At 70.8% G+C, this 54,725-nt stretch carries 61 protein-coding genes and 2 pseudogenes (1 of these 63 cut by a window edge); 37 read left to right on the top strand and 26 right to left on the bottom strand.

The window, feature by feature from the left end; translation table 11 throughout:
• The 3 genes from gcl to AB0E98_RS04780 form a co-directional block, all read right to left on the bottom strand.
• On the bottom strand, nt 1-1,428 hold the 5' portion of the coding sequence (gene gcl, locus AB0E98_RS04790; protein ID WP_361698615.1) for a glyoxylate carboligase. 288 nt of this gene lie to the left of the window's left edge; 1,428 of the gene's 1,716 nt are visible here — the first part of the coding sequence; it begins with the start codon at nt 1,426-1,428; its stop codon lies beyond the left edge, outside the window.
• The gene (locus tag AB0E98_RS04785) at nt 1,425-2,315 is read right to left on the bottom strand and encodes a 2-hydroxy-3-oxopropionate reductase (protein WP_361698613.1); all 891 of its coding nucleotides are present in this window, start codon (nt 2,313-2,315) and stop codon (nt 1,425-1,427) included. The genes gcl and AB0E98_RS04785 overlap by 4 nt, the downstream gene beginning before the upstream one ends.
• Before the next feature lie 195 nt (nt 2,316-2,510).
• Nucleotides 2,511-3,326, bottom strand: a complete 816-nt coding sequence (locus tag AB0E98_RS04780) for a TIM barrel protein (RefSeq protein ID WP_361698611.1) — start codon at nt 3,324-3,326, stop codon at nt 2,511-2,513.
• A 99-nt stretch (nt 3,327-3,425) separates the two neighbouring features.
• On the opposite strand from AB0E98_RS04780, the gene AB0E98_RS04775 reads away from it, so the two are divergent.
• The 9 genes from AB0E98_RS04775 (at nt 3,426) to AB0E98_RS04735 (ending at nt 10,948) form a co-directional block, all read left to right on the top strand.
• Nucleotides 3,426-3,695 carry a hypothetical protein gene (locus AB0E98_RS04775; RefSeq protein WP_361698609.1) on the top strand — a complete coding sequence of 90 codons (270 nt, stop codon included), beginning with the start codon at nt 3,426-3,428 and terminating at the stop codon, nt 3,693-3,695.
• Between the two features lie 44 nt (nt 3,696-3,739).
• Nucleotides 3,740-4,096 carry a helix-turn-helix domain-containing protein gene (locus AB0E98_RS04770; RefSeq protein ID WP_361699338.1) on the top strand — a complete coding sequence of 119 codons (357 nt, stop codon included), beginning with the start codon at nt 3,740-3,742 and terminating at the stop codon, nt 4,094-4,096.
• 83 nt (nt 4,097-4,179) lie between these two features.
• Nucleotides 4,180-4,485, top strand: coding sequence for a hypothetical protein (locus AB0E98_RS04765; RefSeq protein WP_361698607.1), 306 nt, complete (start codon nt 4,180-4,182; stop codon nt 4,483-4,485).
• A 71-nt stretch (nt 4,486-4,556) separates the two neighbouring features.
• Nucleotides 4,557-5,087 carry a 2-oxo-4-hydroxy-4-carboxy-5-ureidoimidazoline decarboxylase gene (uraD, locus tag AB0E98_RS04760; protein WP_361698605.1) on the top strand — a complete coding sequence of 177 codons (531 nt, stop codon included), beginning with the start codon at nt 4,557-4,559 and terminating at the stop codon, nt 5,085-5,087.
• Nucleotides 5,084-5,440 (top strand): hydroxyisourate hydrolase, encoded by a 357-nt coding sequence (gene uraH / locus AB0E98_RS04755; RefSeq protein ID WP_361698603.1) that lies wholly within the window; start codon nt 5,084-5,086, stop codon nt 5,438-5,440. The genes uraD and uraH overlap by 4 nt, the downstream gene beginning before the upstream one ends.
• A gap of 3 nt (nt 5,441-5,443) precedes the next feature.
• Nucleotides 5,444-6,319: a factor-independent urate hydroxylase gene (gene pucL, locus AB0E98_RS04750; protein ID WP_361698601.1), complete on the top strand. Its 876-nt coding sequence runs from the start codon at nt 5,444-5,446 to the stop codon at nt 6,317-6,319.
• A 38-nt stretch (nt 6,320-6,357) separates the two neighbouring features.
• A complete protein-coding gene (locus tag AB0E98_RS04745) occupies nt 6,358-7,752 on the top strand; it encodes an 8-oxoguanine deaminase (RefSeq protein ID WP_361698599.1) in 1,395 nt (464 codons plus the stop codon).
• 283 nt (nt 7,753-8,035) lie between these two features.
• Nucleotides 8,036-9,340, top strand: coding sequence for a nucleobase:cation symporter-2 family protein (locus tag AB0E98_RS04740; protein WP_361699336.1), 1,305 nt, complete (start codon nt 8,036-8,038; stop codon nt 9,338-9,340).
• An 81-nt stretch (nt 9,341-9,421) separates the two neighbouring features.
• Nucleotides 9,422-10,948: a YfcC family protein gene (locus tag AB0E98_RS04735; RefSeq protein WP_361698597.1), complete on the top strand. Its 1,527-nt coding sequence runs from the start codon at nt 9,422-9,424 to the stop codon at nt 10,946-10,948.
• 55 nt (nt 10,949-11,003) lie between these two features.
• Here AB0E98_RS04735 and aceB read toward each other — a convergent pair whose 3' ends face one another.
• A complete protein-coding gene (aceB, locus tag AB0E98_RS04730; RefSeq protein WP_361698595.1) occupies nt 11,004-12,605 on the bottom strand; it encodes a malate synthase A in 1,602 nt (533 codons plus the stop codon).
• 112 nt (nt 12,606-12,717) lie between these two features.
• Nucleotides 12,718-13,374, bottom strand: a complete 657-nt coding sequence (locus AB0E98_RS04725) for an NTP transferase domain-containing protein (RefSeq protein WP_361698593.1) — start codon at nt 13,372-13,374, stop codon at nt 12,718-12,720.
• 158 nt (nt 13,375-13,532) lie between these two features.
• Here AB0E98_RS04725 and AB0E98_RS04720 point away from each other — a divergent pair, with 158 nt between their 5' ends.
• Nucleotides 13,533-13,886 (top strand): DUF5955 family protein, encoded by a 354-nt coding sequence (locus AB0E98_RS04720; protein ID WP_361698591.1) that lies wholly within the window; start codon nt 13,533-13,535, stop codon nt 13,884-13,886.
• A 137-nt stretch (nt 13,887-14,023) separates the two neighbouring features.
• Here AB0E98_RS04720 and AB0E98_RS04715 read toward each other — a convergent pair whose 3' ends face one another.
• Entirely contained in the window at nt 14,024-14,812 is a 789-nt protein-coding gene (locus tag AB0E98_RS04715; protein WP_361698589.1) for an IclR family transcriptional regulator, read from the bottom strand.
• A 183-nt stretch (nt 14,813-14,995) separates the two neighbouring features.
• Between AB0E98_RS04715 and allB the strand changes: the two genes are divergently transcribed.
• Both allB and alc read left to right on the top strand, forming a co-directional pair.
• Entirely contained in the window at nt 14,996-16,321 is a 1,326-nt protein-coding gene (gene allB / locus AB0E98_RS04710) for an allantoinase AllB (protein ID WP_361698587.1), read from the top strand.
• On the top strand, nt 16,321-17,439 hold the full coding sequence (alc, locus tag AB0E98_RS04705; protein WP_361698585.1) for an allantoicase: 1,119 nt from the start codon (nt 16,321-16,323) through the stop codon (nt 17,437-17,439). The genes allB and alc overlap by 1 nt, the downstream gene beginning before the upstream one ends.
• Nucleotides 17,440-17,452: 13 nt before the next feature.
• On the opposite strand, the gene AB0E98_RS04700 is transcribed toward alc, so the two are convergent.
• The 4 genes from AB0E98_RS04700 to AB0E98_RS04685 are packed head-to-tail and all read right to left on the bottom strand — an operon-like array spanning nt 17,453 to nt 19,479.
• Nucleotides 17,453-17,974, bottom strand: coding sequence for a GNAT family N-acetyltransferase (locus tag AB0E98_RS04700; RefSeq protein WP_361698583.1), 522 nt, complete (start codon nt 17,972-17,974; stop codon nt 17,453-17,455).
• Nucleotides 17,968-18,633, bottom strand: coding sequence for a transcriptional regulator (locus AB0E98_RS04695; protein ID WP_361698581.1), 666 nt, complete (start codon nt 18,631-18,633; stop codon nt 17,968-17,970). Before AB0E98_RS04695 ends, AB0E98_RS04700 begins: the two co-directional genes overlap by 7 nt.
• Before the next feature lie 40 nt (nt 18,634-18,673).
• Nucleotides 18,674-18,835, bottom strand: coding sequence for a DUF6126 family protein (locus AB0E98_RS04690; protein WP_361698579.1), 162 nt, complete (start codon nt 18,833-18,835; stop codon nt 18,674-18,676).
• Nucleotides 18,832-19,479 carry an XRE family transcriptional regulator gene (locus AB0E98_RS04685; protein WP_361698577.1) on the bottom strand — a complete coding sequence of 216 codons (648 nt, stop codon included), beginning with the start codon at nt 19,477-19,479 and terminating at the stop codon, nt 18,832-18,834. Before AB0E98_RS04685 ends, AB0E98_RS04690 begins: the two co-directional genes overlap by 4 nt.
• A 195-nt stretch (nt 19,480-19,674) precedes the next feature.
• Here AB0E98_RS04685 and AB0E98_RS04680 point away from each other — a divergent pair, with 195 nt between their 5' ends.
• The 10 genes from AB0E98_RS04680 (at nt 19,675) to AB0E98_RS04635 (ending at nt 28,752) form a co-directional block, all read left to right on the top strand.
• A complete protein-coding gene (locus AB0E98_RS04680; RefSeq protein ID WP_361698575.1) occupies nt 19,675-20,082 on the top strand; it encodes a ribonuclease domain-containing protein in 408 nt (135 codons plus the stop codon).
• 113 nt (nt 20,083-20,195) lie between these two features.
• A complete protein-coding gene (locus AB0E98_RS04675) occupies nt 20,196-20,765 on the top strand; it encodes a TetR/AcrR family transcriptional regulator (RefSeq protein WP_361698573.1) in 570 nt (189 codons plus the stop codon).
• A 34-nt stretch (nt 20,766-20,799) separates the two neighbouring features.
• A complete protein-coding gene (locus AB0E98_RS04670) occupies nt 20,800-21,396 on the top strand; it encodes a DUF4865 family protein (protein ID WP_361698571.1) in 597 nt (198 codons plus the stop codon).
• 202 nt (nt 21,397-21,598) lie between these two features.
• Nucleotides 21,599-22,762 (top strand): cytochrome P450, encoded by a 1,164-nt coding sequence (locus AB0E98_RS04665; protein ID WP_361699334.1) that lies wholly within the window; start codon nt 21,599-21,601, stop codon nt 22,760-22,762.
• 170 nt (nt 22,763-22,932) lie between these two features.
• Nucleotides 22,933-23,682, top strand: coding sequence for a GntR family transcriptional regulator (locus AB0E98_RS04660; RefSeq protein WP_361698569.1), 750 nt, complete (start codon nt 22,933-22,935; stop codon nt 23,680-23,682).
• Nucleotides 23,683-23,926: 244 nt separating this feature from the next.
• The gene (locus AB0E98_RS04655) at nt 23,927-24,907 is read left to right on the top strand and encodes a sugar ABC transporter substrate-binding protein (protein ID WP_361698567.1); all 981 of its coding nucleotides are present in this window, start codon (nt 23,927-23,929) and stop codon (nt 24,905-24,907) included.
• Nucleotides 24,904-25,944, top strand: a complete 1,041-nt coding sequence (locus AB0E98_RS04650) for an ABC transporter permease (RefSeq protein ID WP_361698562.1) — start codon at nt 24,904-24,906, stop codon at nt 25,942-25,944. Before AB0E98_RS04655 ends, AB0E98_RS04650 begins: the two co-directional genes overlap by 4 nt.
• Nucleotides 25,911-26,870, top strand: a complete 960-nt coding sequence (locus tag AB0E98_RS04645) for an ATP-binding cassette domain-containing protein (protein WP_361698560.1) — start codon at nt 25,911-25,913, stop codon at nt 26,868-26,870. The genes AB0E98_RS04650 and AB0E98_RS04645 overlap by 34 nt, the downstream gene beginning before the upstream one ends.
• A gap of 194 nt (nt 26,871-27,064) precedes the next feature.
• Nucleotides 27,065-28,186: an ROK family glucokinase gene (locus AB0E98_RS04640; protein ID WP_311613705.1), complete on the top strand. Its 1,122-nt coding sequence runs from the start codon at nt 27,065-27,067 to the stop codon at nt 28,184-28,186.
• A 5-nt stretch (nt 28,187-28,191) separates the two neighbouring features.
• On the top strand, nt 28,192-28,752 hold the full coding sequence (locus AB0E98_RS04635; protein WP_361698558.1) for a hypothetical protein: 561 nt from the start codon (nt 28,192-28,194) through the stop codon (nt 28,750-28,752).
• Nucleotides 28,753-29,222: 470 nt separating this feature from the next.
• On the opposite strand, the gene AB0E98_RS04630 is transcribed toward AB0E98_RS04635, so the two are convergent.
• Entirely contained in the window at nt 29,223-29,600 is a 378-nt protein-coding gene (locus AB0E98_RS04630; RefSeq protein WP_361698556.1) for a hypothetical protein, read from the bottom strand.
• Nucleotides 29,601-29,840: 240 nt separating this feature from the next.
• Complete coding sequence (locus AB0E98_RS04625; RefSeq protein WP_361698554.1) at nt 29,841-30,857, bottom strand: YafY family protein; 1,017 nt, start codon at nt 30,855-30,857, stop codon at nt 29,841-29,843.
• A gap of 221 nt (nt 30,858-31,078) precedes the next feature.
• Between AB0E98_RS04625 and AB0E98_RS04620 the strand changes: the two genes are divergently transcribed.
• Entirely contained in the window at nt 31,079-31,513 is a 435-nt protein-coding gene (locus tag AB0E98_RS04620) for a VOC family protein (RefSeq protein ID WP_361698552.1), read from the top strand.
• Between the two features lie 130 nt (nt 31,514-31,643).
• Here the strand turns inward: AB0E98_RS04620 and AB0E98_RS04615 are convergent, their stop codons facing one another.
• Complete coding sequence (locus AB0E98_RS04615; protein WP_361698550.1) at nt 31,644-31,970, bottom strand: TfoX/Sxy family protein; 327 nt, start codon at nt 31,968-31,970, stop codon at nt 31,644-31,646.
• Between the two features lie 151 nt (nt 31,971-32,121).
• Here AB0E98_RS04615 and AB0E98_RS04610 point away from each other — a divergent pair, with 151 nt between their 5' ends.
• From AB0E98_RS04610 to AB0E98_RS04590, 5 genes and pseudogenes are all read left to right on the top strand, one after another.
• The gene (locus AB0E98_RS04610) at nt 32,122-32,520 is read left to right on the top strand and encodes a VOC family protein (RefSeq protein ID WP_361698548.1); all 399 of its coding nucleotides are present in this window, start codon (nt 32,122-32,124) and stop codon (nt 32,518-32,520) included.
• Nucleotides 32,521-32,681: 161 nt separating this feature from the next.
• Complete coding sequence (locus tag AB0E98_RS04605) at nt 32,682-33,089, top strand: VOC family protein (RefSeq protein WP_361698546.1); 408 nt, start codon at nt 32,682-32,684, stop codon at nt 33,087-33,089.
• A gap of 33 nt (nt 33,090-33,122) precedes the next feature.
• A complete protein-coding gene (locus AB0E98_RS04600) occupies nt 33,123-33,497 on the top strand; it encodes a nuclear transport factor 2 family protein (protein ID WP_361698544.1) in 375 nt (124 codons plus the stop codon).
• 244 nt (nt 33,498-33,741) lie between these two features.
• On the top strand, nt 33,742-34,167 hold the full coding sequence (locus tag AB0E98_RS04595) for an MmcQ/YjbR family DNA-binding protein (protein WP_361698542.1): 426 nt from the start codon (nt 33,742-33,744) through the stop codon (nt 34,165-34,167).
• 180 nt (nt 34,168-34,347) lie between these two features.
• Nucleotides 34,348-34,695, top strand: a pseudogene (locus AB0E98_RS04590) (IS110 family transposase); the annotation flags it as partial.
• A 351-nt stretch (nt 34,696-35,046) separates the two neighbouring features.
• Here the strand turns inward: AB0E98_RS04590 and AB0E98_RS04585 are convergent.
• The 10 genes from AB0E98_RS04585 to AB0E98_RS04540 all read right to left on the bottom strand — a co-directional run bounded on the left by AB0E98_RS04585 (nt 35,047) and on the right by AB0E98_RS04540 (nt 41,922).
• Nucleotides 35,047-35,628, bottom strand: coding sequence for a helix-turn-helix domain-containing protein (locus tag AB0E98_RS04585; RefSeq protein ID WP_361698538.1), 582 nt, complete (start codon nt 35,626-35,628; stop codon nt 35,047-35,049).
• Nucleotides 35,629-35,754: 126 nt separating this feature from the next.
• Nucleotides 35,755-36,264, bottom strand: coding sequence for a DUF6463 family protein (locus AB0E98_RS04580; RefSeq protein ID WP_361698534.1), 510 nt, complete (start codon nt 36,262-36,264; stop codon nt 35,755-35,757).
• Nucleotides 36,261-36,743: a hypothetical protein gene (locus AB0E98_RS04575; protein WP_361699332.1), complete on the bottom strand. Its 483-nt coding sequence runs from the start codon at nt 36,741-36,743 to the stop codon at nt 36,261-36,263. Before AB0E98_RS04575 ends, AB0E98_RS04580 begins: the two co-directional genes overlap by 4 nt.
• Before the next feature lie 104 nt (nt 36,744-36,847).
• Nucleotides 36,848-37,546, bottom strand: coding sequence for a response regulator transcription factor (locus tag AB0E98_RS04570; RefSeq protein ID WP_361698532.1), 699 nt, complete (start codon nt 37,544-37,546; stop codon nt 36,848-36,850).
• Nucleotides 37,547-37,602: 56 nt separating this feature from the next.
• Entirely contained in the window at nt 37,603-38,730 is a 1,128-nt protein-coding gene (locus AB0E98_RS04565; protein ID WP_361698530.1) for a hypothetical protein, read from the bottom strand.
• Entirely contained in the window at nt 38,723-39,166 is a 444-nt protein-coding gene (locus AB0E98_RS04560; RefSeq protein ID WP_361698528.1) for a DUF6463 family protein, read from the bottom strand. Before AB0E98_RS04560 ends, AB0E98_RS04565 begins: the two co-directional genes overlap by 8 nt.
• Nucleotides 39,163-39,771, bottom strand: a complete 609-nt coding sequence (locus AB0E98_RS04555; RefSeq protein WP_361698526.1) for a DUF2867 domain-containing protein — start codon at nt 39,769-39,771, stop codon at nt 39,163-39,165. The genes AB0E98_RS04560 and AB0E98_RS04555 overlap by 4 nt, the downstream gene beginning before the upstream one ends.
• Nucleotides 39,772-39,916: 145 nt before the next feature.
• A complete protein-coding gene (locus AB0E98_RS04550) occupies nt 39,917-40,465 on the bottom strand; it encodes a hypothetical protein (protein WP_361698524.1) in 549 nt (182 codons plus the stop codon).
• 121 nt (nt 40,466-40,586) lie between these two features.
• A complete protein-coding gene (locus tag AB0E98_RS04545) occupies nt 40,587-41,225 on the bottom strand; it encodes a DUF2867 domain-containing protein (protein ID WP_361698522.1) in 639 nt (212 codons plus the stop codon).
• Nucleotides 41,226-41,343: 118 nt separating this feature from the next.
• The gene (locus AB0E98_RS04540; RefSeq protein WP_361698520.1) at nt 41,344-41,922 is read right to left on the bottom strand and encodes an SRPBCC family protein; all 579 of its coding nucleotides are present in this window, start codon (nt 41,920-41,922) and stop codon (nt 41,344-41,346) included.
• A gap of 257 nt (nt 41,923-42,179) precedes the next feature.
• On the opposite strand from AB0E98_RS04540, the gene AB0E98_RS04535 reads away from it, so the two are divergent.
• Nucleotides 42,180-42,602 (top strand): GNAT family N-acetyltransferase, encoded by a 423-nt coding sequence (locus tag AB0E98_RS04535; RefSeq protein ID WP_361699330.1) that lies wholly within the window; start codon nt 42,180-42,182, stop codon nt 42,600-42,602.
• Here AB0E98_RS04535 and AB0E98_RS04530 read toward each other — a convergent pair.
• Nucleotides 42,592-43,263: a hypothetical protein gene (locus AB0E98_RS04530; protein WP_361698518.1), complete on the bottom strand. Its 672-nt coding sequence runs from the start codon at nt 43,261-43,263 to the stop codon at nt 42,592-42,594. The two genes, AB0E98_RS04535 and AB0E98_RS04530, sit on opposite strands and share 11 nt — an antisense overlap.
• A 128-nt stretch (nt 43,264-43,391) precedes the next feature.
• Between AB0E98_RS04530 and AB0E98_RS04525 the strand changes: the two genes are divergently transcribed.
• Nucleotides 43,392-44,531, top strand: coding sequence for an ATP-binding protein (locus AB0E98_RS04525; RefSeq protein WP_361698516.1), 1,140 nt, complete (start codon nt 43,392-43,394; stop codon nt 44,529-44,531).
• 22 nt (nt 44,532-44,553) lie between these two features.
• Nucleotides 44,554-45,255 carry a response regulator transcription factor gene (locus AB0E98_RS04520; RefSeq protein WP_361698514.1) on the top strand — a complete coding sequence of 234 codons (702 nt, stop codon included), beginning with the start codon at nt 44,554-44,556 and terminating at the stop codon, nt 45,253-45,255.
• 155 nt (nt 45,256-45,410) lie between these two features.
• Here AB0E98_RS04520 and AB0E98_RS04515 read toward each other — a convergent pair whose 3' ends face one another.
• Both AB0E98_RS04515 and AB0E98_RS04510 read right to left on the bottom strand, forming a co-directional pair.
• On the bottom strand, nt 45,411-45,677 hold the full coding sequence (locus tag AB0E98_RS04515; protein ID WP_361698512.1) for a hypothetical protein: 267 nt from the start codon (nt 45,675-45,677) through the stop codon (nt 45,411-45,413).
• Between the two features lie 233 nt (nt 45,678-45,910).
• A pseudogene (locus AB0E98_RS04510) lies at nt 45,911-46,483 on the bottom strand (zinc-binding dehydrogenase); the annotation flags it as partial.
• 849 nt (nt 46,484-47,332) lie between these two features.
• On the opposite strand from AB0E98_RS04510, the gene AB0E98_RS04505 reads away from it, so the two are divergent.
• The 6 genes from AB0E98_RS04505 to AB0E98_RS04480 form a co-directional block, all read left to right on the top strand.
• Entirely contained in the window at nt 47,333-48,367 is a 1,035-nt protein-coding gene (locus tag AB0E98_RS04505) for an IS110 family transposase (protein WP_361698510.1), read from the top strand.
• Nucleotides 48,368-49,014: 647 nt separating this feature from the next.
• The gene (locus AB0E98_RS04500) at nt 49,015-50,541 is read left to right on the top strand and encodes an RICIN domain-containing protein (RefSeq protein ID WP_361699329.1); all 1,527 of its coding nucleotides are present in this window, start codon (nt 49,015-49,017) and stop codon (nt 50,539-50,541) included.
• Nucleotides 50,542-50,671: 130 nt separating this feature from the next.
• Nucleotides 50,672-51,787 (top strand): hypothetical protein, encoded by a 1,116-nt coding sequence (locus AB0E98_RS04495; RefSeq protein WP_361698508.1) that lies wholly within the window; start codon nt 50,672-50,674, stop codon nt 51,785-51,787.
• A 5-nt stretch (nt 51,788-51,792) separates the two neighbouring features.
• The gene (locus AB0E98_RS04490) at nt 51,793-52,296 is read left to right on the top strand and encodes a hypothetical protein (protein WP_361698506.1); all 504 of its coding nucleotides are present in this window, start codon (nt 51,793-51,795) and stop codon (nt 52,294-52,296) included.
• A gap of 328 nt (nt 52,297-52,624) precedes the next feature.
• Nucleotides 52,625-53,344, top strand: a complete 720-nt coding sequence (locus AB0E98_RS04485) for a hypothetical protein (protein ID WP_361698504.1) — start codon at nt 52,625-52,627, stop codon at nt 53,342-53,344.
• A gap of 67 nt (nt 53,345-53,411) precedes the next feature.
• On the top strand, nt 53,412-54,725 hold a 1,314-nt coding region (locus AB0E98_RS04480), incomplete at its 3' end, for an RICIN domain-containing protein (protein WP_361698502.1).

The following is a 54,725-nucleotide window of genomic DNA, read 5'->3' as shown; positions in this document are numbered from 1 at the left end:
CTCGTTGTTGAGCATGATCAGAACGAACGGGATGTCGTACTGCGCGGCGACAGCCAGTTCCTCCGCCGTGTACTGGAAGCCGTAGTCCCCGACGATTCCCACCACCTCCGTGGCGCCCCGGCCCATGCCCTCCAGCGCCTTCTTCGCCCCGATCGCCGCCGGGACCTCCCAGCCCAGCGGGCCCGCCTGGCCGCACACCTGGTAGTGGCGGGGCCGGTGGGCCTTCTGATGCTGGCCGCCCCAGATCTGGTACAGGCCGATGGCGGTGAGGAAGCAGGTGTCCTCGCCGAAGATCTCGTTGATCTCCTTGTAGACGCGGGGGGCCTTCACCGGGACGGTGTCGAAGTCCTCCCGCCGGACGAGGGTCCGTTTGAGCAGCCGGCAGCGCTCCCGCCACGGCCCCGCGTCCGCCCGGGCCCCGCGCCGCCGGGCGGCGGCCAGCAGGGCCGAAAGGAACTCCTTCGCGTCCGAGACGATGCCCAGGTCCGGCGCGACGACCTTGCCCAGCTGGGTGGGCTCGACGTCCACCTGGACGAACGTCCGCCCGCCCCGGTAGACGTCCGTGTCCGCCCCCGTGTGCCGGTCACCGAAGCGCGCGCCCACGGCGAGCACGAAGTCCGCCTCCAGGAACGAGGCGTTGGCGTACCGCTGCGAGGTCTGGATACCGGTGGTGCCCATGTGGAGCTCGTGATCGTCCTCGACGGCCCCCTTGCCCATCAGCGTCACCTGGAACGGCACGCCCAGCAGCTCCACCAGCGCGCGCAGTTCGGCCGCCGCCCCGGCCAGGATCACCCCGCCGCCCGCGAGCACCAGCGGCCGCTCGGCCGTCAGCAGCAGATCCAGGGCGGCCTCGACGCCAGGCGGGTGCGGGACGGGAACGCGGACGGGAAGCCGGGTGTCGGTGGCGGCGTCGTAGCGGATCTCGCGCCGGGCGATGTCGACCGGGATGTCGATCAGCACCGGCCCCGGCCGCCCCTCGCGCGCGATCCGGAACGCCTCCCGGAACACCCAGGGGATCTGCGCCGCCTCCGTGACCTGTACCGCCCACTTGGTGACGGGACGGACGATCCCCACGATGTCGACCGCCTGGAACGCCTCCTGGTGGAGCTTGGTGGAGACCGCCTGGCCGGTGACGCAGACCATGGGGATCGAGTCGGCGAAGGCGGTGTACAGCCCGGTGACGAGATTGGTGCCGCCTGGCCCGGAGGTGGCCAGCGCCACCCCGACCCGGCCGTTGGTGCGGGCCCATCCGTCGGCCATGTGCGCGGCGCCCGCCTCATGGCGGACGATCAGGTGCTCGATGCCGCCGACGGTCTCCAGCGCCTTGTACAGCGGCAGGATCGCGGCGCCGGGGCAGCCGAAGACGGTGTCGACGCCCTCGTCCTTGAGGATGTGGACGACGGCGTGCATGGCGGGGACGGTGGTCATTCCGTCCCTCCTGAGAGCCGTTCGACGCCCCGGAGCAGGGCCGAGTGGTCGAGCGCACCGTCGCCCCGGGCCCGGGCGGCGGCCACGAGCGTGGCCACGACGGTCCCCAGCGGCAGGACGGCGCCGACCTCGCGGGCGGCGGAGGTGACGATGCCCATGTCCTTGTGGTGGAGGTCGATCCGGAACCCCGGCGGGTACTCACGGCTCAGGAAGTTCTGCCGCTTCCGGGCGAGCACGGCGGATGCGGCGAGCCCGCCGCCGAGGACGTCCAGCGCGGCGGCGAGGTCCACCCCGGACTTGGTCAGAAAGACGACGGCCTCGGCGCACGCCTGGATGTTGGCGGCGACGATCAGCTGGTTGGCGGCCTTCACGGTCTGCCCGGAGCCGTGGGGGCCGCAGTGCACGACCGTCGTGCCGAGCGTGCGGAGCAGGGGCGCGACTTCTTCGAAGTCGGCGCGCTCGCCGCCGCACATGACGGACAGCGTGCCCTCGACGGCCCCGGCCTCACCGCCGGAGACGGGGGCGTCGAGTACGCGGACGCTGCGGGGCGCCGCGGATTCCGCGAGTGCGGCCGAGGTCCGGGGGCTGATCGAGGACATGTCGACGAACAGGGCGCCGGGGCGGGCGTTGGCCAGGACGCCGCCGTCGCCGTGGGCGACGGCGGTGACCTCGCGGTCGGCGGGCAGCATGGTGACGACGACGTCGGCTTGGGCGACGGCCTCGCGGACGGAGCCGGCGGGGGTGCCGCCGGCGGCGGCGAGGCGGTCGAGCTTGTGGGGCTCAAGGGTGTGGCCGGTGACGGAGTACCCGGCCTTGAGGAGGTTCTCGGCCATGGGGGAGCCCATGATGCCCAGGCCTATCCAGGCGATGTGGGGGAGGGACGGCATGTGGTCGTTTCCCTTCGGGATGGTTGGTTGTGCCCCGGTCCCGCCCTTTCACCGTTTCCGAAGGGGCTCCGCCCCCTCGAACCCCCGGACCGGGCTTCGCCCGGTGTCCTCAAACGCCGGACGGGCTGAATTCAGCCCCAGGAAACCGGGGGCACCTCCCAGCGGTAGCCGGGGGAGAAAGGGCGGGCTGGGGCGTCAGAACTCGGCGAGCCAGCCGAAGGCATCCGCGCTCGCGCCCGCGGCCCGGTACTCGAGGCCGACCGCCCCGCCGTACCCGGCCCCGTCCAGGCGGGAGAAGAGGTCCGCGAAGTCCAAGCCCCCCGTCCCCGGCGCCCCCCGCCCCGGCACGTCCGCGATCTGGACGTGTCCCGCCCGCCGCGCGTAGCGGTCGATGGCGTCGCGCGGGTCCGCCCCGCCCATGGCCACGTGGTACAGATCCAGCAGCAGCCGTGCGTTCCCCAGCCCCGTCGCCGCGTCGACCTTGTCGACGACCTCGACGGCCGACGCCACGTCCGTCAGCGGATACCTCGGCGATTCCACGGCGTTGAGCGCCTCGATCAACAGGGTCGCCCCCACCCGGTCCGCCGCCCGTGCCGCGTGCGCGAGGTTCTCCAGCGCCAGTGCGTCCTGGGCTCCCGGGGCCACCCCGTCGACGCGGTTGCCGTACAGCGCGTTGAGCGCCCGGCAGCCCACCGACGCGGCGAAGCCGGCCGTGACGTCGACGTTCGCGCGAAAGCGCGCGGACTCCTCGCCCGGTACGGAGAGCGCGCCCCGGTCCGGACCGGGCAGCCGGCCCGCGTAGAAGTTGAGGGCGGTCAACCGGGTGCCGGCGGCGGCCAACGCGTCCCGTAGCGCGGCGAGTTCCGCCTCGGGAGGTCGCGGGTCCTCCGGCCAGGGCCACCACAGCTCCACCTCCGTGAACCCGGCGGCCGCCGCGGCGGCGGGCCGTGCCGTCAGCGGCAGGTCGGTGAAGAGGATCGAGAGGTTCACATCGAAGCGGCGCAATCCCAACACCCGCCCCTCTCTTCCGTATTACGGAAACTGAATTCCACCTAGAGGAAGGCTGCTCCCGTTCGGACGGCCCTGTCAAGGGCCCGGTACGTTGACCGTGTGCGATTGAGAGTGGAGTTCACGACCGAACCGTTCGATCTCGACGAGCCCCCGCCCCACGCCCTCGCGGCCCGGGACGCCGTCCAGGCGGCGGAGCTGGACGCCGTCGACGTCGGCCCGTTCGGCAACACCGTCGAGGGGCGGGCCGACACCGTGCTCGCGGCGCTGGACACCCTGCTGCGCGCCTCCCTGGAGGCGGGCGCCACGCGGGTGTCGCTCCAGGTCAACGTGGTCGGCGCGGACGGCGTGACGAGAGGGGACGGCGCGTGAGCGAGGACGCCTTCCGCGCCGCCGTCCGGCCGCTCGTGGACGCCATGGGCGGCCGGCTGCTCGAACCCGAGCAGGCCGAGGGCGACGACGTCGTCCTCCGCTGGGAGGGCCGCCCGGTCGTGGCCGTACGCCTCCCGCACCTGGCGGAGTCGCTGGAGGGCATACTCGCCGACCTGGAGCGCCGGTACGGCATGCCGCTCGCCCAACTGGACCGCAGGGCGAAGCAGTCGGTCGTACGGAACCTGGAGGCGCGCGGCGCGTTCGCGCTGCGGCACGGCGTGGAGACGGTCGCCGCCGCGCTCGGCGTCAGCCGGTTCACCGTTTACAACTACCTCAACCGCCAACGGGACGCGGACGATCGCGTCCGCCCCCGGCCGGACGGCGGCTCAGCCGGACGGTGACCACGACGGTCCCCGAGGCGGATGCCGGTCGTGGGGCGTACGGCGAGTCTTGAGGTGACGCCCACGCCGCCCAGGAGACGGACATGACCCTCGCGACTCCGCTGCCCGACGACACCGACGCCCCCGCCTTCCCTCCCGTGCCACGCCGGCTGGACCGCACGGCGCGCGCCGTTCCGCTGACCGTCCTGCCGTCGGGGCTGTGGCGGATGGCCATGGCCGTGGGGATCCCCGTCGGCTTCAGCGGGCAGCTGGCGGAGGACTGGCGGCCCGGCCTGGAGACCTCCTCCTGCATCACCCTGCTCACCCTCGTCATCGAGCTGTTCGCCTTCCTGACGATCGGCCTGACCGGTGCCGCGAGGCACGCGAACGGTTCTTCAACAAACTGTTGACGCGCGTTCGCCGGAGGCGTTAGCTATGCGCAGCTCATCCGAGCGCAGCGAGAAGCGCCACGGAGGTTCCCGTGACTTCGAGTTCGACACCGGGGCTCACCCGGTTCAACGCGGCCGAGGACGACACCGCGCGGGCCGCGCTGCACGAGATCTGCGCCAGTACTGCGTGGCGCGAGGAGATCCTCGCCCGGCGCCCCTACCGTGACGCCGAGGAACTGCTGGCCGTCAGTGACACGGCCGTCGCCCGGCTCTCGCCGGACGACCTGGTCGAGGCCATGGCGGCGCACCCGCCCATCGGCCGTCCCCGGCCGGGCGATCCGGTCTCCGCCCGGGAACAGCGCGGCATGATGGGCGCCTCCGACCTGCTCAAGGCCGAGATGCTCGAACTCGGCCTCGCCTACCAGGAGAAGTTCGGGCACGTCTTCCTGATCTGCGCCACCGGCCTCACCGCCGAACAGATGCGGGACTCCGTCCGTAACCGGATCGACAACCCCCCGGAACGCGAGCGCGAGATCGTCCGTGGGGAGCTGGGCCGGATCAACCGCATCCGGCTGGCCCGGCTCGCCGTCCGTCCCACGAGCGAAGGAGCGTCCCGGCGGTGAACGAGGCCACCATCTCGACCCACGTCCTCGACACCGCCTCCGGCCGCCCCGCCGCCGGCGTCGGCGTGGAGCTGGCCGTACGCGGCGACGGCCCGGACGGGGAGCGCTGGTCCGTGTTCGGCGCGGCGCGGACCGACACCGACGGGCGCTGCGCCGCCTTCCCCGTGCTGCCGCCGGCCGTCACGCACGTCCGCCTGCGCTTCGACGTCGGGCCGTATCAGTCTCCGCGGTCCTCCGGCGGTACGGCGTTCTTCCCCGAGGTGACGGTCGCCTTCGCGGTGTCGCCCGGCGAGCACCATCACGTACCGCTGCTGCTCAGCCCGTTCGGATACTCCGTATACCGAGGGAGTTAGCCCGTGATCCTGGGTCAGAACCAGTACGGCAAGGCCGAGAACCGCATCGTACGGATCACCCGCGAGGGAAGCACCCACCACATCAAGGACCTCAACGTCTCGGTCGCGCTCACCGGCGACATGACGGACGTCCACCTCTCCGGCTCCAACGCCAACGTCCTGACCACCGACACCACCAAGAACACGGTCTTCGCCTTCGCCAAGGAGCACGGCATAGCGTCGGCCGAGGAGTTCGGCATCCTTCTCGCCCGTCACTTCGTCACCGGTCGGCCCACGATCCACAGCGCCCGGATCCGTATCGAGGAATACGCGTGGGAACGGATAGAGACCCCCGGCCCCGAGCGGCACTCCTTCGTCCGTGAGGGCCGGGAGACCCGCACCGCCCAGATCCGCTTCGACGGCACCGACTGGGAGATCATCTCCGGGCTCAAGGACCTGACCGTACTGAACTCCACCGACTCCGAGTTCACCGGCTACGTCAAGGACCGCTACACCACCCTCCCCGAGACCCGCGACCGCGTCCTCGCCACCCAGGTGCACGCCCGCTGGCGCCACTCCACCCACGAGGCGGACTGGGACCGCTCCTACCGGCAGGCCCGCGAGCACCTCCTCGCGGCCTTCGCCGACACGTACTCGCTCTCACTCCAGCAGACCCTCCACCGCATGGGCTCCCGCGTCCTCGAGAACGGCCCCGGCATCGAGGAGATCCGGCTGTCCCTCCCCAACCGCCACCACTTCCTCGTCGACCTCGAACCCTTCGGCCTCAAGAACGACAACGAGGTCTACTACGCGGCCGACCGCCCGTACGGACTCATCGAGGCGACCATCCTGCGCGACGGCGCCGAGCCCCGGATTCCGGTGGACATGACGAACCTCTAGGACCTCCAGCACTTCCTGGACCTTAAGGACACGCAACCATGGCGAAACCCTCACCCCCCGTACCCGAGGCACGGGTCGTCATCGAGAACTGCGCCGTCGCGACCGTCGACGCCGACGACACCGAATACGCCTCCGGCCACATCGTCGTCGCCGGCAACCTCATCGAGACCGTCGGCCCCGGACCCGCCCCCGCCGGTCTGACCGGGGTCGTCCGCCGCGTCGACGGCACCGGCCACCTCGCCACCCCCGGCCTGGTCAACACCCACCACCACTTCTACCAGTGGCTCACCCGGGGCCTCGCCCAGAACTCCAGCCTCTTCGACTGGCTCGTCACCCTCTACCCCATCTGGGCGCGCATCGACGAGCCGATGGTCCACGCCGCCGCGCGCGGCTCGCTGGCCATGATGGTCCGCGGCGGCGTCACCACCGCCATGGACCACCACTACGTCTTCCCCCGGGGCGCGGGCGACCTGCTCGGCGCGGAGATCCGCGCCGCCCGCGAGTTGGGCGTACGGTTCAGCCCCACCCGAGGCTCCATGGACCTCGGCGAGTCGGCGGGCGGGCTGCCGCCCGACTTCGCCGTCGAGACCACCGAGGCCGCGCTCCTCGCCACCGAGGAGGCCATCGACACCCACCACGACCCGTCATTCGGCTCGATGCTCCGCGTCGGCGTCGCCCCCTGCTCGCCCTTCTCCGTCTCCACCGAACTCCTCCGCCAGGCCGCCGAGCTCGCCCGCCGCAAGGGGGTGCGCCTCCACACCCACGGCTCGGAGACCGTGGAGGAGGAGCGGTTCTGCAAGGAGAAGTTCGGCATGGGGCCCACGGACTACCTCGCGTCCACGGGCTGGCTCGGCGAGGACGTGTGGATGGCCCACTGCATCCACATGAACGACGCCGACATCGCCGCCTTCGCCCGCTCCGGGACGGGCGTGGCGCACTGCCCCTCCTCCAACGCGCGGATAGCCGCCGGAACCGCCCCCGTCCCCGCCCTGCTCAAGGCCGGCGTCCCCGTCGGCCTCGGCGTGGACGGCACGGCCTCCAACGAGACCGGGGAACTCCACACCGAGCTGCGCAACGCCCTCCTCGTCCACCGGCTCGCGGGCGGCGAGGACGCCCTCGGCGTCCGGCAGGCGCTGCGGCTGGGCACCTACGGCGGCGCCCGGGTGCTGGGCCGCGCGGCGGAGATCGGCTCGCTGGAGCCGGGCAAGCTGGCCGACCTCGTCCTGTGGAGGCTCGACGGCCTCGGCCACTCCACCATCGCCGACCCGGTCGCCGCCCTCGTCCTCGGGGCGCCCGCGCCCGTCACCCTCTCGCTCGTGGACGGCAGGCCGGTCGTCGAGGACGGCCGCCTGGTCACCGCCGACGAGGACACCATCGCCCGCGAGGCCCGCGACGAGGCCCGGCGCCTGGCCCGGATCGCGGCCGACGCCTGATGGCCGACGCCTGACGGCTGACGCCCACGGGTTCCGTCCGCGCGAGCCGCCCGCCGAGGGGGACGGCCCTCGGCGGGCCGGTCCGGGGTGGGGGGGGGGGGGGCCCCCCCCCGGGGGGGGGGGGCGCCCGGGGGGGGGGGGGCGGGGGGGGGGGGCCCCCCCCCCCCGCCCCGGTCCTTCTCCATCCCCCCACCACACCGGAGGAACAGCCGTGACCGCAGAGCCCGGCGCCATCGAGCGGCCCGAGCGGGATGAGGCGGGCGCGGGCGCGGGGACCCACCCCGTGGACCGGGTCCCCGGCCCCGCCCGGCTGCTGGCCGGCGGCTTCCAGCACGTGGCCGCCAGCTATGCCGGAGTGGTCGCCCCGCCGCTCGTCCTCGGCGCGGCCCTCCGCCTCCCGCCGAAGGAGATCACCTTCCTGGTGGGGGCGGCCCTCTTCACGGCGGGCATCGCGACCCTCCTCCAGACGATCGGCTTCTGGAAGGTCGGGGCCAGGATGCCGTTCGTCAACGGCGTCTCGTTCGCGGGCGTCGCCCCCATGCTCGCCATCGCCGACGCCCGCCCCTCCCACGGGGACGCGCTGCCCGTCATCCACGGCGCCGTCATCGTGGCCGGAGTCCTCGGCTTTCTGCTGGCGCCCTCCTTCTGCCGGCTCGTCCGTTTCTTCCCACCCGTCGTCAGCGGCACGGTCATCACCCTCATCGGGATCACCCTGCTGCCCGTCTCCTTCGGCTGGATCCAGGGCGGTCACCCCGACCGGCCCGCCTCGCTGATCAATCTGGCCCTGGCCGGGGCGACGCTCGTGACCGTGCTCGTCCTGCGCCGGCTCCTCAGCGGTTTCCTGCGGCAGATCGCCATCCTGCTGGGGATCGTCGCGGGCACGCTGATCGCCGTCCCCACCGGTGCCGTCGACACCACGGCCACTCGCCATGCCGCCCTCGTGGGCTTCCCCGCCCCGTTCCACTTCGGCCACCCCGTCTTCGAGGTGCCGGCGATCGTCTCCATGTGCGTCGTGATGCTGGTCTGCATGACGGAGAGCACCGCCGACATGCTCGCGCTCGGCGAGATCGTCGGCCGCCGGGCCGACGAGAAGGTGATCGCGGCGGGCCTGCGCGCCGACACCTTGGGCAGTGCCGTCAGCCCGTTCTTCAACGGCTTCGCCAACAGCGCCTTCGCCCAGAACATCGGCCTGGTCGCCATCACCCGCGTCCGCAGCCGCTACACCGTGGCCACCTGCGGGCTGTTCTTCGTCCTGCTCGGCCTGAGCCCCGCCTTCGCCTCCCTCATCGCGCTGGTGCCCCAGCCCGTCCTCGGCGGCGCGGGCATCGTGCTCTTCGGCACGGTCGCCGCCAGCGGCATCGACGTGCTCCGCACGGCGGGCCTGGACCAGGGCGACAATCTGCTGATCGCGGCCGCCTCCCTCGGCGTGGGCCTGATCCCGGTCGTCTCCCGGGCCTTCTACGACAACACCGCCATCCCCGAGACCCTGAAGATCATCCTGAACTCGGGGGTCAGCGCCGGCTGTCTGACGGCGGTGCTGCTGAACCTCGCGTTCAACCACGTGGGACGGGCCCGGCGAACCCCATGAGGCCTGCGCGCCTCAGCCACCCGGACCCGGCCGTACGCCAGAATCCCGACAAAGACCCCAAGGACTGATTGGTGTGTCGTCGTGGAGGAGCAACCGCAGGGGGCGGACCGGGGGGAAACGGCGGGGACACGGCACCGCTTCGTCTTCCCCAGCGCGCTGACCGTCCTCGCGGCGGTGACGGTGGCCGTCTGGATCGTCGCGTTCTTCATCCCCTCCGGCACCTACGACCGCGGCCCCGACGGCAACCCCCTCCAGGGCACCTACCACCACGAACCCGCCCGGGGCGGCTTCGTCCACCGCCTGGGCCAGCTCTTCCTGTCACCCGTCAACGGCCTCTACGGCGTCCGCGACCTCAAGACGGGCGAGGTCGCGCCGGACGCGGTCGGCACCCTCTACGGCAGCGCCGGGGTGTTCCTGTTCGTCCTCGCCATCGGCGCGTTCATCACCGTCGTCTTCGCCACCGGCGCCCTGGACCGCGGCATCGAACGCCTCGCCCACCGGCTGAGGGAGCGCGGGGCGCTGCTCATCGCCGGGGTGATGACGGTTTTTTCCCTGCTGGGCACGGTCGAGGGGTTCGCCGAGGAGACGCTGGGGTTCTACGGGCTGCTGGTGCCGCTGATGCTGGCGCTCGGCTACGACCGCATGGTCGCGACCGGCACGATCATCCTCGGCGCGGGCATCGGAGTGCTGACCTCGACGGTCAATCCCTTCGCCACCGGTGTCGCCTCTTCGGCAGCGGGGATCTCACTCGGCGACGGCATCGTCTTGAGATTCACGATGTGGCTGGTGCTCACGGCCGTCACCATCGCCTATGTCGTCCGCTACGCGCGCCGGGTACGGGCGGACCCGGCCCGCTCCCTGGTCGGCTTCCGGGAGGGCGACCGCGAGCTCGCCGAGGAGGCGGTCCACCCTCCGGAGCTGACGGGACTCCAGAAGGGCGTGCTGGTGCTCGTCGCCCTGGTCTTCGCCTTCATGATCTTCTCGGTGATCCCCTGGGCGAGCGCGCTCAGCGGCAAGGCCGACGCGACGCCCTACGGCTGGGAACTGGGCTGGTCCTTCGCCCAGCTGGCCGCCCTCTTCATCACCGCCGCGGTGCTCGTCGGGCTCGTCGCCCGGCTGGGCGAGCAGAAGCTGAGCGCCACGATCGTCCAGGGCGCGGCGGACTTCATCTCCCCGGCGCTGGTGATCGTGCTCGCGCGGGGCATCACCGTCATCATGACGAACGCGAAGATCATCGACACGGTGCTCCACGCCATCGAGGGCACGGTCCGGGGCACCCCGGAAGCGCTCTTCGGCGTCATGGTCTTCCTCGTCAACCTGCCGCTCGCGTTTCTGATCCCCTCCACGTCCGGGCACGCGACGCTCGCGATGCCGATCCTCGCGCCGCTGGCCGAGTTCGCGGGGGTCGCGCGGGCGGTGGTCGTGACGGCCTGGCAGTCGGCGAGCGGGTGGATGAACCTGTGGGTGCCGACCACGGCCGTGGTGGTGGGCGGGGTGTCGCTGGCGAAGGTCGGCTACGACCGGTACTTGCGGTTCGTGTGGCCGTTGCTGGTGATTCTGGCGGTGCTGATCTGTGTGTTCGTGGCGGTGGGGGCGGTGATTTCGTAGCCCCTCCGGCATTCGAGGAGCGGGGGTCCGGGGGCGGAGCCCCCGGGAAACACCCCTATCGGTCCAGCAGCTCGTACGCCGGCAGTGTCAGGAAGTCCACGTACTCCTCGCTGAGCGCGACCCGCAGGAACAGGTCGTGGGCCTGCTGCCACGTGCCCGACGCCTCCGGCGCGGACGCCAGTTCCTCCGCCGCCACCTCCCGGACGAGCGCCGCCGTCACCTTCTCCCCGTTGTCGAGCACGACGCCCGCGTCGGCCCACTGCCAGATCTGGGAGCGGGAGATCTCCGCCGTGGCCGCGTCCTCCATGAGGTTGAAGATGGCCACCGCGCCCAGCCCCCGCAGCCACGCCTCGATGTAACGGATGCCCACCTGCACCGCGTTGCGCAGCCCGTCGATCGTCGGCTTCGCCTCCAGGGTGCCGACGGCGACGAGCTGGTCGGCGGTGACCCGTACGTCCTCGCGCAGGCGGTGCTTCTGGTGGGGCCGGTCGCCGAGGACGGCATCGAAGGAGGCGCGGGCGACCGGGACCAGATCGGGGTGGGCGACCCAGGAGCCGTCGAAGCCGTCGTCGGCCTCGCGGTCCTTGTCGGCCCGGACCTTCCCCAGCGCGACCTCGTTGATCCCGGGGTCCCGGCGGGACGGGATGAAGGCGGCCATGCCCCCGATGGCGTGCGCGCCGCGCTTGTGGCAGGTGCGCACCAGGAGTTCCGTGTAGGCGCGCATGAACGGGGCCGTCATCGTGATGGTGTTGCGGTCGGGGAGGACGAACGCCTCGCCCGCGTCACGGAAGTTCTTGATGACGGAGAAGAGGTAGTCCCAGCGGCCGGCGTTGAGCCCCGAGGCGTGCTCGCGCAGCTCGTAGAGGATCTCCTCCATCTCGTAGGCCGCCGTGATGGTCTCGATGAGGACGGTCGCGCGGATCGTGCCGCGCGGGATGCCCAGATGCTCCTGGGCGAACACGAAGACGTCGTTCCACAGCCGGGCCTCAAGGTGCGACTCGGTCTTGGGGAGGTAGAAGTAGGGCCCCTTGCCGAGGTCGAGCAGCCGCCGGGCGTTGTGGAAGAAGTAGAGGCCGAAGTCGGCCAGGGCGCCGGGGACGGGACGGCCGTCCACGGTGAGGTGGCGCTCGTCGAGGTGCCAGCCGCGGGGGCGCATCACGACGGTGGCGAGCCGCTCGGCGGGCCGGAGGGCGTAGGTCTTGCCCTCGGGGCTGGTGAAGTCGACGCGGCGCGCGTGGGCGTCCATGAGGTTGAGCTGGCCGTGGACGACGTTGTGCCAGGTGGGGGAGGAGGCGTCCTCCATGTCGGCGAGCCAGACGCGGGCGCCGGAGTTGAGGGCGTTGATCGTCATCTTGCGGTCGTCGGCGGGCCCGGTGATCTCCACGCGCCGGTCCTCCAGCGCGGCGGGCGCGGGCGCCACCCGCCAGTCGGGGTCCTCGCGGACGGCGGCGGTCTCCGGGAGGAAGTCCAGCGTGCCGGTCCGGGCGAGCTCCGCGCGCCGCTCGGCGCGGCGGGTCAGCAGCTCGTCACGGCGTGGGGTGAACCGGCGGTGCAGCGCCGCGACGAACGCGAGGGCCGCTTCCGTGAGCACCTCCTCCTGCCGTTCCGCATACGGGGCTTCGACGGCTGCCGGTGAGGACGGAGCAGGCGCGGACATGGGCTGTCACTCCTTCAGCGGGCGGTTCGCGGTGGTCGTGGCACGCGGTGTCACAGCGGCAAGTGGAGAATAGTTTTCTCATCGTGGAAGTTCAATGGGGTGTCAGGACGGCTCAGTTCAGGAGCCCGAGATCGTCCGGGGTGTCGACGTCGTCCGGCGCCGCGACGTCGCCGCACTCCACGAGGCGTAGGGCGGCGGCGTGCCGCCGGAGATAGGCCCGCGCGCCCATGTCCCCGTCGGCCGCCCGGGCCGCGCCCGCCCAGTGCTCCCGGGCGAGCAGCACCGGGTGCCCCCGCTCGCCCCCGTACGCCGCCGCCGCGAGCCGGGCTCCCGCCCGGTGCGCGGCCAGCACCCGCGCCACCGCCGCGGCGCCGACGCGCGGCTGGTCGACCAGCGTCACCAGCACCGCCGACACCGCCGCCGGGTCCGTCGAGGCGGCCAGTGACGCCAGGCCGGCGCGCAGGGATGTGCCCATGCCCCGGTGCCAGCCGGGGTTCTCCACGAGGGTGATGTCCGCGAGGGCGGCGTCCGTGGTGCCGAGCCGTGCGCGCACCTCCGCCGCACCGGCGCCCACGACCACGTGGACCGGGGCGCAGCCGCCCTCGTGCAGCACCCGAGCCGCGTGCTCCACCAGCGGGCCGCCCCGGAACTCCAGCAGCGCCTTGGGCCGCCCGCCGAGCCGCCGCCCGCCGCCGGCCGCCAGCAGCAGCCCCGCGACCGTGTCTGTGCCCGTGTCTGTGTCTGTGTCTGTGCCGGCCGTCCACGCCATGGTCCCTGCATACCGTATGGGCGTCCGCATGTGCGCCGTACGGGAGTTCGTCACTCGTACGGGAACGCGCGGCCTGAATTTCGCTGTGAGTGTGGCGCGTCACACGTGAAGTGGCGTTAACTGATCCGCGCGGGCGGGCGTGCGGGAGGGGGACAGTCGTGGCGGAAGGCGCCGTGGTGGTGGAAGAGGAGCGAACGGGACGATCCGGTGAGGAACCGGACCCGAGAGCCGGTGAGCTGAGCGCCGCCGTGGCCCGGCTGCGCCGGGCGCTGGCCGGGCATCCCGCGCCCTTACCCGACAGGGACGCCGCGGAGGACGAGCTGGCCGCGCTGGACGCGATGGCGCGCACGGGGCACCTGGACGTCTCGCGGTTGCGGAGCTCGCTGCTGCTGGTGGCGGGGGCCGTGGGGTCGGTGAGCGCGTTGGGGTCGGCGCTCGGTGAAGTGCGGGCGGCGGTCGACCGGTTCGGGGAGACGGCTCCCGGCGTGCCGGGCCCCCGGGAGGGCGCCTGATCCGTCGGGGGAGGCGAGGGCGCCCCGGTCCTGCGCCCCTCTATCGTTTCCGGGCGGGGCGGTGCCCCCTCGCACCCCCTTGGCCGCGCTGACGCGCGTCGTCCTCAAACACCGGACGGGCTGATTCTCTCCCCCCGTCACACCGATGCCGTCGCCCCCGCCAGCGTCGCCGACAGTTCCGCCGCGACCTCCCGCAGCAGCGGCACGATCCGCTCCGTGGCGGCCTCGGTGACGCGGCCCGCCGGGCCGGAGATGGAGATGGCCGCGGACGTGGGGGAGTCCGGCACCTGCACCGCGAGGCAGCGGACGCCGATCTCCTGCTCGTTGTCGTCCATCGCGAAGCCCGACTCGCGCACCCGGGCGAGCTCCTTCAGGAAGTCCTCCGGCGACGTGATCGTCTTCTCCGTCGCGGCCGGCATGCCCGTACGGGCCAGCAGCGCGCGGACCTCGTCGTCCGGGGCCTGGGCCAGCAGCGCCTTGCCCACGCCCGTGGAGTGGGGCAGCACCCGCCGGCCGACCTCCGTGAACATCCGCATCGAGTGCCGCGAGGGCACCTGGGCCACGTAGACGACCTCGTCGCCGTCGAGCAGCGCCATGTTGGCGGTCTCGCCGGTCTCGTCCACCAGCCGCGCCAGGTGCGGGCGGGCCCAGGTGCCGAGCAGACGTGAGGAGCTCTCGCCGAGGCGGATCAGCCGGGGGCCGAGGGCGTAGCGCCGGTTGGGCTGTTGCCGGACGTATCCACAGGCCACCAGCGTGCGCATCAGCCGGTGGATGGTGGGCAGCGGCAGCCCGCTGCTCGTGGACAGTTCGCTCAGCCCGACCTCGCCGCCGGCGTCGGCCATCCGCTCCAGCAGGTCGAATGCGCGCTCGAGGGACTGGACGCCGCCGCTGGCGGAGGCGGTTCGGGGCTCGGCGGACGGGGGCACGGCGCTCCTTCCGGGAATGGGTGGCAGCAGCCTACCGGCCACCCCACCTGTCACATGCCGGTTTCTGTCAGGTGAAACCAGGCTTCCGTACAGCGAAAAGGGTCTTGACGGGGTCGCGGGGCGGCTGAAGACTGCGGACAGCGCTGTTCAACAAATCGTTGACGATTCGTCGAGGGGCGGACGGTGGAACTGCTGCTGCGTTCGACACGAGTGGTGACCCCGGAGGGCGTGCGCGCCGCCGCCGTCGCCGTGACCGGTGGCCGGATCGCCGCGGTCCTGCCCCACGGGACCGAGCCGCCCGCGGGAACCCCCGTCGAGGAACTGGGCGACGACGTCATCCTGCCCGGTCTCGTCGACACCCATGTGCATGTGAACGACCCGGGCCGGGACGAATGGGAGGGCTTCGCCACCGCCACCCGGGCGGCCGCCGCCGGCGGGGTCACCACGCTCGTCGACATGCCGCTCAACAGCCTCCCGCCCACCACCACCGTGGCCCACCTGCGCGCCAAACAGGCCGTGGCCCGCGACCGGGCGCACATCGACGTGGGCTTCTGGGGCGGGGCGCTGCCCACCAACCTCGCCGACCTGCGTCCCCTGCACGACGCCGGAGTCCTCGGATTCAAGGCCTTCCTCTCCCCGTCCGGCGTCGACGAGTTCCCCCACCTGGGCCGACACGAACTCGACGCGGTGGCGGCCCGGATCGCCGAGCTCGACGCGCTGCTGATCGTCCACGCCGAGGACCCGGACCGGCTGGACGACGCTCCGCGGCACACCGGCCCGCGCTACGCCGACTTCCTCGCCTCCCGCCCGCGCGCCGCCGAGCACGAGGCGATCGCCGCGCTCGTCGACGTCGCGCGCCGCCGGGGCACGCGCGTCCACGTGCTGCACCTGTCCTCCGCCGGCGCGCTGCCCGTGATCGCCGCCGCCCGTGCCGAGGGCGTACGGATCACCGCCGAGACCTGTCCGCACTTCCTGACCCTCACCGCCGAGGAAGTTCCCGACGGGGCCACCGAGTTCAAGTGCTGCCCCCCGATCCGCGAGGCCGCCAACCGGGACGCCCTGTGGGCGGGGCTGGCCGACGGCGTCATCGACTGCGTCGTCTCCGACCACTCGCCCTGCACGGCCGACCTCAAGGTCCCCGACTTCGGAGAGGCCTGGGGCGGGATCTCCTCCCTCCAACTGGGCCTGTCCGCCGTCTGGACCGAGGCCCGGCGGCGCGGCCGCACCCCGGCCGACGTGGCCCGCTGGATGTCCACCGCCCCCGCCGCCCTCGCGGGCCTGCCCGCCAAGGGCGCGATCGAGGCGGGGCGGGACGCCGACTTCGCGGTCCTCGCCCCCGACGAGACCTTCACCGTCGACCCGGCCGCACTCCACCACCGCAACCCCGTCACCGCCTACGCGGGCCGGACCCTGCACGGCGTCGTCCGGTCCACCTGGTTGCGCGGCCGCAGGACGACCGACCGCGGCACCCCCCTGACCGGACCCACCGGCCGACTCCTGGAGCGCTGATGAGCATCGCCACGTTCACCGGCGGCGCCGCCCCGTACGCGGGCGGCGACCCCTACGCCGACTACCGGACCGCCGACTTCCCTTTCACCCGCCTCCCCGACCTCGCCGACCGCCGACTGGGCGGCTCGGTGATCGCCGCCAACGACGAGTTCTTCGCCGAGCGCGAGAACCTGATCGAACCGGAGCCCGCGCACTTCGACCCCGCGCTCTTCGGCCACAAGGGTAAGGTCATGGACGGCTGGGAGACCCGCCGCCGGCGCGGGGCCGCGGCCCATGAACCCCACCCCTCGGACGAGGACCACGACTGGGCGATCGTCCGCCTCGGCGTGCCCGGCGTCGTCCGGGGCGTGGTCGTCGACACCGCCCACTTCCGCGGCAACCACCCGCACGCCGTCAGCGTGGAGGGCACCTCGCTGCCCGGCTCGCCGTCCCCCGCCGAGCTGCTCGCCGACGACGTGAAGTGGACGGTCCTCGTCCCCCGCACCCCCGTCGGCGGGCACGCCGCCAACGGCTTCGCCGTCGGGGGCGGGGAGCGCTTCACCCACCTGAGACTCAGCCAGTTCCCCGACGGGGGCATAGCCCGGCTGAGGGTCCACGGCGAGGCCGCCCCCGACCCCGCCTGGCTGGCGGCCCTGGGCACCTTCGACCTCGCCGCGCTGGAGAACGGCGGGTACGCCGAGGACGCCTCCGACCGCTTCTTCTCGTCCGCGCTGAACGCGATCCGCCCGGGCCGCTCCCGGAAGATGAACGAGGGCTGGGAGACCCGCCGCCGCCGCGACCGCGGCCACGACTGGGTGCGCTACCGGCTGACCGGCCAGGCGGTGCTCCGCGCCGTCGAGATCGACACCGGCTGCTACAAGGGCAACGCGGCCGGGTGGGCCGCGCTGTCCGTCCTCGACGCCGTCACCGGCGCCGACCCCTCCGACCACACCACCGGGTGGCGGGAGCTGCTGCCCCGGACCCGGCTGGAGCCGGACAGCGTGCACCGGTTCGTCCTGGACCGCCCCGCCGTCGCCACCCACGTCCGGGTGGACATCTTCCCCGACGGAGGCATCGCCCGGCTGCGCGTCCACGGCTCGCTGACGGAGGAGGGCGCGCGGGGGCTGACCGGGAGCTGAATCCTCCCGGTCCCTAGGACAGTGCGCGACTCATGAACAACGCCGTCTCGCCCTCGGCGGCCGTCCCCCGGTACAGGGTGGTGTCCAGTCCGCACACCGCGAACCCCATGCGGCGATACGCCTGTATCGCGGGCGCGTTGACGCTCGTCACCTCCAGCCAGGCGGTACGGGCGCCCTGTTCACGGCCGCGCGCGAGGGCGCGGTCCATCAGGCCGCGGCCTATGCCCTGCCCCCGGCGGCTGGGGGCGACCCGGACGTCGGCGATGAACAGCCTGCGGTTCCAGGCCTCGTAAGCGAAGGTGATCGCGCCGCACAGCTCCGCGCCGTCCTGGGCGACGACGGTCTCGCGGGGACGGTCGTCCTCGTCCTCGTCGTCCGGGTAGACCTTGCGCAGCGGGGGGCTCACCCGCACCGTGCGCAGGCGGAAGCCGTCGTCCGAGGCGGTGACCACGATGATGGAGTCCGTGGTGAAGGAGTTGTCGAGCGCGTCGACACGGGCCAGCTCGTCGGCTTGCGCCGAACGGTAGTTCAGCATGCCGCGAGCGTAGCCCAGAACATCAGTTCATAGTCCTGGAGCAGACGACCGTAACGGTGCGCCAGCCGTTCCGTGAGCCGGCCGTCCGTCAAACCGGTGCCCACGGCTGCCAGCGCGCGCTCCGCGCCCTCGGGGTCGGGCGTGGCGAACAGGTCGAAGAAGCCGCACGCCTCGTCGTCGAAGCCGTAGTGCTCGCGCAGGGCCCGGCCCACCGTGGCGCAGTAGCCGCCCCACGCCGCGAAGTTGGCGCACAGGGCCACGACCACGTCGACCGGCTCGGCGCCCAGCGCCAGCCAGGCCGCGTACGCCGGATACGCCTGGCAGCCGGCCCGGGGCTCGTGCCCCTCCGTGGCCGCCCCGTCCAGCCCGCAGGCGGCCGCGAGCGGGCCCAGGTGGGCCAGCGCCCGGGACTCGTCCTGGGCGAGGCGGTCGAAGAAGGCGGCGACGGCGGGCTGCCGCAGCAGTGCGGCCCGTTCGGCCAGGTGCAGGAAGCTGCGGGCGTCGGAGGCGATGACGTGGTGCTGCTCCAGGGCGAAGGCGGCGACGGCGGTGACGGGGGCGTCGCCCGCCGCGATCAGGGGGACCAGGCGGTTCGTCCCCGCCTCCGGTGCCAGCTCGCGCGTCGCCTCGTCGAGGACTTCCCGGGCTGTTCGGGCCATGGCTCCAGGGTAGCCATCGCCGTCGCCGCTTCGCCCGTCGTTACTTCGCCCCGCCGAGATAGAAGAGGAGGAAGAAGAACGCCACGATGAAGTGGACGGCGACGAGGTAGACGAAGACCCGGAACGTCATGCCCATCGGGGCCCGGTCCTCCTCGTGGAACTTCTTCGTGTTCGTCTTCACGTCCGTCGCGTTGTCGCTCATCGGATTCCCCTCTGGGTCGGTGGCGTGCCGCCGAGGCACAGCTCGGCGGCGCCGCTCTGGAGCAGTGTGTGGAGGAACAGCAGGTCCACCCCGCCGCGCGACGCGGCGGCGATGCGGTGCGGGGTGAGGGAGTCGAAGTGGGCGGCGTCGCCGGGGTCGAGCAGATGCGCGGCGTCGCCCAGCGTCAGCCGGAGCCGTCCCCGGGTGACATAGAGCCACTCCTCGCCCGGGTGCACGCGCACCAGCGCCTCCTGGCTGTCCCGGCCCTGCGGCACGTGCAGCCGCAGCGCCTGCATGGCGCGGCCGGAGCCGCCGGCCCGCCAGTAGGTCCAGCCGCCCGCCTCCTGCGGCTCCATGCGGTCCGCGCGGACGATCGGGTCGAGCTCGGCGGGCACCTCGCCCAGCAGGTCGGATACGGTCGTACCGTAGGTCCGTGCCAGCGCCAGCAGCATGGGGAGGGACGGCGTCCGCCGTCCGGTCTCCAGCCGGGACAGATGCGCGGGCGACAGTCCCACCCGGGCCGCGGCGGCCTCCAGGGTCAGCCCGCTCCGTCTGCGCAGCGCGCGCAGTCGCGGGGCCACGGAGGGCAGCTCGGCCCCCTCGTCCGGGGCGGGGGAGAGGTGCGGTTCGGGCAGCGGGCTCATGGTTCCGGTATAGACCCGTCATTGCCCGAGGGGCAAAACTTTTGCCCGTGAGGCAAATTCTTGTTCTCCGGGTCCCCTCGCGCCGCGTGTCGGCGTGGACACAGACGATCTCTTCGGTCAACGTGATGAACGTCAAGGGAACATCAGGGAATGGGCATTGACATGCCGTACGGCCGGTCGGTCATCCTAATGTCCATGACAAACCCCCCTCGCCTCGTGCGCCTCGGCGCCCTCGCCGCCGTCGCCGCCACCCTCCTCCTCGGCACCCCCGCCGTCGCCGCCCCGTCGGTCGCCCCCTCGGTGGTGGCCGTGCAGTCCGTCGGCGACATCTGCTACTCGGAGCTGCCCTCCCAGGCCCACGACACCATCCGGCTGATCGACCAGGGCGGCCCTTTCCCCTACCCGCGGGACGGGATCGTCTTCTCCAACCGTGAGGGCGTCCTCCCCCGGCAGACGAGCGGCTACTACCACGAGTACACCGTCATCACCCCGGGCTCCCCGGACCGCGGCGCCCGCCGCGTCATCGCCGGCAAGGGCGCGCACGAGGACTACTACACGGCCGACCACTACCGGACCTTCGACCTCGTCGACTTCTCCTGCTGAAACCTTTCACTGAGGAGCCCCGTCACCGATGCGCGGTGACGGGGCTTCGGCGTAGCCGTGCCCGTACGGCAAGATCTTGATCTTCTGTACCTACTGGTATGTACACTCGGATCATGAGCACCCCGGAACGCCTCATCGAGAGCACCCGTGAACTCCTGTGGGAGCGCGGCTACGTCGGTACGAGCCCCAAGGCGATCCAGCAGCGCGCGGGCGCCGGGCAGGGCAGCATGTACCACCACTTCTCCGGCAAGCCGGACCTCGCCCTTGCCGCGATCCGGCGCACCGCCGACGTACTCCGGGCCGCCGCCGAGGAACGGTTCGCCGCGCCCGGTACGGCCGTCGAGCGCGTCACGGCGTATCTGCGGCGCGAGCGGGAGGTCCTCAAGGGCTGCCCCATCGGCCGGCTCACCCAGGACCCCGACGTCATGGCCGACCCCGTGCTGCGCGCACCGGTCGACGAGACCTTCGCCTGGCTGCGGGCCCGGATCGCGGACGTACTGGCCGAGGGCCGGGACCGCGGCGAGCTCGACGCCGCGCTCGACCCCGCCGACACGGCCTCGACCGTGGTGGCCGTGCTCCAGGGCGGCTACGTCCTCGCCCGCGCCGCCGGATCCGAGGAGCCCTTCCAGCGGGCCGTCGACGGAGTCCTGGGACTGCTCGCCGCGCACACCACCGGGCGCTGACCCGACGGAGCGGAACGACAGGAGAAGAGACGCCGTGTACGCCATGCAGTACGAGATCACCCTGCCCGCCGACTACGACATGACCGTCATCCGGGAACGGGTGGCGACCCGGGGCCACGCCCTCGACGACCGCGCCGGGCTGGGCCTGAAGGCCTACGTCATCCGTGAACGCGGAATCGACGGCTCGCCCGTCAACCAGTACGCCCCCTTCTACCTGTGGGACGGCGTCGGCGCGATGAGCGAGTTCCTGGTCGGCGGCGGGGGATTCCAGGGCGTCGTCGCCGACTTCGGCCGCCCGGCCGTCCACCACTGGACCGGCATCGCCTGCCACGCGGGCCCGGCCCGCTCCGCGGCGCCGCGCGCGGCCTCCCGGCTGCTGACCCCGATGCCCGCCGGGGCCGACCCCGCGACCGTGGTGGCGGACGCGCTCGGCGAACTGGACGAGCTCGCCGGCCGGGCCGGGGCGCACACCACCGCGCTGGCCTTCGACCCCCGCCACTGGCGACTGCTGCGCTTCACGCTGTGGGAACACTCCGTTCCGCCGGGCGAGGACGAGCGCGCCGAGCGCTACGAGGTGCTGCGCCTGTCGGACCCGCACCTGCCGGAGATCCCCGAGGGCCGGCACTGGTGACGGACCGTCGCGGCCCCGCCCGGAGGTCCAACGGCCGCTGTACCGGGCGCGTCTGACGGTATGCCGGACTCGTCCGCACGGCCGATGGCGGCCGGCCCTACCCGCGCGTAGGGTGAGCGCGTCGAACAACACGCCGACGTACCGGGGGGTAGCCGTGACCGCAGTGGCCGAAGAGCGGGACGGGACAGTCGATCTGGCGGCGATGGGCGCGGAACTGGCCCGGGACCCCTACCGGGTGTACGCCGCCCTGCGCGAGCGTGCCCCCGTCCACCGGGTACGGATGCCGGAAGGGGCGGTCTGCTGGCTCGTCGTCGGCTACGACGAGGTGCGCGCCACCCTCAACGACCCCACGCTCTCCAAGGACTGGGCGAACGCCGCCCCCGACATGCTCCTGCCGCCCGTCGCCGCCGGCCGGCACATGCTCATCGCCGACCAGCCGAACCACACCCGGCTGCGCAAGCTGGTCGCCAAGGAGTTCACGCCGCGCCACGTCGAGGCCATGGCCCCCCGCGTCCAGCAGCTCACCGACGAGCTCCTCGACGCCATGCTGGCCGCCCCGGACCGCCGCGCCGACCTCGTCGAGGCCCTGTCCTTCCCGCTGCCCATGAGCGTCATCTGCGAGCTGCTCGGCGTGCCCGACCTCGACCGGGCGGCCTTCCGCCGCTGGTCCAACACCACCATCGGCGCCGAGCCGCCGCAGGCGAAGCTCAAGGCCGCCCAGGAGGTCGGCGTCTATCTGACGGACCTCGTCGCCGCCAAACGGGAGAAGCCCGGCGACGACCTGCTCAGCGCCCTGATCCGCACCACCGACGAGGACGGCGACCGGCTCTCGGCCGAGGAACTCCTCGGCATGGCCTGGATCCTGCTGGTGGCCGGCCACGAGACCACGGTCAATCTCATATCGAACGGCGTCCTCGCCCTGCTGCGCCACCCCGGCCAGCTCGCCGACCTCCGCGCCGACTTCGGGCTCCTCGACGGCGCCGTCGAGGAGATGCTGCGCTACGACGGCCCCGTCGAGACCTCCACCTTCCGCTTCACCACCGAGCCCCTGGACATCGGCGGCACCGTCATCCCCGGCGGCGGCGAGCTCGTCCTCGCCGCCCTGTCCGACGCCGACCGCGACCCGGCCCGCTTCGAGGAGGCCGGCCGCTTCGACATCCACCGCGACGCCCGCGGCCACGTCGCCTTCGGTCACGGCATCCACTACTGCGTCGGCGCGCCCCTGGCCCGGCTGGAGGCGAGGATCGCCATCCGCTCACTGCTGGAGCGCTGCCCCGACCTCGCCCTCGACAGCCACCCCGACGCCCTCACCTGGCGCGAGGGACTGCTGATGCGGGGGCCGCACCACTTGCCGGTGCGCTTCTGAGCGCCCCGTAAGGGGCGCGGAACTGTGTTGATATGCGGCTGCCGCCGCGTGGGCGCGACCAGCCCCCACCGGCCCGCGGTGGACCGGACCGCCCCGTCCGGAAGTCCGGATGTCCGGACATAAAGACCTCCGGACTTCCCGTCATCAGGCCACAGGGCTACGCTCCCAGCGTGGCCACGCACCAACCCCTCCAGTTCACCCTCGACCGCGGCAGCCCGGTCCCGCTCTACTTCCAGCTCTCCCAGCAGCTGGAGGCCGCCATCGAGCGGGGCGAGCTCGCCCCCGGCAGCCTGCTCGGCAATGAGATCGAGCTCGCGGGACGACTGGGCCTGTCCCGGCCCACCGTCCGCCAGGCCATCCAGTCGCTCGTCGACAAGGGCCTGCTCGTCCGCCGCCGGGGCGTGGGCACCCAGGTCGTGCACAGCCAGGTCAAGCGCCCGCTGGAGCTCAGCAGCCTCTACGACGACCTCGAGGAGGCCGGCCAGAAGCCCGCCACCCGGGTGCTGCGCCGCACCGTCGAGCCCGCCACCGCCCGGGTCGCCGCCGCGCTCGGCGTCGCCGAGGGCGCCGACGTCGTCCTGGTGGAGCGGCTGCGCCTGGCGCACGGCGAGCCCATGGCCGCCCTGCGCAACCACCTGCCCGTCGGGCTGCTCGGCCTCGACGACGAGGCGCTGGAGCGCACCGGCCTCTACCGGCTGATGCGTATGGCCGGGATCACCCTCCACAGCGCCCGGCAGACGATCGGCGCGCGCGCCGCCACCCTCGCCGAGGGCGAGCTGTTGGCCGAGCCGGAGGGGGCGCCGCTGCTGACGATGGAGCGGACGACCTTCGACGACACCGGCCGCGCGGTCGAGTTCGCCTCCCACCTCTACCGGGCGTCACGCTACGCGTTCGACTTCCAGCTCCTGGCGCGGTCCTAGCGTGGCTCTGGCCCCGCCCACCTGTCATGTCGTAAGAATGTTCTGACAAACCCTTGACGTGGTGTGGTGTGCGCCACTAGAACTCCACCCACACAGACCAGCCCCGGCGCCCCCGCCGACAGCGGTGACGGATGGTGACGGATACTTGGGCGGTTGGGCCCGTGGGATGAGGGTCCGGCCGCACCGTGACAGACAGTGAGAAGGGCAAGTCCACGTGGCAAGGGTTCGGACAGGCGTACGCGCGGTGAGTGCCGTGCTGGCAGCGGTGCTCGGCGCCACACTCGCTGGATGCAGCAGCACGGGCGGCAAGCGCGCCGAGGAGCGGGCCGCCAAGGCCGCCCAGGGGCGTGCCGCGGTCGACACCCCCCGGTGGACCTTCGCGATGGTCACCCACTCGGGCGATGGCGACACCTTCTGGGACATCGTGCAGAACGGTGCCAAGCAGGCGGCGGCCAAGGACAACATCAAATTCCTCTACGCCCACGACGTCGAGGGCAACAAGCAGGCCCAGAACGTCCAGGCCATGATCGACCAGAAGGTCGACGGCCTGATCGTCACCCTCGCCAAGCCCGACGCCATGAAGGACGTCGTCGCCAAGGCCGAGAAGGCCGGCATCCCGGTGATCACCGTGAACTCGGGCTCCGACAAGTCCAAGGAGTTCGGCGCGCTCACCCACATCGGCCAGGACGAGGTCATCGCCGGCGAGGCCGTCGGCGAGCAGCTCAACCGGCGCGGCAGGAAGAAGGCCGTCTGCGTCCTCCACGAGCAGGGCAACGTCGGCCACGAGCAGCGCTGCGAAGGCGTGAAGAAGGCCTTCAAGGGCGAGGTGCAGAACCTCTACGTCGAAGGCACCAACATGCCCGGCGTGCAGTCCTCCATCGAGGCGAAGCTCCAGTCCGACAAGGACATCGACGCCGTCGTCACCCTCGGCGCCCCCTTCGCCCCCACCGCCGTCAAGGCCGCCCAGCAGGCCGGCAGCAAGGCCGAGGTCGACACCTTCGACCTCAACGCCAAGGTCGCCGAGGCCCTCCAGAGCGGCTCCCTCGGCTTCGCCGTCGACCAGGACCCGTACCTCCAGGGCTACGAGGCCGTCGACCTGCTCTGGCTCTACAAGTACAACCGCGACATGCTCGGCGGCGGCCGGCCGGTCCTCACCGGCCCGCAGATCGTCACCAAGGACGACGCGAAGACCCTGGCCGAGTACACGAAGCGGGGCACCCGATGAGTACAGCGGCAACCGCGCGGGCCGACGAGCGCCTCCTCCACCGCGGCATACTCCGCCGGACGCTCGGCCGCCCCGAGCTCGGCGCGGTCGTGGGCGCGGCCGCGGTCTTCCTCTTCTTCTCGTTCGCCGCCGACAGCTTCCTGCGCGCGTCCAGCCTCTCCACCGTGCTGTACGCGTCCTCCACGATCGGCATCATGGCCGTGCCCGTCGCCCTGCTGATGATCGGCGGCGAGTTCGACCTGTCGACCGGTGTGATGGTCACGACCTCCGCCCTGGTCTCGTCGATGTTCAGCTACCAGATGACGGCGAACGTCTGGGTCGGCGTCGGGGTCTCCCTGCTGACCACCCTGGCCATCGGCTTCTTCAACGGGTTCATGCTCACCCGCACCAAACTGCCGAGCTTCATCATCACGCTCGGCACGTTCCTCATGCTCACCGGCCTCAACCTGGGCTTCACCAAGCTCATCAGCGGCACGGTCTCCACCAAGACCATCAGTGACATGGAAGGCTTCGGCTCCGCCCACGCCGTCTTCGCCTCCCACCTCACCCTCGGCGGCGTCGACCTCCAGGTGACGATCCTCTGGTGGTTCGGCCTCGTCGCCCTGGCCACCTGGATCCTGCTGCGCACCCGCGCCGGCAACTGGATCTTCGCCGTCGGCGGCGGCTCCGACGCCGCACGCGCCGTCGGCGTCCCCGTCAACAAGACCAAGATCGGCCTCTATATGGCCGTCGCCTTCTGCGCCTGGATCTCCGGCCAGCACCTCCTGATGTCCTACGACGTGGTGCAGTCCGGCGAGGGCGTGGGCAACGAGTTCCTCTACATCATCGCGGCCGTCATCGGCGGCTGCCTGATGACCGGCGGCTACGGCTCCGCCATCGGCTCGGCGGTCGGCGCCTTCATCTTCGGCATGACCAGCAAGGGCATCGTGTACGCGCAGTGGAACCCGGACTGGTTCAAGTTCTTCCTCGGCGCGATGCTGCTCCTCGCGACCCTGCTCAACGCATGGGTCCGCAAGCGCGCGGAGGCGAGCAAGTGACCGCACTCGTCAGGCTCACGGACGTGAGCAAGTTCTACGGCAGCATCCGTGCGCTGGAGGGCGTCTCCCTGGAGGTCCACCCCGGCGAGATCACCTGCGTCCTCGGCGACAACGGTGCCGGCAAGTCCACCCTCATCAAGATCATCGCGGGTCTCCACCAGCACGACGCCGGGACTTTCGAGGTCGACGGCGAGGAGACCAGGCTGGACTCCCCCCGGGAGGCCCTGGACCGGGGCATCGCCACGGTCTACCAGGACCTCGCCGTCGTCCCCCTGATGCCGGTCTGGCGGAACTTCTTCCTCGGCTCCGAGCCCACCAAGGGCACCGGCCCCTTCAAGCGCCTCGACGTCGCCACCATGCGCGAGACCACCCGCGCGGAGCTGCTCCGCATGGGCATCGACCTGCGCGACGTCGACCAGCCGATCGGCACCCTCTCCGGCGGCGAGCGCCAGTGCGTGGCCATCGCCCGCGCCGTGTACTTCGGCGCGAAGGTCCTCGTCCTCGACGAGCCCACCGCGGCGCTCGGCGTCAAGCAGTCCGGCGTCGTCCTCAAGTACGTCGCGGCCGCGCGGGACGCCGGCCTCGGCGTGGTCTTGATCACGCACAACCCCCACCACGCCTATCTGGTCGGCGACCGCTTCGTCCTCCTCAAGCGAGGGGCCATGGCCGGCAGCCACCTGAAGTCGGAGATCGCCCTCGACGAGCTCACCCGGCAGATGGCGGGCGGCAGCGAGCTGGAGCAGCTCAGCCACGAACTGGAACGGGCCCCGGGCCCGGACGTGATCGGCGGCAAGAAGATCGAGCCGGAGCCGGAGCCGGCACCGGAGACCGCGGAGAGCGAGCCGGCACCGGGGCCCGAGCCGGCACCGGAGGCCGACCCGGAGCCGGAAAAGCAGGAAAAGGGCGAACAGGAAAAGGGCGACTGACCCACCCACGGAACACAGGGCGGGCGCGGACGGCGGGAACCGTCCGCGCCCGCCCTCCGTCCTTACGGGACGATTGCCCACAACAGGGTGACCAGCGCCGTTGTGCGTCGTGACCCGTCGGTGAGGCACAATCGGCCACGACCGCATCCACGAGGCCCGGGCCTCACGAGACCACCGCAGGGGCTACGACCGCGATGAGCATGTACCGCGAGCGGGTACACCGGGGCACCGCCACAGCGACCGTGCTCCGCACGGTCGGCACGCGCGAGAGGCGCTCGCACCTCACCGCGCCCCGCGTCCCCACGGTCGGCATCGACATCGGCGGCACCAAGGTGATGGCGGGCGTCGTGGACGCCGACGGCAACATCCTGGAGAAGCTCCGCACCGAGACCCCGGACAAGTCCAAGAGTCCCAAGGTCGTCGAGGACACCATCGTCGAGCTCGTGCTCGACCTCTCCGACCGCCACGACGTCCACGCCGTGGGCATCGGCGCCGCCGGCTGGGTCGACGCCGACCGCAACCGCGTCCTCTTCGCCCCCCACCTGTCCTGGCGCAACGAACCGCTGCGCGACCGCCTCGCCGGCCGCCTCGCCGTGCCCGTCATGGTCGACAACGACGCCAACACCGCCGCCTGGGCCGAATGGCGCTTCGGCGCCGGCCGGGGCGAGGACGACCTCGTCATGATCACCCTTGGTACCGGCATCGGCGGCGCCATCCTCGAGGACGGCCAGGTCAAGCGCGGCAAATTCGGCGTCGCCGGCGAATTCGGTCATATGCAGGTCGTCCCCGGCGGCCACCGCTGCCCCTGCGGCAACCGCGGCTGCTGGGAGCAGTACAGCTCCGGCAACGCCCTCGTCCGCGAGGCCCGCGAGCTCGCCGCCGCCGAGTCCCCGGTCGCGTACGGGATCATGGACCGCGTCGGCGGCAACGTCGGCGAGATCACCGGCCCGCTGATCACCGAGCTGGCCCGCTCCGGCGACGCCATGTGCGTCGAGCTCCTCCAGGACATCGGCCAGTGGCTCGGCGTCGGCATCGCCAACCTCGCCGCCGCCCTCGACCCCTCCTGCTTCGTCATCGGCGGCGGCGTCAGCGCCGCCGACGACCTGCTGATCGCCCCCGCCCGCGACGCCTTCCGCCGCCACCTCACCGGCCGCGGCTACCGACCCGAGGCCCGCATCGTCAAGGCCCAGCTCGGCCCCGAGGCCGGCATGGTCGGCGCCGCCGACCTCGCCCGCCTCGTCGCCCGCCGCTTCCGCCGCGCCAACCGGCGCCGGGTCGAGCGCTACGAGCGCTACGCACGGGCCGGCCGGGGGTGACCGCAGTGCAGCCCGAACAGCTCACCCGCCCCGAGGAACCGCTGGGCCCGCCCCGGCGCGCCCCCCGCTGGGTCAAACCCCTGATCGTCTTCCTGCTCGTCGCCATCCCCGCCGGATACCTCTACATCTCCGCGATGCAGAGCCGCGGCGGCAGCGAGTCCAAGCGGGAGGAAGCGGCCCAGACCGGACTGGAGTCCGGCTGGCCGTCCCGCTTGCAGCGTCGCATCTACGGGACGACGGTGCCGCCGGGCGCCGCGTACGTCGCCCACTACGAGACCAACTCGTGGAAGTCGAGCTCGCTGTACCTCCAGTTCACCACCACCGGCGACCGGCTCGACCACTGGCTGGAGCAGCTCGGCACCTCCGCCGCCGAGCTCCAGCCCGGCCGGATCACCATCGACAAGGACGAGGCGGACGTCGTCGGCTGGAAGTTCGGCCCCGGCGACCACCACTGGCGGGGCGTGTCCGTCTCCCACGACAAGCCCAAGCCGAACTTCGAGATCGTCGTCAACTGGGACGACCCCCATCGCCCCCGGGCCTATGTGATCTCCACGACGACTCCGTGACGACCGGCCACCCCGGGCCCTGATCGGCCGGAACGGCGGATAGCGTGGCCCGGGTGAGCGAGACGAACACCCTTTCCCTCCAGCACCGGACCGACGGCCCCGAGGACGGCCCGGTACTCGTCCTCGGCCCCGCCCTGGGCACGACCTGGCACAGGTTGTAGAGACCGTCCACGGGCGTCCAGTGGTTCCAGGGCGAGTACGTAAGTCCAGGTCAGGGCCTTGTGACGTGAGAGCGTCTACGGGGTTGGTGACACGCGCGTGACATGTGAGGCCCCCCGTCGGCTTGCTCCGGCGGGGCGTCGTCGTGCAGTTGGTCAAGGCGGCGGATTTGGGCTTGTGCCGGAGGCTCCGTTGTACTCCGGCTCGCCGCTCTCGAGTACGCGGAGGAGCGAGGCGGTGACGACGCGGGCGGTGCGGCCTATCGGCCGCACGCGGCAGGGCCGCTCCCGGCATCGCTGCGCGAGGCCGGGTCAGGCGCGGACGATTTCGACGCCGAAGGGGGTGCCCATGCCGAGGGCCATGCCGATGGCGGCGTGCATGTGGGCGTACATCTCCATGCCGCGGGCGGTGACGAGGGGGCCGAGGTCGAGGATGTCGCTCCAGCCGTAGGACTCCAGGAGCGCGGTGACCGTCTTCTTCGCCTCGGGATCGTCACCCGCGACGAACATGGTGTGGTCACCGCCGCCGGTGGCCTGGGGGTTGACGACGGTGTCCTGTTCCTGGGTGACGAAGGACTTGACGACCTTGGTCTCGGGCAGGGCGCGCTGGATCTGTTCGGCGAGGCTGTCCGTGTCGCAGGGGTCGAGCTTGGGCATGGTGCCGAAGGGGGTGGGCCAGGGGTGTTCCATCTCGGCGCCGTAGAGGTAGGGGACGGCGTAGTCGATGAGCGTCTTGCCGGTCGGATGGGCTGTCTTGGTCTGACCGTGCGGTGGGAGGGCCGGATCGTCGGCAGGTGGGCCCAGCGCACGTTCGGCACCCTGAATCCCGCGACTCCTCGCCGATGCCGGCCTTGGACGCGACGGCCGAGGTGCCGCCCAAGTGACCCAGGCGGTTGGCGGTGGGCGCCCCGGAGCGGCGAGGGTGGCTCCTCATCGGTTCTTCGTGGTGGGGGTGTGGGGCTCGTCCGGCTCGCCGGCGGTGAGCGCGCGGGCCACGTCCTGCAGGAGTTGTGCGAACTCTTCCAGGTGCTGGGCGAGTTCGGGGCTTCCTTGGAAGGTGCTGCCGGGTCCGGGGGCGAGGTCGAAGAGCTGGAGGGCGATGCGGCGGGGGGTGTCGGCGGTCAGTTCGATGGCGCTGGTGTGCGCGCCGGCCCTCCGTACGCGCTCGGGCAGGACCTGGGTGCGGTCGAGGAGGGTGGCGGCGTCGGTGGGGGCGGTGACGCTGAGGGTGTAGCGGGCGGGGGCGGCGGCGATGCGTGCGGCGAGGAAGGCGACGGGGTCGGTGGTGGGCAGCTCGCGGGGGGTGACGCGGTGGCCGGTGGGGGCGGGTTCGGTGAGCCGGTCCACGCGGAAGGTGCGCCAGTCGGTGTGGGTGGTGTCGTAGGCGATCAGGTACCAGCGGTGGCCCGCGACGACCAGGCTGTGCGGCTCGACGCGTCGCGGTGCCCTGCCGCCGCTTTTGGACGCGTAGGTGAAGGTGACGATCTCGTGGTCGCGGCAGGCCGCGGCCAGGACGGCCAGAGCTGAGGGGTCGGCCCCGGGTCCTGTGTCCCAGGGGACGGTGGCGGTGGCGGCATGGATCGCGGCGACCTGGTGGCGCAGCCGGGCGGGCAGCACCTGTTCCAGTTTGGCCAGGGCACGTACCGCGCTCTCGGCGATGCCGCTCACGCCGCTGGTGGCGGTGCGCAGGGCGGTGGCGATGGCGACGGCTTCCTCGTCGTCCAGGAGGAGGGGTGGCAGGTCGGCCCCGGCGGCCAGGCGGTAGCCGCCGGCGGTGCCGGTGGTGCCCTCGACGGGGTAGCCCAGCGTGCGTAGCCGGTCGATGTCACGCCGGACGGTGCGCAGGGTGACGTCCAGGCGGTCGGCGAGCTCGGCGCCGGTCCAGGTGCGGCGCATCTGGAGCAGGGAGAGCAGGCGGAGCATGCGGGCGGGCAGGTCCTGGGTCATGCAGTCCAGGTTCTCAGGGATTGGTGACGCCAGCTGTCCTAAAGCAGCTCTACCGTCGAAGACGTCCGAGCGGCGAGAGCCGCCTAGGCGGGCGGCAGCAGTCCTCTCCCCGCGGGAGAAGTCAGCGGCTCTGCCCGGGCAGCCTGTGGCTCCTCGCCGACGAAGCAAGCGCGTCCGCACCCCGTGGGTGATCGGATGTGCCTCAGATAACAGGAGAAGTCATGATTACCGCAGTGAACACGGTCGTGGTCTGGGTGCTGGACCAGGACTCGGCCAAGGCATTCTTCACCGAGAAGCTCGGCCTGCAGGTGCGCACGGATGTGCCGTCCGGCGATGACCCGCGCTGGCTCACCGTAGGCCCCGAGAACCAGCCGGAGCTGCAGCTCAGCCTCATGGTCCCGGGAGCACCACTGCAGGACGCCCGGTCCGCCGAGCAGCTGAAGGCGCTGCTCGCCAAGGGGGCGCTCTTCGGCTGCACGTTCACCGTCGAGGACTGCCACGCGGCCGTCAAGGAACTGTCGGCGCGAGGGGTGGCCGTCCTCCAGGAACCGCAGCACAAGCCGTGGGGCATCTCCGCGATCTTCCGCGACGACTCCGGGACCTGCCACGAACTCCTGCAGCCCCAGCACGGCATGCCGGCAGACAGCATCTCCTGACCATTCCCCCGGGAGGGCCCCCTTCCACCCGAAGCCACGATGACGAGCCCCCGGGCGTCACGCTCAGGAGACCCCTGAAGCCCCGGGCGGCCGTCACCTCCCGCAAGGGCACGTGGTGATCGCAGAGGGGTTACTTCGGTGGAAGTGCGACGGCGGCTTCCCGGCCCAGTTCCAGCCATTCGTCCAGGACGTCGTCGTCGAGGACTTCTCCTGCCACGATGATCCAGCCTTTCGAGATCCGGCCGCGGAACTCGTAGGGGCGTGCGCCGGGCTGGGCGAGGGCCTGTGGGGTGTCGTCCGGGGTGACCCGCACCAGCAGTTCGTCGCCGACCACGCCGACCGCCGTGTTCCCCCGCACCGTGAAGACGAGCCCGCCGAACATCTTCTTCGCGACGACCTCGTCGTTCTGCTCCAGCAGCTCCCGGACGCGTTCCGCCAGCACCTCGTCATACGCCATGGCCCTCACGCTACCCACGCACCACGGCACCCGCCCGCGCAACCCCGCCACAAGTCATATAGGACATTCCTCGCCCTACATGCTCGTTACGGTCGGCTCCAGAGCAGAGAGCGGAAACCGCCCGGCCGACCCACAGCAGAGGAGAAGACCCATGGCCGACACGAACCCCGGCAGCGCCCTGAACGGCAAGGTCCTGTCGCACGCGATCTGGGCCGAGGACGGAGGCGCGCTCGCACAGTTCTACGCCGCCGCCCTCGGCGCGCAGGTCTCCGAGCCGTACCGGGACGAGGACGGCAACCCGGCGGCCTTTCCCGTGTGGGTCGGCGACATGATGTACGTCTTCTGGTCCGCCACGACGTTCAAGGCCCCCACCTGGCCCCAGGACGAACTCGCCTTCCACATGGACATCAGGTTCGACGACGTCGACGCGGCGGAGAAGCAGCTCCTCGGGCTGGGCGCCACCAAGCCCGCCCACCAGCCGGGCGGGGACCACTGGACCGTGCTGCTCGACCCCTCCGGCCAGCCCTTCTGCATCAGCAGCACCCGCTGACAGCCACAGCTGCTCACAGCGGCTGCTCTCACCAGGACGGCGGCCCCCGGAGTGCACGCCCGCCCCGACCGGCGGAGAAAGGAACCGCAGGGCGCCCGGCGCATGCCGGCCCCCTCGCGCTCGCACCCTGGTGAAGGCCGCACCCCGACCATGGAGGACCCATGCCGTTCGCCCCGTGCCTGAGTGTCAAGGACACCGCGGCCAGCATCACGTTCTACAAACAGCTCGGCTTCGACGTCGATTCCAGCACCGCCCGCCCCGGCGACGACATCCACATGCTGCTCTACCAGGGCGGATTCTGCGCCATGCTCTACAGCAACGCCGACCTGAAGAACTGGCTGCCCAGCCTGGCCGACACCCCCATCGGCTTCGCCGGCATGTTCTACCTCGGCGTGGACGACTTCGACGGCGCCCACGACCGCATCGCCCAGCACGCCGAGATCATCAAGGACACCGACACCGACCACACCGGCCAGCGCATGTTCTACTTCCGCGACCCGGACGGCTACGTCATCGGCATCAACGACCAAGCCGCCCTCCAGGCCAGCGAACTCGGCAAATACGCCTGACCCGGGCCCCGGAACTCCAGAAAGACCAAAGCCATGAACAGCGACAAGCTCATCCACGAGTGGGCCGACGCCTACAACGACCAGGACTTCGACCGGTTCGGGGACCTGTACACCGACGACACCACCTACGAGTGCGGCCCCTTCGGACTCGCCTTCACCGGCCGGGACGCCTTCGTGCGCCACCTGCAGGAGTACGCCGGTGCCGTTCCCGACCGGAAGTTCACCATCAAGCGAATCATCGCCCACGGAGACGCCATCGCCGTCGAATTCGACTTCGCGGGAACCAGCTCCGGGACACACCCGGGCCTGCCGCCGGCGGGAGAGCCGGTCGCCGTCGGCTTCTGCTCGGTCCTGCGACTGCGCGGGGACCGGATCGCCTCGCAGACCGACTACCTCGGCGGACAGTGACCTCCTCCTGAAGGCACAGACACGGTTTCGGGTGCCCGCCGACCTGTAGCCCCGGTCGCCCAGCACTGCGGCCGCCGGCCAGGAAACCGGCCATGACCAGGCACCTTCAGGATTCCCCCGGCTCGAAGCGAGGTCCGGCGCGGTCCGGCGCCCCCGTTCAGGGGGCTTCGCCTGCAGCAGCGCCCGGCTGCATCCCGGCGGGCGTCCTGCCCCGTCGTCACCCCCGCATGAAGGACAGCACCGAATGACCCCCGACGACGTCGCGGCCTACGCCCTGGACCTGCCCGAGGTCACCGAGGAAGAGCCCTGGGGCTCGCACCGGCCCGTCTACAAGACCGGCGGCAAGATCTTCGCCACCCTGGCAGCAGCCAACGCCTCCCAGCCCGACCGGCTGAGTGTGAAGTGCGAATCCGCCCTCGCCCTGCACCTGTACGAGCAGTACCCCGCGGTACGCCCCGGATACGGGTACCAGGGCCCCCACTGGCACTGGATCACCGTGCACCTGGACGGCACGGTCCCCGACGAAGAACTCACCGAGATGATCAGCCACTCCTGGCAATGCGTAGTGGACGGCCTGCCCCGCACCGCCCGCGACCGGCTGCACAGACTCCACCGCGATCAGACCCAGCCTCCCGCACAGAGCCGAGCGGACCGACCGGCATCGCCGTAAGTGCGCGTGTCCGATCCCCGGTGCCGAAGAAGCAGACACGACAACTGGCACTACCGCTCTCCACACGCCGACCTGCGGCGACAGTCGCGGCGTTCCCGAGAGCCGGGAGGGGCGTTCCCTGACACCCCGCCAGCAGGGCCCTGCCCTGCGGCTTCTGATTTTTCATCAAGCCCCGTGGGGATCGGCCCGGACACGGCGGTCACGTTGCTGATCACGGTGGGGGACAATCCGGAGCGGCTGGACAGTGAGGCGTCGTTCGCCGCGCTGTGCGGTGTCAGCCCTGTCGAGCGCTCCTCGGGACGCCGGCAGTTCCGTCGCCTCAACCGCGGCGGCGATCGGCAGGCCAACGCCGCGCTCCATCGCATCGTGTTTACCCGTCTGCGGGTCGACCCGCGCACTCAGGAGTATTACGAGCGCCGAATCAAGGAGGGCAAGACCCGTCGCGAAATCGTCCGTTGTCTCAAGCGCTATGCGGCTCGCGAGGTCTTTCACCTGGTCAGACAGCTACGGCCAGTACCCCGCTCATAGGGGCTGTGTGACACGCGACGGTCATTGAGGCTCCTGCTGGCCAGGTGCTGGCAGGGGCCTCGTCGTGCCTGGGCGGCGGGCTCTGCCCCCCCGCCCCGCGAGTAGTGCCAGCTGGGGTTACGTCCACCGGGACAGGGTCAGCCAGCGCGCTTGAGAGTGATGGACGGCCGGTAGGCCCCCGCCGTCATCTGTTCGCGCGTACCGGAAGGGAGTTTCAGGCGTTAGACCCCTTTAGCCTTCCATCTGGGCTTCCACTGTCGGCCTCGGAGGTCGAGGCCGACCGATCAGCTCCTTGCCGCGTTCCGGGATCAGGCGTGGGTCCGGCGCGCGAATCGCCATCACGAATCGCTCCTAGACCAACAGATCCGTCGCGCAGCGCTCAGCGAGGTCCTCAGCGTGCGCGGGCAGCGATCTGTCGGCGCGCAGATATCGGCGGACCACTGCCAGCGGCAGTTCGACGACCGCCAGCATGACTCGGTCGCGGTCCGATTCGGTGGTCGCGCCCACGCGGTCGGCGAGTTCCGCCACTGCCCCCAGGACCCGCTTGTTACCGTCGTCGGCGCGCTGTGCGTACTCCTTCGGCCATTCATCGCGGCCGAAGGACTGCGGCCCGTGGAGCAGCACTGCGGCTTCCTGCGGGTTCTGACGGCTCCAAGCGACGACGTGCCGCGCCGCGGCGCCCCCCGCCCGCAGCGGATCCGGATCGGAGTGCAGCGCAGCGAAGTAGCCGTCTTGGAAGCGTTCGACGGTACGCAGCCACAACTCGGCAAGCAGAGCCAGCCGCTGCGGGAACCGGTGGTAGATCGAGCCGTTGGGTACGCCGCTGGCTCTGGCGATCGCCGACATCGTCACTGCGGCCGGGCCTGCGTCGGCCGCGATCTGCACGGCAGTGTCCAATAGCAGCGTCTCGTCGTAGCGAGGTGGTCGGGCCATGAAGTAGAGAGTACGCTCCAAATCGATTTTGAACGAGCCATCGGTCGTGATCGGCGTGCCACTCCGGGCCAGCGATAGGTGCGTGGCCGGCGCGCAGACGTGCAAGAAGCCCTCGGGCTGACCACGTCACGGGAGGACGTGGAAACCCTGATCACCCTGTTCGGCGGTGCGCTGTTCGCCCTGATCACCGGCCAGGCCGGCGAAGTCGACGGCGCGACGTGTACCGCACTGGCCCGCACCATGGTCGCCGGCATCGCACCGTGATCCGGTGGGGCCCGCAGCCCGACGGACTCCCGACAGGAGGAGAACGGAGGCGGCTGCTGCCAGCGGCGCGGGTGTCGGCTCCACGCTGACAGCAATGACGGCAGTCCACGCGAGCAGTACCCAGGGAAGGAAGATCGGCGGGGTAATACGGCGTCGATCCATCCACGTCACCAAGAGGCCGATGACGAACAGCGGCAAGCCGAAGCCGGCCGGGGTGCCCCAGAACGCATTGGCCGCCCGGGTGTCCTCCCACCAGTGGCCCCAAAGCCGCAACAACAGCCAGTCCCCGAAGTAGGCCCGGCTGAGCAGCAGTCCGACGAGGAGATGTCCGGCGCCGATGAACGCCAGTATTCGGCCAGCCCATTTGGTCATGTGAGTCGTGCTGCTTTCTCTTCGTCGGGCGTCCTGGTGCGGCGCTGATACGACAGGGAACAGATGGCCAGGGAGAGGCTCAGGGCGGAGAAGTTGATGAACCCCACGACGAACACCGGACCGGACAGGCCAGCGGTGTGCTTGTTCGCCAGCCCTCCGCCGAAGACCATGGCTGAGATACCGAGAACCCCGTAAGCCCCCAGGGGCGGCCCGACCGTCCAGCCGGGCAGCAGCGGCAGCCATCGCGGGACCCTCCGGCCCCGGAGCACCGGCACCCAGCGGGGGAACACTTGTCCCCACGGCCGGACGAGCGCGCCGAGCAGTATGAGGCCGAGGAGGACCAGGACGGCGGTGAAGTCGATACCGTGCCGCTCCATCCACACGAGGAACCGCGGAGCACCGTTCTTGGCGAACTCGTCGGCGATGTCCATCCCGTCGGGTTTGCCCGCGGTGCCGCCCCACGACCAGTAGACCTTCATCGCCAAGTAGGGGAGTGACCCGACGGCTCCGGCGGCCGCCACCCACGTGACGGCCGGTGGCGCCGGGCGAACTGTCGGCTCCTGCACAGCCTCCCGCTCAGCCGTCACCGCCGACATGTGTGACCCCGAACCACGAACCCGGATTCGTAGGCGGTGATGACAGCCTGTATGCGGTCCCGGGCCCTGAGTTTGGACAACACGGTGTCGACGTGCGCCTTGACCGTCTCGGCCCCGAGGACGAGCTGCTCGGCGATCTCGGTGTCCGACAGGCCGGAGGCGATCAGGCGCAGCACGTCCTGCTCACGTCGGGTGAGGCCGTGCGGGAGCGGCTGGGTGGCCGCGTCGGCCGCTGGATGGCCTGGCCGGGCGGGCACGACATCGGAGCCGTGGCGCCTGCGGGCCAGGTCGCGAACGGCGGCTGGGAACATCAGCGGGTCGCCGACGGCGGCAACGCCGACCGCTTGGACGATCTCGGCGGGTCGGGCACGTTTAAGGAGGAAGCCGCAGGCGCCGGCGTTGAGGGCATCGTGGATGTAGTCGTCGTTCTCGAAGGTGGTGACGACGACGATGCGCGGCGTGGGGTCCGGGCCCTCCAGGATGCGCCGGGTCGTCCGGATGCCGTCCAGAACCGGCATCCGGACGTCCATGAGGATGACGTCGGGGCTGAGGGAGCGCGCCAGGGTGACGGCTTCCGCGCCGCTGCCGGCCTCGCCGACCACCTCCAGACCCGGTTCCGCGCCGAGGATCGCCCCGAAGGCGGAGCGGATCAGGGGCTCGTCGTCGACAATCAGTATCTTGATCATTGGACCTCCCGGGGCGGCCATGCCGAGACCACTCACTTACCTTCCTGGAACATTGCTCACGAGTTGGTCCAGCCGACTGCCAGACCCCGGCTTCCCTTGTCGGACGCCGCCGTCCGTGCTTCGCTCCGGTCCCGAGCCGGCGTCGCCCCGGTTCGCGGTGCCGGAGTCTGTGCCGTCTCGGTCAGCGCCGCGAGGGTCGAGCAGACGGTCTGTGCCAACACCGTCGCCAGCACCGCCCCGGCCAGCATCCCCAGCGAGCCGACCAGCCCCATGCCGCGCATGTCCTTGCCCTCCGACAACGGCACCTTCAACGAGGCGCAGACCATCCACCAGAAGCCCCAGGCGAACATCGCTCCGGTGCCCAACCAGGCCGCCGCCAGCGTGGCCCGGGCCGGCCGGGTGTCGCGCCGACCCGCCAGGATCAGCATCGCGACGCTCCCGACCAGCGGCAGCAGCGCGAACACGCATTCCAAGACCAGCCGCTCCTGCCACGTCTGGTCCAGGTCCGGCCGCAGCCCCGTCCCGCCGGCCGCCCAGTACAGGTGAATCCCCGAGGGGACCAGGCTGAACGCCGCGACACCGGCGATCGTGATCCGCTGGGCGGCGAACCCCGCGCCGGCGGGCAGATCCCGCAGCCGCAGCCGGAACACCGCGGACCAGCGGGACCGCGCGTAGAGGAAGAACCCGATGCCCAAGCCGATCCCCTGCAGGATGAAGCCGCCGTAGACCACCCCGAACACCCATCCGGCGATGTCCTCTGCCGCATCGTGCTCGTGCTTGTGGTTGGCGGCACCGCCGCCGGTCAGCGCCGCCACTACGCCCGACAGCGGTGCGCCGACCAGGATCGGCGCGATGAATCCGGTCGCCACCCACAGCGGGAACAGCAGGAGCCAGGCCGGGATCCGCAGCCCCCGGGGCCGGACGAGGGCCAGCGCGAGCCCCGCGGCGGCGGCGTCCATGCCCACCGTCACGATGTTCGCCCCGATCATCGTCGAGTTCTCCATGGCGTCGCCCCTGACGCCGACATGGCTGCCGACGGCCCACGCGATCTTCAGGGCGAGGTAGGGAAGCGTCGCCGCGATGGTGCCGACGCAGGCAACCTTGCGCAGGCGGCTGATGGGAGGGTGCTGAGTCGTCGTATGTGCCGCCTTGTTCTCCACGGTGAGTGCGCCGTTGTCAGGCATGGTGGACCGTGTCCGTCCTGGTCGCCTGCTTGGCGCGGTGGGCGGCGGCCAGCAACAGAATCTCCGCGGCCAGGTCGAGCGGGGGCGCAAAGCCGGCGAGCGCCGCGCCGATCAGTGTCCACGTCAGCAGAGCCCAGGCGATGAACGGCGGCGGGGTGATGCCGCGGCGGTTCAGCCACAGGATCGTCACGCCGATGATGACGACCGGTGGGGCGAAGCTGTTGAAGGTCAGCCAGTACGCGCTCTCGGCCGGGCTCATCGCTGCCAGGTCGGCGCTCCACAGCTTCCCGCTGAACCAGTCTCCGGCGTGGCTCGCGGCGTGTTCGACGGTGAGCGCGAGCAGGGTGTGCGCGCTTCCGAACACCACCAGGAGCCATCCGGCCCACGAGATCATTCCAGTGATCCGGGTCGGCCCGGCCTCAGCCTTCGTCGTCACGGTCGAATCTCCCCGTTCGAGCCCAGGTCCCGGTTGAGCCAGGCCTTTTCCCAGCGCCGGGTCAGGGCCGGGTAGATGATCAGGTAGCGGAAGGGCTTGATGCCGGCCAAGTAGATCCGCCCGAGCCGGCCGCCGGGTTTGACCAGGGCGGCCATCCGGAGTTCGTAGCCGTCTTCGCCGACCGGGGCCCAGCCCAGGTGGCACAGGATGTGGGCGGTGGAGTTGGCCAACTCCTCCGCGCACTCGTCGTGGAGCTGGTATAGCGGCGTGAAGGGGATGTTCGGATCCTTACGGCCCGGGCATCGGCGAAGGTCGTCCGGCAGGCGCTCGCGCAGCGTCGCGACGACGCGGCCCCGCACACCGGCTTTCGGCCTGTCCCAGCCGAACACGGCGCCGAGCTTCCAGCGCACCGCGAACAGGAACCGGGTCGGCCAGGTCGTCTGGCCGGGCTGATTGCTGGCTTGCAGCGCGGCGAGCATCACCGGGAAGTCGTCACGTCCGGCGCCAGGGGTGCGGAACGACCACACGTCCTCGATCCGGAAATCCGGTGCGATCTCGTGGATCCGCCAGGGCATCGAGGTGTGAGCTTCGGCTGGGATTCTCATGCCGCATCACACCTGCGAGGGCAGTGGGAGTCAGAGTGGTGGACGACCATGTTCGCGAAATCTCCTTGTTTACAGTCGGATGGCTGACGGGTTGGGCTGCGCCGAAGACCTCCTCGGGCCGATGGCATATCGGAAACGGACCACCTCAGCGGCGGTGGCGTCGGTAGTAGGAGAAGGTGACGGCGGCGAGCAACGGACCCCACAGGACCAGAGGCTGATACAGGACCCCGACTATGTCGCGCCAAGGCCCGCTGAACGCCGGGCGGTGCTCAACGGTCCACCACAACGGGAACCCGCTCCAGATGACGGTGAGAGCCACCGCGCCCAAGGCGGCCGGGATGACGGCGGCGAGAGGACGGACGCGCCGTCCGCCGAGGACCGGGATCCACCGGGGAACGACTTCGCCCCACGGCCGGACCAGCCCGAGCGTCAGCAGGGCGAGCGCCTCGGAGACCACGCTGAGGCCGATCACGTAGACGATGCCCCAACCCGGGATGTGGAAGGAGTCGCGGAGCACGTCATGGCTGTAGCCGACGGGTAGGCCGAGGCCCAGCGCGATTCGCCACAGCCCCGAAGGCACGGTGGTGAGGGCTGCGGCATGCGCGGCCAGGACCGCCCAACGCGGCGCCGGGGCCGGGTCGGTGGTGAAGGCGGTCACGCCTCGACGCGCGGCGTCGGGATGGTCTCGGCTCATGTCTCGTGGATCCGCCAGGGCATCGAGGTGTGAGCCCTCGGCTGGGATTCTCATGCCGCATCACACCTGCGATGACGGCGAGAGCCGGTTATGTGGACGACCATGTTCGAAACCTCCTTGCTCAAGGTCGGATCGCCGGTGGATCGTGGTGCCGCAGGGTCGGCACCTTGGTGCCGTTCTCCCATTGGTGCTGCCAGCGGCGTTCCCAGGAACGCATCATGGCCGGATAGATGATCAGGTGCCGGAAAGGCTTGATCGCGGCCATGTAGGCGGTCCCGCGCCGGCCGTTGGGTTTGACCAGGACAGCCATCTGGCCGCGCCAGCCGCCCTCGCCGTTGGGGACCCAGCCCAGGTGCACGACTCCGTGCATGGTCCGGTTTGCGATCTCCGCGGCGCGCTCATTGCCCAGCTCGTAAAGGAACGTGAACGGCGACCGACCCTCGTCGGGCCGGGTAGCCGCGGCCTCGCGCAGCTCCGGCGGCAGCCGGTGGCGCAGGGATTGCACCCGGGTGTCGAGTCCATCCCGGTTCCCATCCACACCCACTGCGGCGCCGACCTTCCAGCGCAGCCGCCACAACAGGCGCGCGGCCTTCGGGGCGTCCTGCTGGAAGTCGCCGTCTTGGAGCACCGATACCAGGGTCGCAAAGCCGTCCGGTCCGCCGGGGGTCGGCAGCGCCCAGACATCCTCCAACCGGAAATCGGCGGCGATCTCGTGGATCAGCCAGGGTTGCGTCGTGTGGGCCGTGCTGGGGAGCCGCATGGATGCACTCCGATCGAAGTATGCTGCGCCGCTTGTCAGGATTTTCATGAGGATGAACAGGCCACGGTCGTGCTTCGCACGCCCCGCTGCTCGGCCCGGGCCGAAGCGTGCGTTCCGGTCACCGGGCGGGCGCGGCTGGTGCTGTCGCGTCCCCCGCTGTGGGGGCCCGACGCGATTCCGGTTCCGGCGCCGGCCGCCTCCCTCGGCCTGCTGTCTGCGACGTCACATAACGCAGCAGTCGGACATGCGGTGCCATCCTCCGGTGATCACAGTCCTCCGGTTGGAAGGCGCCAAGCGCCCGGTCCAGGCATTGCTCGATCAGGGTGTCGTGCAGCCAGCGGAAGGCCAGCGGCCAGGCGAGCCGGGCGGTGCCGTGCAGCCGCATCGCGATGACGTGGCGGAGCACGGTGCCGCCTGGTTCGTCGGAGGAGACGGTGAACTCGTGGAACCCCTTGAAGCCGCGCGGTGCCGAGAACCGGAACCGCACCCACTGGCCGGGCACGTAGGCCGCGACGGTGTATCCGATAGGGCCGTGGCCACCCCGCGACCCGACCACCAGGCCGCGGTCCAGCTTCATCCTCGGCCAGGTCGGATGCGGCCACAGCGGGTCGTCGGCGCCGGCCAGAGCATCGATCAGGGCGCCGACCTGCTCGGATGACGCCGGGATCCGGCGCTCGTGGACGTTCAGCACTGCCATGATGCAGCCCTTCCCAGGTAGTAGAGAAGCCCCTCCAATTGAAATAGAGAGTACTCTCCATTTGGCGGCGCGGCCAAGCCGCTGCGACGACCGAGCTCGACGGCTATCGACTGGTGACGACCGACCTGGCGTAGATCACCGTCAGGTGTGGCCCCTTCGCGTTTTCACGAAAGGTGGAACGGATGGAGTCTTTGGAGATTCGGCGGGTGTCTGCGGCATCTGCGGCGGACAGGGCGCTGCTGGAACGGCTGTGGCTGATGTACCGGCACGACCTGTCGGAGTTCCGCGAGGTGCTGCCGCACCCGGACGGCACGTTCCGGGACGAGTGGCTGCGCTCGGCACTGGGCGATCCCGGTTGGGCCGCGCATCTGGCGTTCCTCGGCAACCGGCCGGCCGGCTTTGCTCTCGTACGCGGGCTGGACGCTCCGGCGCGGGTGCTGAACAGCTTCTTCATAGTCCGCGGCGCGCGGCGGGGCGGATGGGGCACACGACTGGCGCTGGAGGTGATCGCGGCGCATCCCGGGCCGTGGGAAATAGCGTTCCAGGAGGCCAACGCGAGGGCGGCGCGGTTCTGGCGGCGGGTGGCCGGCCAGGTCGCCGGGGACGCGTGGACCGAGGCGGTCCGTCCGGTGCTCGATCAGCCGGGGCTGCCGGGCGATGTATGGATCGTTATTCGATAGTGCGTGCATGGCGCCGGGCAGTGCGCGGCCGGCTGGGCGTCTTCGGCCTCGAACTCGGCCGGGCGTCGGCGAGCAGCATGTCGCCGATGGTGGTGCGGCGCTTGAAGTACGCGTAGGTGAGGGCGGCGAGCAGCGGGGCCCAGGCGAGGACCGGCACGTAGCAGCACACGAACAGCACCATCGACCAGCCGTGGGCCTCGAACTCCACGTGCCCGCTCTGTCCTGCCGTGGGGCCGGGGTGGAAGTGAAAGATCCACTTGTTCAGGAAGAAATACAGGGAAAGGGCTGTGAGCAGGAACGCGCCGGTGGCGGCCGGGATCACGGCGGCTTTGACGGGAACGCGGCGGCCGCCGAGGAACGGTATCCATCGCGGTACTCGTTCACCCCACGGCCGGACCAGGCCGAAGGCCAAAAGCGCGACCCCTTCCGAGAACAAGCTGAGGAACGCCACATAGATGTAGCCGGCCGGGCTTGGCCGGTAACCGGATCCCGCGTTGTCGAGGCCTGAGACGCCGCCGAGAAGGAGAAACCGCCACAGGCTCGACGGCAGTACCACGAGTGGAATCGCGTGGGCCGCGCGGTGTGCCCACTTGGGGACGACCGACGCGGCGGCCGGCACCGCCGCGGTCCCGGAGGTGATCGAGATCGAATCCATGGTCATGATTCAAGGTTCCGGTTGCCGCCCGGGCACCCGACATATGCCGATCGGCACTTCTTGACGGCCCGCGGCTGACGCGGGGTGCTGATCGGCACGGAAGGCACCGCGTCGGGCCCCCGTACTGTCATAGGGTGCTGATCACGATCCTTCCCGCGGTGTCGGCGGCGCTGGTGGCCCTCGCTCATGCCACGACCGCCTTCCTGGCTCCGGCCGCCTCGCGTGGCCGGCTCCGCAGGATGCTCGACCCGCTGGCCGTTGCTGCCGCCACGGTCTCGCTCGGCGTGACAGCCCTGATGGTCGCCGGTGTCGCTCATGGTGTGCTCGGAATCACCGGCGGAACCTACGGGACGTTCGAAGCGCTGCTGCTGCTCGGGGCGAGCGTGCCCACGGTGCGTACCGCGCCGCTTCCGGTCGCGGTCACGTCCGGGGCCTTCGTCCACCTCGCGGTGAGCACGATGGTGCTCAGGGACTGGTCACAGGACTCGGTTCGCGGCGTCGTCGGCGGATGCCTGTTCTGGTCGATCACGGCCACCTGCGCGGTGGTCGGTTCGGCGTATCTCAGGGTCCTGGACGACCGGCGCCGGGCCTCGGTTGCCGGTGCGCGACGCGACCAGCGGCTGGAGCTCGCCGGCGATCTGCACGACTTCGTCGCGCACGACGTCAGCGAGATCGTCGCACTGGCTCAGGCCGCGCGGTTCGTCGTCGCGCAGAACCCGCACGCGGCGGCGGACGCGCTGGCCCGGATCGAGGACGCCGGGCAGCGGGCGCTGCGCTCGATGGACCGGACCGTGCACATGCTGCGCGCCGACGAGACCGACGGCGTCCCGCGGCACTCCGCACAGAGCCTGGACGACCTGCCGGGATTGGTGGAACGCTTCGCCGGCACCACGTCGGCCCGGGTGCGGTTGGCGATCGCCGCCGACACCGGCGCCGTGCGCCGAGAGGCGGCGGCGACGGCGTACCGCGTGGTGGTGGAAGCGCTCACCAACGTGCGACGGCACGCACCCGATGCCCGGGAGGTCGGTGTGACGGTCGCCATGTCCGCAGGCACGTTGACCGTCGAAGTAGTCGACGACGGGATCGAGCAGCGGGTGTCGAGCGGGCGGGCCGAGCGGCGCGGCGGACTCGGTCTGCCCGGATTGGCCGAGCGGCTCGAGTCGCTGGGCGGCACGTTGCGTGTGGGGTCTCGGGAGGGCGGTGGCTGGCGGCTCGCCGCGGAGCTGCCGATCGCGGACACGGTGGACGCGGCGGAATCGATGGCGCGGAGATGACGCCAGGACGGGAGTGACGGGTATGACCGGAACGACGGGACCGACAGGCACGGTGCCGACCCGCATCCTGCTGGCCGACGACCAGGAGAACATCCGTGTCGCCTTCCGCATGGTCCTCGACGCCCAGCCGGACATGCGCGTGGTCGGCGAGGCCGCCGACGGGGCCGCCGCGGTCGAGCTGGCACGTCACCTCAAGCCGGACGTCGTGCTGGCCGACATCCGCATGCCGCGCCTCGACGGCCTCGAAGTCACCCGGCTACTGGCCGGTCCGGACGTCGCCGAACCGGCCCGCGTGATCGTGGTGACGACGTTCGACCTCGACGAGTACGTGCACGCGTCACTCCGTCACGGCGCGTCCGGGTTCCTGCTCAAGCGGTCGGGTCCGGCGCTGCTGATCGAGGCGGTCCGCGCGGCGATGGCCGGCGACACCCTGATCAGCCCGCAGGTCACGGTGCGGCTGCTGCGGCACTACGGGTTTGCCGAGCCAGGCGGACGACAGGAGGCCGCGGTGTCGCTGACCCAACGGGAGCTCGAGATCGTCCGGCTCCTGGCCGAAGGCGGCACGAACGCGGAGATCGGCGCCGAGCTGTTCATCTCCCCCGGCACGGTGAAGAACCACGTGGCGAGCATCCAGCACAAGGTCGGGGCACGGAACCGGGTCGGGATCGCAGCCTGGGCGTTCCGCAGCGGGGTGTGCGCTTCGGGTGACAACGTCGTCGGATAGCGCCGAGCACGTCCTCGACCTGGTGCCCTCGCAGGCTGCTGCGATAGGCGGTACGACGCCGACGTACTCGAAGCCAGGGCGGGGGCGGCCTTCGACAGGCAGGCAGCGGCGTGGGCCGGAACCGATGCGGTTCTGGCCCACGGTTTCGTCTGCTGTCAGTCCTGCGGGAACAGCGCCGACCGCCACGTGGTGAGTGTCCGCGTACTCCACCACCGATGTGATCTTCCCGTCCCGGACCGTGAAGACCCCCGCGCGCACCGGTGGTCGTAGCCGGAACCGTTCGCGGCCGTGGCCTTCGATGTCCATTCGGCGAGCACCTGCTCGCCCTCGGTGAAGGCGTTGACCAGCTCGATGACGACGGGGGCCGAGGTATCGAGGTAGCGGCCCATGCCGCCGAGGAAGTCGCATCGCGGCCCTCCCACAGCCGGGAGATCGGCAGGCTGCCCGGATAGGACCAGGTGGCGTCCTCGGCGAAGCTGTCGAAGATGACCTGGGCGTCGCCGTCGCGCACAGCTTCGACGTAGCGGACGACGACTGCCTTCAGGTCGGTGGCGGTGTTCATTGTGCTTTTTCCTTCGTGATGATCGTCGATCGGAGCGAGCCGGTCGAAGCGAGGTTGATCAAGCCGGTTTCGTGGGGCCGCCGGGCCGGGCGGTCAGGCGACGGTGAGGACGGCGTTGCCGCGGATTCCGCGAGCGCGCAGCCGGTCCAGGACGTCGGCGGTCTCGGTCCAGTCGGCCACCAGGCCGATCTCCGGGTGCAGGCGTCCGCCGGCGACCCACGTGACCAGGGTGTGGAGATCCTCACCGTAGGTGGTGTCGGAGTCGGCGTAGTGGAAGTGGCGCAGTGTGGCTGACTCCGGACCCGCGAAGAAGTCGAAGAAGTCCAGCGTTACCGGCTGCCGGCTGGCTTTGCCGAACCACACCAGCCTGCCCCGGCGGGCCATCCTGGCCAGTGCGACTGGCAGGTTCGTCCCGCCGGTGCTCTCCAGGACGACCTCGAACGGCCCGGCGGCCTGGGCGACATCCTGAACCACCTCGGAGGCTCCCAGCTCCAGCAGCCGCCGTCCGCGCTCGACCGAACCGGAAACCGCGGTGATCCGCGCCCTGGCCGCCGTGGCCAGCTCGACGAAGTAGTGGCCGACCCCGCCCGAGGCGCCGGTGATCAGGATCCTGCGACCCGTTACGTCACCCGCGACCCGCAGCAGCCGCAGCGAGGTGAGCCCGGCAGGGGGGTGGGTCTACAGCGGGTAGGGTCCGCAGGGTGTACCGGCAGCCGACTGAGTGGTCTGCCGAAGGGGGCGTCAGCATGGCTAGGAGAGATCCGGTCGCATCCTGTGGCGGGATTCCAGGTCGCTTCAGTCCACTCGATGGTGCTCCGGTCACCCATGGGCCCCTCCAGTGGTGGGTGGACAAGAGCCATCAGCGCTTGCCCGACCGACGCATCGACTGCGCTGCATAACGAGCGGCGTGCCGAACTGGCACGCGATCGCCCCCATCCTTCACGTCGAACACTGTGTGCCGTGAAGGGGGTGTTGGGATCGAGGTGCGATCTGGGGTTCAGCTCGGTCAGCTGCAGTGTGCTCGACGGGCGGCTGCCCGCCCGGTTTCGACGGCGAGAAGTGCAAGGCCCTCCGAGCAGACCCGCCGCCACTGTCATTGTTCGCGCACGTGCTGTCGGTGCTGGGCGTCGACTGTCGAATAGCCCCCACTGTCGATCGGGTTTGAACACAGGGGTTGATGTGGCGTGTGGGGCGGGAGGATGGGTGGGTGCTGTCCCGGGTCGTGGGGTCTGACTCATGACTTTTCTGACCGAAGTGTCTAAGTCACACAGTGTCGGCCTCTGGCCGGGGATGGTGCGTTGTTGGTGCCGGGCTGGCGGGGTGTGTCCCGATAGGGGCCTGTCGATCGCTGTGGCGTCTTCACGATTCAGACCGCCTGACGCGGCCCGGTACCGGCAACGCGACACGTCATCGGACCGGAAGGGATCAGGCATGTCCACTTCGACCGTGCCCAGTAGGTCATCCCCTGCTCCGCGACCACGCCGTCGCCGTCCTGTGGGGGAGGTGGTCTTGGGGGTGGACACGCACAGGGATGCGCATGTGGCTGCGGTGCTCTCCTTGTCCGGGGCAGTCCTTGGCACCGAGGAGTTTCGGGCCACCGCGGTGGGCTACCGCGCTCTGCTGAAGTGGGCCAGGAAGTCGGGAACCGTGACGCGGGCCGGCGTGGAGGGGACCGGCTCCTACGGGGCCTCTCTGACCCGCTACCTGCTGGCCCAGGGCGTGGACGTGTTCGACGTAAACCGAATCGACCGGGCAGATCGCCGCCAGCGCGGCAAAACCGATCCGCTCGACGCCCAGAACGCGGCACGGGCCGTGTTGAGCGGGCGAGCTTACGCCCGGGCCAAATCCGGTGACGGACCGGTGCAGATCGCCAGAATGTACAAGCTCACGAAGGCGTCGGCTGTCAAAGCCCGTACCCAGGCCATCAACCAGCTCAAGGCCGTCCTGGTGACCGCCGAGCCCGTCTTGCGGGAAGAACTCGCACAACTGGGCAACGCCGAACTCTTCCGTACCTGCGCACGGTTCACCGACGCGAGCAGGCAGCAAGAGTTCGGCGAGGAGTCGGTGCTGCAGGCCACTCGGATCACGCTGGGTCTGCTGGCATCCAGGATCGGCCAGCTCTCCGAGCAGATCCGGGAGGTGGAGGCACGCCTGGCCCGGCTCGTGGAAGGTCATGCTCCGCAGCTGCTCGATGTGGTGGGGATCGGCCCGGATACGGCCGCCACTTTGCTGATCACGGTGGGGGACAACCCGGAACGGCTGGACAGCGAGGCGGCCTTTGCCGCGCTGTGCGGGGTCAGTCCCGTCGAGCGTTCCTCGGGACGGCGGCAGTTCCGTCGTCTCAACCGTGGTGGTGACCGTCAGGCCAATGCCGCGCTGCATCGCATCGTGTTCACCCGCCTGCGGGTCGACCCGCGCACCCAGGACTACTACGAGCGCCGGATCAAGGAGGGCAAGACCCGACGCGAAATCGTCCGTTGCCTCAAACGCTACGCGGCCCGGGAGGTCTTTCACCTGGTCAGATACCTACCGCAAGGACCCCGCTCATAGGGGCTGTGTGACAGCACGTGAGAGGTGAGGAACCCCCGTCGGGCAGCTGTCGGCGGGGGTTCTGCGTGCGCCGTGCTATCGGGGCGCGTGTATGGGTCGGGCGCAGTCACCCCCGGCTCCCCGCCGAGCTGAGCCTCAGCACTGGTTGGCGAGCGATACCGGACAGCCCTCGCCGATCAGGCCCCAATGCGGTCCCGCACGAGCGGTGCCGAAGTCCTGACAGGTCAAGTCCCTGACCGGTGCATCGGCCGGCTCGCTCAAAGGGCTGCCGGTGGCTCGGTGGACGTCGTCGGCAGCGGTCTGCGGGGCGTCGGCGGACGGGGACCAGTTCGGCAGGCGGCGGTCCAGGGTCCTGTGGATGGGCGGGTCGGCTCATCCCTCGCCGCGGTTGCCCGGGTCCCATCACTGCCCCCTCATACGGGCGAGCCCGGCCTCGGGGCCCGCGGGCTCTGGGGCCGCCGCGGCCGAGCAGTCTCGCGTCCGGGCGTCGGCGGGGTCGGTCACTCATGCGGTTCGGTGTCCCGTCATCGTGCTCCACGGCAATGGCTCAGAAGTGACCCTTGTCGACCCCGGCACCCTCGTGGCTCTATGGAGTCGCCCGAAAACCGTCTGTAGTGGGCGGTCGGGCGAACGCTGAAGGGATGGCGATGAGCACTGCCCACGCGGCGGCCACAGGTAGCGAGCCCTTCGTTCCTTCGATCAGCACAGTCGCAGGAAACGGAACTGCGGGATCCAAAGGAGACAACGAGCCCGCTGTTTCGGCTCAGTTGAACCGTCCGTACGGGGTCGCGGTGGACAGTGCCGGCACCCTCTACTTCTCCGACCACAGCAACCACCGAGTCCGAAGGATCACGACTGACGGGAAGATCAGCACGGTCGCGGGGACCGGGGCCGCGGGATTCAGCGGGGACAACGGTCCTGCCGTCTCGGCCCAGTTGAACTACCCGCGCGAGGTGGCGGTGGACAGCGCAGGCGCCGTCTACATCACCGATACCAGCAACCACCGGGTCCGGAAGGTCGCGGCCGATGGGAAGATCAGCACGATCGCCGGCACGGGCGCCGCAGGCTTCAGCGGTGACGGCGGCCCCGCCATCGCCGCCCGGTTGCATACCCCGTTGGGGGTGGCGGTGGACAGCACCGGCACCCTCTACATCACTGATCACGGCAACCATCGGGTCCGGAAGGTTGCAGCTGACGGGAAGATCAGCACGGTCGCGGGGACCGGGGCCGCAGGCTTCACGGGGGACGGTGGTCCAGCGGTTTCCGCCCAGCTGAACAGCCCGTTCGCAGTGGCGGTGGACAGCACCGGCAGCCTCTGCATCTCCGACTACGCCAACCATCGGGTCCGGAAGGTTACGGCCGATGGGAAGATCAGTACGGTCGCCGGCACGGGCGCGGCGGGCTTCGGTGGTGACGGCGGTCCGGCAACCTCGGCCCGGCTGAACTTCCCCGTGGGGGTGGTGGTGGACAGCGCCGGCACTCTCTACATCTCCGACTACAGCAACCACCGAGTCCGGAAGGTTACAGCTGACGGGAAGATCAGCACAGTCGCCGGCACGGGTGCCGCGAGCTTCGGTGGTGACGGCGGCCCGGCCGCTTCGGCCCAGTTGAACTACCCGTTCGGGCTCGCCGTGGACTGTGTCGACGCCCTCTACATCGCCGACCACGTCAACAACCGGGTTCGGAAGGTCGCGTCGGCGAGGATGGCCGGGCTGCCCGAGTCGGGCGCGGTGGTTTCCTGGGCCAATGTCCGGAGCAGGTTGCGGATGGGGGTCGTGCGTGAGTCCACCCAGGACGGGGCCGAGGTCCACCAGTCGCTCGCCGTCGCCAGGGATCACCAGCGGTGGCGGCTGGTCGCGGCGGGCCAGGACAAGGACGATGTCCTGTACAGGATCGAGAACGTGCGCAGCGGCAAGGTTCTGGAGGTCGTCGGAGCGCAGCAGGCGGCCGGGGCGGTGGTGGCGCAGCGTGCCTACGAAGGTGCCGACGCGCACCACCAGCACTGGCGGCTGATCCCGGTGGGCTCCGTGACCGACACCCCGCGGGTGTACGAGATCGCGAACCGGAACAGCGGTCTGCTTCTGCGAGTCGACACCAACGCCCGCACGGTGATCAAGCAGGACGGGTCGGAGGGCGACCACCGGGACCGGCAGTGGCAGCTGCTCCCCGTGTGACGCGTGAGTGTTCCACGGGAATGCCTTCCCGGGTGATGGAGCCCGTGACAACTTCGGTCGTCGGAACGCGCGCAGATGCCTGGTTCCATTGCGCCGAGCGCGGTTCGGCCAGATCAGTCGAGGACGGTGAATGCCTTCCAACGCGTACAACCTGGACCGGGGCAAGCGGCAGCCGCTGACGAAGAAGAACTTGCGGGAACTGAAGATCGCGCAGAACTGGCAGTCCATCCTGGGCCACCCCAACCTGGTCTACGTCGACGACTACGGCGTGCGGCACAAGCCCGTCGGGTTTTCCGTGAACAAGTCGAGCTTCGGTGTTTTCCCCGGGACCGCGTTCCAGCTGGGCTGGCTCGCGTACATGAACCTCGGGGAGCCGCTGATCGAGGAGCGGTGCGACGTCGACCAGCCTCCGCCCGACACGTTCTCCTGCCGCGATTACGTCAACCGCAGTCAGACGTCTCCGATGACCTTCAACGACTCGGTCGATTTCACCGTGTCGAACTCGGTCACGTGGTCGCTTCAAGGGTCGGCCCAGCTCACCTTCGGCGGCAACGTCGGCGCACAGCTCCAGCTGCAGCTGCAGAACCAGCTCAAGATGGACCTCCAGTCGCAGTTCCAGACGCAGTGCCAGAACGAGATGTCGAACAAGAACGCGAACACGGCGACCAACAAGAACAGCAAGGACAACGTCGGGGCCGACAACGCCAACACCACCGAGACGGCCACCAGGAACGCGGCGACGAACTCCGCCTCGAACTCGGTGACGAACTCGGAGGCTTTCACGACGCAGGGCAGTGCCACCGGTAGCGCGACGCTCCACGCCCAGTTGATGCTGGGCATCCAGGCTTCCGTCGGCGGCACCCTGAGCACCAGCTGGGCCTCGAAGTCGCAGATCTCCGGCCAGGTCCCGCCGGGTTCTCGCGTGCAGACCATCGTCACGCAGCGGCGTTGCTGCAAGCATTACAGGTACGAGATCCCGGTGACCTTCTCTGGCTTCATCGCGGTGAAGTACGACGTGCCGGTGGCGGTCCTGTCTCCTCCGCAGTCCGGGGACTACCCCGGCCTCGACAAGGTGGTCGCCCGCCCTATCGGCGACCTCGACCTGGCCGGCGGCGGTTTCCTGATGCACGGGTGGGCCGAGGTCGTCTCCGCCCTGGACGTCCACCACACGATGTTCGACGGGGAGAGCCTGACCGGCAGCGACCGAGCGCTGCACAAGCACCCTTCAGCGGATGACGAGGAGTGACGACCATGGTGTTCGAGAACATCTTCACATCCGCGAGCAAGGGCGCGGGGCTCTTCTCGGTGACCACCGACGGCACCAAGCCGCAGCCGGGTGCGGGCGTCGACTTCGAGGACGCCGACGACGGCACGTACGACGACACGAGCACGAGCCTGTTCAGCAACTCGATCCACGGGGCTTCCTCCCGGGCGAAGGTCGTGCAGGAGCAGTCGCCCGAAGCGCGGGCCATCCTGGGCTTCCTCGGCTCCTTCATTCAGACCACCCAGGCGTCGGCCGGTGCGCAGGCCCAGTTCGCGCGGGATCCCGGCTCGGTGTCCACGGCGGCGGCCGCCGGCATGAAGGAGTCGAGTGCGACGGTGAAGGAGACCGACGGCCTGAAGAAGAACGAGGACCTGGAGGACAGGCCGAAGAAGAGCGATTACGCCAAGGCCCCCAAGGCCCCGGAGACCCCCAAGGTGGAGGCCCCCAAGGCGCCCAAGGCGACCGCCGAGAAGCCGTCTGGTTCCAGCTGACGCACGGATTCTGAGGGGTCAAGGCCAGGCCGTCCCTCATCACACTCAACCGAGTCGTCAAGGTTCGGTGAATTCTCAACTCGCCGCCGGATTTGGCGATGCCGTGAGGTCTGTCGATCGCTTGGTCGATGACGTTCCGATAGTCCTGCCTGCGAGCGCTGTGACCTCGGATGTTGCTGTGGACGATGGTATTCGTCTCGGCCGGCCATGCGTTTTCTGAGTTCTTCGATCGAGGGCGGTTGGGCTTGCGGTAATTCCGCGTGCCGGACCACTGCATTGAGCGCCCCATGCTTCGTTCTCCACATCCAGAACAGGTGAGGTTTCCGCGATGTACACCCAAGAACGCACGGCGATGGCGAATCTGGTGGTCGGCGGCCCGGTGGCGGTGAACAGCTACGACAACGCCATCGTGGCAGCGCTGCTCGAGAATCGGCCGGTCATGCTCGTCCACGCCTTCAACGGCGGCTACCTGCGGCCCGCCGAGCTGAAGGAGGACAGCCACGACAAGGGGGTCAAACTGGCCACCGCGCTCGATCCGGCCACCAAGGAGGCACAGGGCCACCTCTGGCACATCACCCCCGCCGGCTTCTTCGGGCAGCGACCGCTGTACTTCATCGAGAGCGCCGCGGGCCAGGTGTCGCCCAAGCCTTCCGGCGCGGGCGGAGTCGACGCCGGTCGCGGCGACGACGGCGCGCCGAAGCCGCAGCGCCGGCGCATCACCGTCCACCAGGAGGCCCCCAAGAGCACGGCCGACACCGTCCAGCTCGGCCTCCCCGACAAGGTCGGCGACAAGTGGCGCGGGAAGAACGGCGCACCCGAGGACACCCAGCTCTGGGTCGTCACCGTGACGCCGTGGGGCGGGATCACCTTCGTGCCGATCACCCACCCCGACGCCATTCTCGGGTTCAAGGACCACGCGGTGGCGGCCGACGTCGAGGCGCGTGTCACCTACAACTGGGGCGGGGATTTCACCGGGACGGTCATCAACACGTTCTACCCGCGGCTGCCCAACGAGTGGAGCGTCCCCTACCACCACGTCTTCACGTGACCCGCGGCCACCACCGCGCCACAGCCGTCCCGAGTCAACGCCCGCACCGTCTGGAAGAGGCACCACGATGCCCGTGCCCACGGAAGAACTGAAACTGGAGATCGTCAACGCCGCCACCGGGAAGAGCCTCGGCGCCAGGGCCGCGCCGAGCGCGGACGGGGCGCTCGTCGTCCGCGACTTCCCCGACGGCGGCCCGAGCCCGGAGCAGTGGCAGCTCACCCCCGTGCAGCCCGCGCAGGGCGACCAGGCATATGCGATCCGCAACGCGGTCGGCGGCAAGGTGCTCGACAACCCCGCCGCGGCGGACCGCGGCGTCCGCCAGTGGGACGCCGCCGCCGGCAAGAAGGGCCAGCAGTGGCGCGTCGTGCCTGTTGAGGGTGAGGCGGGCCTCTACTTCATCGAGGGCGCTTCCGATGGGGCCGTGCTCGACCTCGCCGACCCCGGCGACGATGAAACCCGGATCGTCCTGCGCGAGTACGACGACGGCGCGGAGAGCCAGCGATGGCGGTTCGTCCCGGCCGAGCCCGAGCGCACCAGCGACCCCGCGCTGCGCTGGGCACCGCTGAGCCATTGGAACGGCCGGCGGTCCTGGCGGCTGGCCCGCTCGACCGCCCTGCGGCCGGCACCCGGCGCTGCGCCCTCCTTCAGCGACATGCTGCTGGTCCTCCAGGCATTCGGGAGCGACCAGGACGCCGGCGGGTGGAAGAGCGCCGGAGCCAACGGTTCGCACAGCGGGCAACCGGCCTGGTGGGCCGGACTCGGTGAACGGTTCCTCGCCGACGTCACAGGAGCAGGGCGGGCGGACATCGTAGGGCTCAAGCCCGCGAAGGGGGCTGTGACGTCGTCCAGCCGAGGCGACGGCAGGTTCGACGACGGCGAGCGCGTCCTGCATCAGCCCGTACCTTCCCCGAGTCCTGCGGACCTGTGGACTCTCGCGGACACGACGGGCGACGGCAGGCCCGACGTCGTCGTGCTGGCCGCCGACGGCGTCCGCTTGTTCCTGCAGGACAAGGGCGGGACGTTCGCGCCCGCGGGCGGCAAGCTGGTCCTCAAGGCGTTCGGACACGGTCAGCAGGCCGGCGGGTGGCTTGTCGGCAAGCACCCTCGTTTTCTCGCCGACACCACTGGTGACGGCAGGCTCGACATCGTCGGCTGCCACGACGACGGCGTCTGGGTGTCACTCCAGGACGAGGAAGGGAAGTTCGCACCGATCGCCGACGAACCCGTCCTCCGGGCGTTCGGCCACGGCGAGAAGGCGGGAGGCTGGCTTGTCGACAAGCATCCCCGTTTTCTCGCCGACACCACTGGTGACGGCAGGCTCGACATCGTCGGCTGCCACGACGACGGCGTCTGGGTGTCACTCCAGGACGAGGAAGGGAAG

Origin of the sequence: Streptomyces sp. NPDC037389, assembly GCF_040636475.1 — a bacterium.
GTDB lineage: Bacteria > Actinomycetota > Actinomycetes > Streptomycetales > Streptomycetaceae > Streptomyces > Streptomyces hesseae.
Note: the sequence above shows the minus strand (reverse complement) of the source record. Positions and strands in the feature narration are given on the sequence as shown.

Coding starts and splice junctions, on each gene's coding strand:
- AB0E98_RS04785 (WP_361698613.1), bottom strand. CDS start 2,315: ATGCCGTCCCTCCCCCACATCGCCTGGATAGGCCTGGGCATCATGGGC.
- AB0E98_RS04770 (WP_361699338.1), top strand. CDS start 3,740: ATGGGCGGCCGGCTGCTCGAACCCGAGCAGGCCGAGGGCGACGACGTC.
- AB0E98_RS04765 (WP_361698607.1), top strand. CDS start 4,180: ATGACCCTCGCGACTCCGCTGCCCGACGACACCGACGCCCCCGCCTTC.
- AB0E98_RS04745 (WP_361698599.1), top strand. CDS start 6,358: ATGGCGAAACCCTCACCCCCCGTACCCGAGGCACGGGTCGTCATCGAG.
- aceB (WP_361698595.1), bottom strand. CDS start 12,605: ATGTCCGCGCCTGCTCCGTCCTCACCGGCAGCCGTCGAAGCCCCGTAT.
- AB0E98_RS04725 (WP_361698593.1), bottom strand. CDS start 13,374: ATGGCGTGGACGGCCGGCACAGACACAGACACAGACACGGGCACAGAC.
- alc (WP_361698585.1), top strand. CDS start 16,321: ATGAGCATCGCCACGTTCACCGGCGGCGCCGCCCCGTACGCGGGCGGC.
- AB0E98_RS04700 (WP_361698583.1), bottom strand. CDS start 17,974: ATGCTGAACTACCGTTCGGCGCAAGCCGACGAGCTGGCCCGTGTCGAC.
- AB0E98_RS04695 (WP_361698581.1), bottom strand. CDS start 18,633: ATGGCCCGAACAGCCCGGGAAGTCCTCGACGAGGCGACGCGCGAGCTG.
- AB0E98_RS04690 (WP_361698579.1), bottom strand. CDS start 18,835: ATGAGCGACAACGCGACGGACGTGAAGACGAACACGAAGAAGTTCCAC.
- AB0E98_RS04685 (WP_361698577.1), bottom strand. CDS start 19,479: ATGAGCCCGCTGCCCGAACCGCACCTCTCCCCCGCCCCGGACGAGGGG.
- AB0E98_RS04680 (WP_361698575.1), top strand. CDS start 19,675: ATGACAAACCCCCCTCGCCTCGTGCGCCTCGGCGCCCTCGCCGCCGTC.
- AB0E98_RS04675 (WP_361698573.1), top strand. CDS start 20,196: ATGAGCACCCCGGAACGCCTCATCGAGAGCACCCGTGAACTCCTGTGG.
- AB0E98_RS04665 (WP_361699334.1), top strand. CDS start 21,599: ATGGGCGCGGAACTGGCCCGGGACCCCTACCGGGTGTACGCCGCCCTG.
- AB0E98_RS04650 (WP_361698562.1), top strand. CDS start 24,904: ATGAGTACAGCGGCAACCGCGCGGGCCGACGAGCGCCTCCTCCACCGC.
- AB0E98_RS04645 (WP_361698560.1), top strand. CDS start 25,911: ATGGGTCCGCAAGCGCGCGGAGGCGAGCAAGTGACCGCACTCGTCAGG.
- AB0E98_RS04640 (WP_311613705.1), top strand. CDS start 27,065: ATGAGCATGTACCGCGAGCGGGTACACCGGGGCACCGCCACAGCGACC.
- AB0E98_RS04630 (WP_361698556.1), bottom strand. CDS start 29,600: ATGGAACACCCCTGGCCCACCCCCTTCGGCACCATGCCCAAGCTCGAC.
- AB0E98_RS04625 (WP_361698554.1), bottom strand. CDS start 30,857: ATGACCCAGGACCTGCCCGCCCGCATGCTCCGCCTGCTCTCCCTGCTC.
- AB0E98_RS04620 (WP_361698552.1), top strand. CDS start 31,079: ATGATTACCGCAGTGAACACGGTCGTGGTCTGGGTGCTGGACCAGGAC.
- AB0E98_RS04615 (WP_361698550.1), bottom strand. CDS start 31,970: ATGGCGTATGACGAGGTGCTGGCGGAACGCGTCCGGGAGCTGCTGGAG.
- AB0E98_RS04610 (WP_361698548.1), top strand. CDS start 32,122: ATGGCCGACACGAACCCCGGCAGCGCCCTGAACGGCAAGGTCCTGTCG.
- AB0E98_RS04605 (WP_361698546.1), top strand. CDS start 32,682: ATGCCGTTCGCCCCGTGCCTGAGTGTCAAGGACACCGCGGCCAGCATC.
- AB0E98_RS04600 (WP_361698544.1), top strand. CDS start 33,123: ATGAACAGCGACAAGCTCATCCACGAGTGGGCCGACGCCTACAACGAC.
- AB0E98_RS04595 (WP_361698542.1), top strand. CDS start 33,742: ATGACCCCCGACGACGTCGCGGCCTACGCCCTGGACCTGCCCGAGGTC.
- AB0E98_RS04585 (WP_361698538.1), bottom strand. CDS start 35,628: ATGGCCCGACCACCTCGCTACGACGAGACGCTGCTATTGGACACTGCC.
- AB0E98_RS04580 (WP_361698534.1), bottom strand. CDS start 36,264: ATGACCAAATGGGCTGGCCGAATACTGGCGTTCATCGGCGCCGGACAT.
- AB0E98_RS04575 (WP_361699332.1), bottom strand. CDS start 36,743: ATGAAGGTCTACTGGTCGTGGGGCGGCACCGCGGGCAAACCCGACGGG.
- AB0E98_RS04570 (WP_361698532.1), bottom strand. CDS start 37,546: ATGATCAAGATACTGATTGTCGACGACGAGCCCCTGATCCGCTCCGCC.
- AB0E98_RS04565 (WP_361698530.1), bottom strand. CDS start 38,730: ATGCCTGACAACGGCGCACTCACCGTGGAGAACAAGGCGGCACATACG.
- AB0E98_RS04555 (WP_361698526.1), bottom strand. CDS start 39,771: ATGAGAATCCCAGCCGAAGCTCACACCTCGATGCCCTGGCGGATCCAC.
- AB0E98_RS04550 (WP_361698524.1), bottom strand. CDS start 40,465: ATGAGCCGAGACCATCCCGACGCCGCGCGTCGAGGCGTGACCGCCTTC.
- AB0E98_RS04545 (WP_361698522.1), bottom strand. CDS start 41,225: ATGCGGCTCCCCAGCACGGCCCACACGACGCAACCCTGGCTGATCCAC.
- AB0E98_RS04540 (WP_361698520.1), bottom strand. CDS start 41,922: ATGGCAGTGCTGAACGTCCACGAGCGCCGGATCCCGGCGTCATCCGAG.
- AB0E98_RS04535 (WP_361699330.1), top strand. CDS start 42,180: ATGTACCGGCACGACCTGTCGGAGTTCCGCGAGGTGCTGCCGCACCCG.
- AB0E98_RS04530 (WP_361698518.1), bottom strand. CDS start 43,263: ATGACCATGGATTCGATCTCGATCACCTCCGGGACCGCGGCGGTGCCG.
- AB0E98_RS04520 (WP_361698514.1), top strand. CDS start 44,554: ATGACCGGAACGACGGGACCGACAGGCACGGTGCCGACCCGCATCCTG.
- AB0E98_RS04500 (WP_361699329.1), top strand. CDS start 49,015: ATGAGCACTGCCCACGCGGCGGCCACAGGTAGCGAGCCCTTCGTTCCT.
- AB0E98_RS04495 (WP_361698508.1), top strand. CDS start 50,672: ATGCCTTCCAACGCGTACAACCTGGACCGGGGCAAGCGGCAGCCGCTG.
- AB0E98_RS04490 (WP_361698506.1), top strand. CDS start 51,793: ATGGTGTTCGAGAACATCTTCACATCCGCGAGCAAGGGCGCGGGGCTC.
- AB0E98_RS04485 (WP_361698504.1), top strand. CDS start 52,625: ATGTACACCCAAGAACGCACGGCGATGGCGAATCTGGTGGTCGGCGGC.